Source organism: Streptomyces sp. NPDC020490, from assembly GCF_044335305.1.
Lineage (GTDB): Bacteria > Actinomycetota > Actinomycetes > Streptomycetales > Streptomycetaceae > Streptomyces.
In genome coordinates this window covers 362,247-417,258 of record NZ_JBIRUY010000001.1, presented here as the reverse complement: position 1 = coordinate 417,258, position 55,012 = coordinate 362,247, and the positions used below count along the sequence as shown (strand labels likewise).

Annotated in this window: 52 protein-coding genes and 1 pseudogene (2 of these 53 only partly in view); 26 read left to right on the top strand and 27 right to left on the bottom strand. The window is 73.8% G+C overall.

Annotated features, from left to right (window positions below; all coding sequences use genetic code 11):
* Positions 1–595, bottom strand: partial view of a universal stress protein gene (locus ACH4ZX_RS01885; protein ID WP_398265898.1) — the 5' portion only. Its footprint begins 278 nt before the window's first position; only the first 595 of its 873 coding nucleotides appear in the window; the start codon lies at positions 593–595; its stop codon lies beyond the left edge, outside the window.
* A 100-nt stretch (positions 596–695) separates the two neighbouring features.
* The gene (locus ACH4ZX_RS01880) at positions 696–1,601 is read right to left on the bottom strand and encodes a universal stress protein (RefSeq protein ID WP_398265895.1); all 906 of its coding nucleotides are present in this window, start codon (positions 1,599–1,601) and stop codon (positions 696–698) included.
* Between the two features lie 281 nt (positions 1,602–1,882).
* Here ACH4ZX_RS01880 and ACH4ZX_RS01875 point away from each other — a divergent pair, with 281 nt between their 5' ends.
* The 3 genes from ACH4ZX_RS01875 (at position 1,883) to ACH4ZX_RS01865 (ending at position 4,869) form a co-directional block, all read left to right on the top strand.
* Complete coding sequence (locus tag ACH4ZX_RS01875) at positions 1,883–3,592, top strand: SulP family inorganic anion transporter (protein ID WP_398265892.1); 1,710 nt, start codon at positions 1,883–1,885, stop codon at positions 3,590–3,592.
* Between the two features lie 108 nt (positions 3,593–3,700).
* Complete coding sequence (locus tag ACH4ZX_RS01870; RefSeq protein WP_324787722.1) at positions 3,701–4,165, top strand: cyclic nucleotide-binding domain-containing protein; 465 nt, start codon at positions 3,701–3,703, stop codon at positions 4,163–4,165.
* Between the two features lie 44 nt (positions 4,166–4,209).
* Entirely contained in the window at positions 4,210–4,869 is a 660-nt protein-coding gene (locus ACH4ZX_RS01865) for a CBS domain-containing protein (RefSeq protein ID WP_398266667.1), read from the top strand.
* Positions 4,870–5,305: 436 nt separating this feature from the next.
* On the opposite strand, the gene ACH4ZX_RS01860 is transcribed toward ACH4ZX_RS01865, so the two are convergent.
* Complete coding sequence (locus ACH4ZX_RS01860; RefSeq protein WP_398265889.1) at positions 5,306–5,893, bottom strand: hypothetical protein; 588 nt, start codon at positions 5,891–5,893, stop codon at positions 5,306–5,308.
* Positions 5,894–6,129: 236 nt separating this feature from the next.
* On the opposite strand from ACH4ZX_RS01860, the gene ACH4ZX_RS01855 reads away from it, so the two are divergent.
* Entirely contained in the window at positions 6,130–6,831 is a 702-nt protein-coding gene (locus ACH4ZX_RS01855; RefSeq protein ID WP_324787725.1) for a response regulator transcription factor, read from the top strand.
* Positions 6,832–6,961: 130 nt separating this feature from the next.
* Entirely contained in the window at positions 6,962–7,957 is a 996-nt protein-coding gene (locus tag ACH4ZX_RS01850) for an Acg family FMN-binding oxidoreductase (RefSeq protein WP_398265885.1), read from the top strand.
* A 6-nt stretch (positions 7,958–7,963) separates the two neighbouring features.
* On the opposite strand, the gene ACH4ZX_RS01845 is transcribed toward ACH4ZX_RS01850, so the two are convergent.
* The 6 genes and pseudogenes from ACH4ZX_RS01845 to ACH4ZX_RS01820 all read right to left on the bottom strand — a co-directional run bounded on the left by ACH4ZX_RS01845 (position 7,964) and on the right by ACH4ZX_RS01820 (position 11,789).
* Positions 7,964–8,320, bottom strand: a complete 357-nt coding sequence (locus ACH4ZX_RS01845; RefSeq protein ID WP_398265882.1) for an ArsR/SmtB family transcription factor — start codon at positions 8,318–8,320, stop codon at positions 7,964–7,966.
* Between the two features lie 238 nt (positions 8,321–8,558).
* Entirely contained in the window at positions 8,559–9,395 is an 837-nt protein-coding gene (locus ACH4ZX_RS01840; RefSeq protein WP_360748895.1) for an undecaprenyl-diphosphate phosphatase, read from the bottom strand.
* Positions 9,396–9,466: 71 nt separating this feature from the next.
* Positions 9,467–9,841 carry a fluoride efflux transporter CrcB gene (crcB, locus tag ACH4ZX_RS01835; RefSeq protein WP_398265879.1) on the bottom strand — a complete coding sequence of 125 codons (375 nt, stop codon included), beginning with the start codon at positions 9,839–9,841 and terminating at the stop codon, positions 9,467–9,469.
* Complete coding sequence (locus tag ACH4ZX_RS01830) at positions 9,838–10,218, bottom strand: DUF190 domain-containing protein (RefSeq protein WP_398265876.1); 381 nt, start codon at positions 10,216–10,218, stop codon at positions 9,838–9,840. Before ACH4ZX_RS01830 ends, crcB (ACH4ZX_RS01835) begins: the two co-directional genes overlap by 4 nt.
* Positions 10,215–10,676 (bottom strand): fluoride efflux transporter CrcB, encoded by a 462-nt coding sequence (gene crcB, locus ACH4ZX_RS01825; protein WP_398265873.1) that lies wholly within the window; start codon positions 10,674–10,676, stop codon positions 10,215–10,217. Before crcB (ACH4ZX_RS01825) ends, ACH4ZX_RS01830 begins: the two co-directional genes overlap by 4 nt.
* 148 nt (positions 10,677–10,824) lie before the next feature.
* Positions 10,825–11,789 (bottom strand): annotated as a pseudogene (locus ACH4ZX_RS01820) (SMP-30/gluconolactonase/LRE family protein).
* A 398-nt stretch (positions 11,790–12,187) separates the two neighbouring features.
* On the opposite strand from ACH4ZX_RS01820, the gene ACH4ZX_RS01815 reads away from it, so the two are divergent.
* Complete coding sequence (locus ACH4ZX_RS01815; protein WP_398266665.1) at positions 12,188–12,979, top strand: ribonuclease BN; 792 nt, start codon at positions 12,188–12,190, stop codon at positions 12,977–12,979.
* 12 nt (positions 12,980–12,991) lie between these two features.
* Here the strand turns inward: ACH4ZX_RS01815 and ACH4ZX_RS01810 are convergent, their stop codons facing one another.
* The 3 genes from ACH4ZX_RS01810 to ACH4ZX_RS01800 form a co-directional block, all read right to left on the bottom strand.
* A complete protein-coding gene (locus ACH4ZX_RS01810; protein ID WP_398265870.1) occupies positions 12,992–13,129 on the bottom strand; it encodes a hypothetical protein in 138 nt (45 codons plus the stop codon).
* Between the two features lie 222 nt (positions 13,130–13,351).
* Positions 13,352–14,911, bottom strand: a complete 1,560-nt coding sequence (locus ACH4ZX_RS01805; RefSeq protein ID WP_398265867.1) for a glycosyl hydrolase 53 family protein — start codon at positions 14,909–14,911, stop codon at positions 13,352–13,354.
* A 137-nt stretch (positions 14,912–15,048) separates the two neighbouring features.
* On the bottom strand, positions 15,049–17,073 hold the full coding sequence (locus ACH4ZX_RS01800) for a beta-galactosidase (RefSeq protein WP_398265864.1): 2,025 nt from the start codon (positions 17,071–17,073) through the stop codon (positions 15,049–15,051).
* A gap of 233 nt (positions 17,074–17,306) precedes the next feature.
* On the opposite strand from ACH4ZX_RS01800, the gene ACH4ZX_RS01795 reads away from it, so the two are divergent.
* From ACH4ZX_RS01795 to ACH4ZX_RS01770, 6 genes are all read left to right on the top strand, one after another.
* Positions 17,307–18,635 carry an extracellular solute-binding protein gene (locus ACH4ZX_RS01795; RefSeq protein ID WP_398265861.1) on the top strand — a complete coding sequence of 443 codons (1,329 nt, stop codon included), beginning with the start codon at positions 17,307–17,309 and terminating at the stop codon, positions 18,633–18,635.
* Entirely contained in the window at positions 18,632–19,555 is a 924-nt protein-coding gene (locus tag ACH4ZX_RS01790) for a carbohydrate ABC transporter permease (RefSeq protein ID WP_398265858.1), read from the top strand. Before ACH4ZX_RS01795 ends, ACH4ZX_RS01790 begins: the two co-directional genes overlap by 4 nt.
* Positions 19,552–20,457, top strand: coding sequence for a carbohydrate ABC transporter permease (locus tag ACH4ZX_RS01785; protein WP_398265855.1), 906 nt, complete (start codon positions 19,552–19,554; stop codon positions 20,455–20,457). Before ACH4ZX_RS01790 ends, ACH4ZX_RS01785 begins: the two co-directional genes overlap by 4 nt.
* Positions 20,454–21,485 (top strand): LacI family DNA-binding transcriptional regulator, encoded by a 1,032-nt coding sequence (locus ACH4ZX_RS01780; protein ID WP_398265852.1) that lies wholly within the window; start codon positions 20,454–20,456, stop codon positions 21,483–21,485. The genes ACH4ZX_RS01785 and ACH4ZX_RS01780 overlap by 4 nt, the downstream gene beginning before the upstream one ends.
* Positions 21,486–21,557: 72 nt before the next feature.
* The gene (locus tag ACH4ZX_RS01775; RefSeq protein WP_398265849.1) at positions 21,558–21,758 is read left to right on the top strand and encodes a VOC family protein; all 201 of its coding nucleotides are present in this window, start codon (positions 21,558–21,560) and stop codon (positions 21,756–21,758) included.
* Between the two features lie 86 nt (positions 21,759–21,844).
* The gene (locus ACH4ZX_RS01770; RefSeq protein WP_398265846.1) at positions 21,845–22,246 is read left to right on the top strand and encodes a MarR family winged helix-turn-helix transcriptional regulator; all 402 of its coding nucleotides are present in this window, start codon (positions 21,845–21,847) and stop codon (positions 22,244–22,246) included.
* A gap of 36 nt (positions 22,247–22,282) precedes the next feature.
* Here ACH4ZX_RS01770 and ACH4ZX_RS01765 read toward each other — a convergent pair whose 3' ends face one another.
* Positions 22,283–22,684 (bottom strand): SseB family protein, encoded by a 402-nt coding sequence (locus tag ACH4ZX_RS01765; RefSeq protein WP_360748935.1) that lies wholly within the window; start codon positions 22,682–22,684, stop codon positions 22,283–22,285.
* 201 nt (positions 22,685–22,885) lie between these two features.
* Between ACH4ZX_RS01765 and ACH4ZX_RS01760 the strand changes: the two genes are divergently transcribed.
* The 3 genes from ACH4ZX_RS01760 to ACH4ZX_RS01750 all read left to right on the top strand — a co-directional run bounded on the left by ACH4ZX_RS01760 (position 22,886) and on the right by ACH4ZX_RS01750 (position 25,021).
* Positions 22,886–24,331: a glyceraldehyde-3-phosphate dehydrogenase gene (locus tag ACH4ZX_RS01760; RefSeq protein WP_360748938.1), complete on the top strand. Its 1,446-nt coding sequence runs from the start codon at positions 22,886–22,888 to the stop codon at positions 24,329–24,331.
* A gap of 136 nt (positions 24,332–24,467) precedes the next feature.
* Positions 24,468–24,824: a PRC-barrel domain-containing protein gene (locus ACH4ZX_RS01755; RefSeq protein ID WP_398265841.1), complete on the top strand. Its 357-nt coding sequence runs from the start codon at positions 24,468–24,470 to the stop codon at positions 24,822–24,824.
* Positions 24,825–24,847: 23 nt separating this feature from the next.
* Complete coding sequence (locus ACH4ZX_RS01750) at positions 24,848–25,021, top strand: hypothetical protein (RefSeq protein ID WP_398265838.1); 174 nt, start codon at positions 24,848–24,850, stop codon at positions 25,019–25,021.
* Here the strand turns inward: ACH4ZX_RS01750 and ACH4ZX_RS01745 are convergent.
* Positions 24,967–26,529 carry a hypothetical protein gene (locus tag ACH4ZX_RS01745; protein WP_398265835.1) on the bottom strand — a complete coding sequence of 521 codons (1,563 nt, stop codon included), beginning with the start codon at positions 26,527–26,529 and terminating at the stop codon, positions 24,967–24,969. The genes ACH4ZX_RS01750 and ACH4ZX_RS01745 overlap by 55 nt on opposite strands.
* Before the next feature lie 224 nt (positions 26,530–26,753).
* On the opposite strand from ACH4ZX_RS01745, the gene ACH4ZX_RS01740 reads away from it, so the two are divergent.
* Positions 26,754–28,142, top strand: a complete 1,389-nt coding sequence (locus ACH4ZX_RS01740) for an MFS transporter (RefSeq protein WP_398265832.1) — start codon at positions 26,754–26,756, stop codon at positions 28,140–28,142.
* A gap of 42 nt (positions 28,143–28,184) precedes the next feature.
* Here the strand turns inward: ACH4ZX_RS01740 and ACH4ZX_RS01735 are convergent, their stop codons facing one another.
* From ACH4ZX_RS01735 to lnt, 4 genes are all read right to left on the bottom strand, one after another.
* Positions 28,185–30,254 carry a helix-turn-helix domain-containing protein gene (locus tag ACH4ZX_RS01735; protein WP_398265829.1) on the bottom strand — a complete coding sequence of 690 codons (2,070 nt, stop codon included), beginning with the start codon at positions 30,252–30,254 and terminating at the stop codon, positions 28,185–28,187.
* Between the two features lie 76 nt (positions 30,255–30,330).
* Complete coding sequence (locus ACH4ZX_RS01730; protein ID WP_398265826.1) at positions 30,331–31,131, bottom strand: 3-hydroxybutyrate dehydrogenase; 801 nt, start codon at positions 31,129–31,131, stop codon at positions 30,331–30,333.
* A gap of 54 nt (positions 31,132–31,185) precedes the next feature.
* A complete protein-coding gene (locus ACH4ZX_RS01725; protein ID WP_398265823.1) occupies positions 31,186–31,665 on the bottom strand; it encodes an NUDIX hydrolase in 480 nt (159 codons plus the stop codon).
* A gap of 68 nt (positions 31,666–31,733) precedes the next feature.
* A complete protein-coding gene (gene lnt / locus ACH4ZX_RS01720; protein WP_398265820.1) occupies positions 31,734–33,341 on the bottom strand; it encodes an apolipoprotein N-acyltransferase in 1,608 nt (535 codons plus the stop codon).
* Between the two features lie 274 nt (positions 33,342–33,615).
* On the opposite strand from lnt, the gene ACH4ZX_RS01715 reads away from it, so the two are divergent.
* Entirely contained in the window at positions 33,616–34,659 is a 1,044-nt protein-coding gene (locus tag ACH4ZX_RS01715) for an O-antigen ligase family protein (protein WP_398265817.1), read from the top strand.
* 9 nt (positions 34,660–34,668) lie between these two features.
* Here ACH4ZX_RS01715 and ACH4ZX_RS01710 read toward each other — a convergent pair whose 3' ends face one another.
* Both ACH4ZX_RS01710 and ACH4ZX_RS01705 read right to left on the bottom strand, forming a co-directional pair.
* Positions 34,669–35,214 (bottom strand): hypothetical protein, encoded by a 546-nt coding sequence (locus ACH4ZX_RS01710; RefSeq protein WP_398265814.1) that lies wholly within the window; start codon positions 35,212–35,214, stop codon positions 34,669–34,671.
* A 129-nt stretch (positions 35,215–35,343) separates the two neighbouring features.
* Entirely contained in the window at positions 35,344–36,129 is a 786-nt protein-coding gene (locus tag ACH4ZX_RS01705) for a glutamate racemase (RefSeq protein ID WP_398265811.1), read from the bottom strand.
* Positions 36,130–36,168: 39 nt separating this feature from the next.
* Here ACH4ZX_RS01705 and ACH4ZX_RS01700 point away from each other — a divergent pair, with 39 nt between their 5' ends.
* Positions 36,169–37,362 carry a glycosyltransferase gene (locus tag ACH4ZX_RS01700; protein WP_398265808.1) on the top strand — a complete coding sequence of 398 codons (1,194 nt, stop codon included), beginning with the start codon at positions 36,169–36,171 and terminating at the stop codon, positions 37,360–37,362.
* 40 nt (positions 37,363–37,402) lie between these two features.
* On the opposite strand, the gene ACH4ZX_RS01695 is transcribed toward ACH4ZX_RS01700, so the two are convergent.
* The gene (locus ACH4ZX_RS01695; protein ID WP_398266662.1) at positions 37,403–38,710 is read right to left on the bottom strand and encodes a TerD family protein; all 1,308 of its coding nucleotides are present in this window, start codon (positions 38,708–38,710) and stop codon (positions 37,403–37,405) included.
* A gap of 306 nt (positions 38,711–39,016) precedes the next feature.
* On the opposite strand from ACH4ZX_RS01695, the gene ACH4ZX_RS01690 reads away from it, so the two are divergent.
* The 4 genes from ACH4ZX_RS01690 to ACH4ZX_RS01675 all read left to right on the top strand — a co-directional run bounded on the left by ACH4ZX_RS01690 (position 39,017) and on the right by ACH4ZX_RS01675 (position 43,898).
* Positions 39,017–39,460 carry a DUF6643 family protein gene (locus ACH4ZX_RS01690; protein ID WP_398265805.1) on the top strand — a complete coding sequence of 148 codons (444 nt, stop codon included), beginning with the start codon at positions 39,017–39,019 and terminating at the stop codon, positions 39,458–39,460.
* A 99-nt stretch (positions 39,461–39,559) separates the two neighbouring features.
* A complete protein-coding gene (locus tag ACH4ZX_RS01685; protein ID WP_398265802.1) occupies positions 39,560–40,396 on the top strand; it encodes an MOSC domain-containing protein in 837 nt (278 codons plus the stop codon).
* A 350-nt stretch (positions 40,397–40,746) separates the two neighbouring features.
* Positions 40,747–41,352 (top strand): hypothetical protein, encoded by a 606-nt coding sequence (locus tag ACH4ZX_RS01680; protein WP_398265799.1) that lies wholly within the window; start codon positions 40,747–40,749, stop codon positions 41,350–41,352.
* A 107-nt stretch (positions 41,353–41,459) separates the two neighbouring features.
* Entirely contained in the window at positions 41,460–43,898 is a 2,439-nt protein-coding gene (locus tag ACH4ZX_RS01675; RefSeq protein WP_398265796.1) for a right-handed parallel beta-helix repeat-containing protein, read from the top strand.
* Here the strand turns inward: ACH4ZX_RS01675 and ACH4ZX_RS01670 are convergent.
* Positions 43,868–46,219 carry a hypothetical protein gene (locus ACH4ZX_RS01670; RefSeq protein WP_398265793.1) on the bottom strand — a complete coding sequence of 784 codons (2,352 nt, stop codon included), beginning with the start codon at positions 46,217–46,219 and terminating at the stop codon, positions 43,868–43,870. The two genes, ACH4ZX_RS01675 and ACH4ZX_RS01670, sit on opposite strands and share 31 nt — an antisense overlap.
* 321 nt (positions 46,220–46,540) lie before the next feature.
* On the opposite strand from ACH4ZX_RS01670, the gene ACH4ZX_RS01665 reads away from it, so the two are divergent.
* The gene (locus ACH4ZX_RS01665; RefSeq protein WP_398265790.1) at positions 46,541–47,359 is read left to right on the top strand and encodes a DeoR/GlpR family DNA-binding transcription regulator; all 819 of its coding nucleotides are present in this window, start codon (positions 46,541–46,543) and stop codon (positions 47,357–47,359) included.
* A gap of 211 nt (positions 47,360–47,570) precedes the next feature.
* Complete coding sequence (locus tag ACH4ZX_RS01660) at positions 47,571–48,041, top strand: SRPBCC family protein (protein ID WP_398265787.1); 471 nt, start codon at positions 47,571–47,573, stop codon at positions 48,039–48,041.
* A gap of 4 nt (positions 48,042–48,045) precedes the next feature.
* On the opposite strand, the gene ACH4ZX_RS01655 is transcribed toward ACH4ZX_RS01660, so the two are convergent.
* Complete coding sequence (locus ACH4ZX_RS01655) at positions 48,046–49,170, bottom strand: PLP-dependent cysteine synthase family protein (protein WP_398265784.1); 1,125 nt, start codon at positions 49,168–49,170, stop codon at positions 48,046–48,048.
* Between the two features lie 332 nt (positions 49,171–49,502).
* On the opposite strand from ACH4ZX_RS01655, the gene ACH4ZX_RS01650 reads away from it, so the two are divergent.
* Both ACH4ZX_RS01650 and ACH4ZX_RS01645 read left to right on the top strand, forming a co-directional pair.
* A complete protein-coding gene (locus tag ACH4ZX_RS01650) occupies positions 49,503–49,826 on the top strand; it encodes a hypothetical protein (RefSeq protein ID WP_398265781.1) in 324 nt (107 codons plus the stop codon).
* A 240-nt stretch (positions 49,827–50,066) separates the two neighbouring features.
* Positions 50,067–50,591, top strand: a complete 525-nt coding sequence (locus ACH4ZX_RS01645) for an ATP-binding protein (protein ID WP_398265778.1) — start codon at positions 50,067–50,069, stop codon at positions 50,589–50,591.
* A 181-nt stretch (positions 50,592–50,772) separates the two neighbouring features.
* Here ACH4ZX_RS01645 and ACH4ZX_RS01640 read toward each other — a convergent pair whose 3' ends face one another.
* From ACH4ZX_RS01640 to ACH4ZX_RS01625, 4 genes are all read right to left on the bottom strand, one after another.
* Positions 50,773–53,334: an ABC transporter permease gene (locus ACH4ZX_RS01640; protein ID WP_398265775.1), complete on the bottom strand. Its 2,562-nt coding sequence runs from the start codon at positions 53,332–53,334 to the stop codon at positions 50,773–50,775.
* On the bottom strand, positions 53,334–54,080 hold the full coding sequence (locus ACH4ZX_RS01635; protein ID WP_398265772.1) for an ABC transporter ATP-binding protein: 747 nt from the start codon (positions 54,078–54,080) through the stop codon (positions 53,334–53,336). Before ACH4ZX_RS01635 ends, ACH4ZX_RS01640 begins: the two co-directional genes overlap by 1 nt.
* On the bottom strand, positions 54,077–54,370 hold the full coding sequence (locus tag ACH4ZX_RS01630; protein WP_398265769.1) for an SHOCT domain-containing protein: 294 nt from the start codon (positions 54,368–54,370) through the stop codon (positions 54,077–54,079). The genes ACH4ZX_RS01635 and ACH4ZX_RS01630 overlap by 4 nt, the downstream gene beginning before the upstream one ends.
* Before the next feature lie 171 nt (positions 54,371–54,541).
* Positions 54,542–55,012 carry the 3' portion of a hypothetical protein gene (locus ACH4ZX_RS01625; protein WP_398265766.1) on the bottom strand. It continues 6 nt past the right edge of the window, so the window shows 471 of its 477 coding nt (coding positions 7–477); the start codon falls outside the window, past its right edge — the gene reads right to left on this strand; its stop codon occupies positions 54,542–54,544.

Below are 55,012 nucleotides of genomic sequence, written 5' to 3'. Positions count from 1 at the left end.
GATGGTCGGTGGTCTCGTGCGCGGGGCACCGCCAGGCCCGTACGGCTTCCAGCGGGACCCCGCGGCGCCGGGCCTCGTCGTAGGCGAAGCGCACGGCGGGGGCGTCGGCGCCGTCCTCGCCGACGGCGACCAGGACGCGCCCGTGGGTGCCCGGCTCGGCCCGCTTGTCCTGGCTGCCGCGCAGCACGATCACCGGGCAGTCGGCGTGGGCGGCGACGGTGAGGCTGACGGAGCCGAGCAGGTACTCGGCGACGCCGCTGCGGCCGCGGGTGCCCACCACCACGGCGGAGGCGTTGCGGCCCTCGCGCACCAGGGCGTACTCGGGCTCCTCGGCCAGCACCTCGCCGGACACCTTCAGCTCCGGGTGGCGGCGGCGCGCCCGGTCCACGGCGCCCTCGACGATGTCCTCGGCCAGGACCTCGTCCGACGGCTTGCGGATCTCCTGGGCGAGCGCGGCGCCTTCGTAGCGCTCCCAGAGAGAGGCGTACACGACCCTGAGCGGCACGCCGTGCAGCGCGGCCTCGTCGGCCGCCCAGTCCACGGCGCGCAGACTCGGCTCGGAGCCGTCCGTGCCCACCACGAGGGGCAGTTCCATCGTCCTCACCGTCCTGATTCCAGATCGAACACGATGCGGGCCCTGACCCGGCCGCGCGGTACGTCGTCGCCGGCGTTCATGTCGCTCGCTCCTCGGGTGGTCAGTCGTGCGGGACGACGGCGACGGGGGCGGTGGAGTGGTGCAGCACCGCGTGCGCGACGGGGCCGATGAACGGCCCGAGCGGGGTGCGGCGGGCGCGGCGGCCCACGACCAGCAGCGCGGCCCCGTCGGCGGCGTCGACCAGGAAGCCGGCGGCGCTGCCGGCCCGGGACTCCTCGACGACCTCGACGTCGGGGTACTTCCGCCGCCAGGGGCGCACGGCCTCGGCGAGGGCCGCGGCCTGCTGGCGGGCGACCTCGTCGTGGAACTGCGGGTCGACGGTCAGGCCGTAGGTGTAGTACGGCGGCAGGTTCCACCCGTAGACGATCCGCAGGACGGCCGAGCGGCGGGCGGCGGCCTCGAAGGCGAACTCCAGGAGGGTGTCGTCGGGTCCGGCCGGGTCGAGGCCGAGCACCACGGGACGGTAGGGGGTGGCGGCCGACGGGATGCCCACCGGGTCCGGCTGGTGCTCGTCGGCGGCCTGCTCCCCGGCCCTGACCAGCACCACGGGCGTGGTGGTGTGCGCCACGACGGCCAGTCCGACGGAGCCGACCAGGAAACCGCCGATGCCGCTCAGGCCGCGGGAGCCGAGGACGAGCAGGTCGGCGTCCTTCGCCGCCTCGAGCAGCACGTCGGCGGGCCGGCCGTCGGCCTGCTCGACGGTCACCTCGACGCCGGGGTGGCGCAGCCGCAGGCCGGCGGCGGTGTCCGCGGGGTACTGGTCGGTCCACTGCTGCCGGGTCTCGGCGCCGAGGAAGGGTGCCTGGGCCATCGGCGCGGGGACGGGCTCCCACACGTGGACGATCCTCAGCGGCAGGCCGCGCAGTTTCGCCTCGCGGGCGGCCCATTCCGCGGCGGCCCTGCTTTCGGGCGAGCCGTCGAGTCCTGCGACAACGGTACGGACCATTTCTGCCTCCTGATCGGGATCTGCTCCCAGCGTCGGCCAGTTCCCGGCGGGCGCTGCAGGGGCCGCATGTCCCCCGCCGGGACCGACCGGCCCAACGGCCGTGCCGGCCCGCGAACGGCGTCCACCGCGGGGCCGACGTCGCACGTCGGCGGCGGGGTCGTATGGTCTGAACGGCTCTTTCCCGGCAGTCGCCGAGTCGTGGACGCCGGCGCCGCCGAGGTGGCCGGGCGGTGGGCCGTGGCACGGCGGATGCCGGACAGGCCGGCGGAGGGAGGCCCAGGGTGCGCGGCTCGGGCGGGCATATACGTGACTGGCGCCGGCTGGCGCCCGGGATCGCCGCGTTGGGCTCGTACCGCCGGTCCTGGCTGCGCGGCGACCTGCTGGCGGGGCTCACGGTGGCGGCGTACCTCGTCCCGCAGGTGATGGCGTACTCGGGCGTGGCCGGGCTGCCGCCGGTGGCGGGGCTGTGGGCGATCCTGCCCGCGTTGGGCCTGTACGCGCTGCTGGGCTCCTCCCGGCTGCTGTCGGTGGGCCCCGAGTCGACGACGGCGCTGATGACGGCGGTCGTGGTGGGTCCGCTCGCGGGCGGCGACCCGTCCCGTTACGCCTCGCTCGCGGCGGCCCTCGCCGTCGCGGTGGGCCTGCTGTGCCTGGCGGCGCGGGTGCTGAGGCTGGGTTTCGTCGCCGACCTGCTGTCCCGGCCGGTGCTGATCGGCTATCTCGCGGGCGTCGCCCTGATCATGATCGTGGATCAGCTGCCCAAGCTGACGGGCGTGCCCACCACCGGTTCGGCCTTCTTCGCGCAGCTGTGGTCGTTCCTGCGGAACGCGGGCCAGGCGCACGGCGCGACGGTGCTGTTCTCGGCCGTCGCGCTCGCCTTCCTGTTCGCGGTGAACCGGCTGCCGCGCCCGCTGCCCGGCCCGTTGCTCGCGGTGCTGCTGGGCACCATGGCGGTGGGCGTGTTCGGTCTCGATGACCGCTTCGGCATCAAGGTGATCGGCGAGGTGCCCTCGGGGCTGCCCACGGCCGGCCTGCCCGCGCTGGACGTGCTGCCCCGGCTGGTGCTGCCCGCCCTGGGCGTCCTCATCGTCGGCTACACCGACTTCGTGCTGACCGCGCGGGCGTTCAGCGGCCGCGACGACGAGGCGCCCCCGCTCGACGCCGACCAGGAGTTCCTGGCCCTGGGCGCGGCGAACCTCGGCGCCGGCTGCCTGCACGGCTTCCCGGTGAGCAGCAGCGCCAGCCGGACCGCGCTCGCCTCCTCGGCGGGCGCGCGCAGCCAGGCGTACTCCCTGGTGGCGGGCGCGGTGGTGCTCGGCGTCCTGCTGTTCCTCAGCCCCCTGATGGCCCGCATGCCGGCCGCGGTGCTGGGCGCGCTGGTGGTGTACGCGGCCGTCCGCATGATCGACCTGGCGGGCTTCGCCCGGCTGGCCTCCTTCCGCCGCCGCGAGCTGCTGCTGGCGTTCGGCTGCCTGGCCGGGGTGCTGGCCCTGGACATCCTGTACGGGGTGCTGGTGGCCGTGGGCCTGTCGGTGGCGGAGCTGCTCAGCCGGGTGGCCCGCCCGCACGACGCCGTCGAGGGGCTGGTGCCGGGGGTGCCCGGCATGCACGACGTGGACGACTACCCGCAGGCCCGCACGATCCCCGGGCTGCTCATCTACCGCTACGACTCCCCCTTGTTCTTCGCCAACGCGCAGGACTTCCACCGCCGGGCGCTGGCCGCCGTCGACGAGCAGACCGGGCCGGTGCGCTGGTTCGTGCTGAACACCGAGGCGAACGTGGAGGTGGACATCACGGCCCTGGACGCCGTCGACGCGCTGCGCCGCGAGCTGGCCCGCCGCGGCGTCGTCTTCGCGCTGGCCCGGGTGAAACAGGATCTGCTGGACGATCTGGAGGCGTACGGGCTGGCCGACTCGGTGGGCCGGGACCTGATCTTCCCCACGCTGCCGACCGCGGTCGCCGCGTACCGCGAGTGGTGCCGCAGCCGGTAGCGCCGCGCCGGGTGGCCCGGACGCAGGGCCGGGTGGCCCATGGCCCGCCGCCGCCTTCGCCGACACGCTGGAACTGGCCAGTTCCGTACGCCGCACTGGAGGCACGCCATGAACGCTCCCGCAACGACGAGCCTGCCGCGGGCCCTGCCCGCCGAACAGCGGCAGCGGCTGATGGAGCTGGCCCGGGAGGTGTCGTACCCCCAGGGGACCCGGCTCTTCGAGGAAGGCAGCCGGGCCGACAAGTTCTGGATCGTCCGCACCGGCACGGTCGACCTCGACATGCGGGTGCCCGGCCGCCGTCCGGCCGTCATCGAGTCCATCGGGCACAACGACATCGTCGGCTGGTCCTGGTTGTTCCCGCCGCACGTCTGGCACCTCGGCGCCGAGGCGGTGACCCCGTTGCGGGCGTACGAGTTCGACGCCTCGGCCGTGCGCGAGCTGTGCCACAAGGACCCGGTGTTCGGGCTGGCCATCGCCGAATGGGTGGGCCAGGTCGTGGCGCACCGGCTGCGCACGGCCCGGACCCGGCTGCTGGACCTGTACGGCCCGTACGGCAGCGGAGGCATGCGATGACCACGGCGCCGGACCCCGTCGGGCGAGAGGCCCGCGAAGCGGACGTGTACGGAACCCCGCACACCGTGAGCGACGTGATGACCCGCGCCGTCGCCTCCGTCGACCGGACGGCGGCCTTCAAGGACATCGTGCGGGCTCTGCAGCAGCACAAGGTGAGCGCGCTGCCCGTGGTGGACGGCGTCGGCCGGGTCGTCGGCGTGGTCTCCGAGGCGGATCTGCTGCCCAAGGAGGAGTTCCGCGACAGCGACCCCGACCGGCGCACGCAGCTGCGCAGGCTGTCCGACCTCGCGAAGGCGGGCTCGGTGACGGCCGGCGAGCTGATGACCTCCCCCGCCCTCACCGTCCGGGGCGGGGCGACGCTCGCGCAGGCCGCGCGGGAGATGGCGCGGGCGCGCGTCAAGCGGCTCGCCGTCGTCGACGAGGACGGCCGCCTGGAGGGCATCGTCAGCCGGGCCGACCTGCTGAAGGTGTTCCTGCGCGAGGACGAGGACATCGCCAGGGAGGTGCGCCGGGAGGTCGTGGGCTACCTGTTCCCGGCTCCGGACTCGGAGGTGCGGGTGGAGGTCGACGAGGGCGTCGTGACGCTCGGCGGACGGGTCCGCGACACCTCCCTCGTCCCGGTCGCCGCACGCATGGTACGGGCGGTCGAGGGCGTCGTGGACGTCCGCTTCGACCTCGACGGGCGGGGGACTCCCACCTCCTGAGGGCGGGTCCGGCGGGCCGCGGGGGCCGCCGACCACGGCAGCTCCCCCCGCCGGGCCGACGCCGGCCCCACGGGGACGCCCGCCGTCCGACGGCGGGGCCGGCAGGGAAGCGGAGACGCCGTCACCCGACCGCGGGTGCAGCGGGGCCGCGGGGCCCCGGGGGCACCCGCCGCCTCACGGCGAGGTCAGCGAGGCCGCGAAGACACCCACCGCCTCACGGCAGGTCCCCGCAGCCCGACACCAGATCCACGGGGACGCCCACATGCCTGACGGCGGGGCCGGCAAGGAAGCGGAGACGCCGTCGCCCGACCGCGGGTGCAGCGGGGCCGCGGGGAGCTCTCAAGACCTGGACGGCAGGTCGCCCGCCCCGACGGCGTGGGCGCGGGGAGGCGTCGGCTGACGGCAGGGGCGCCGCGTCCGGCAGGGCGTCCGTGGGTCAGCCGGTGGTGTGTCCCCAGCGCCGGTCGGCGCGTTCCCACTCGGTGCCCCACCGGTCGGTGGCGCGCCGCTCCACGCCCAGGCGCACCAGGTACCCGCCCGCGAGCACCGTCACGCCGGTCACGAAAGCGGCGCCCGTGCCGGCCAGCACCGCGCGCGTCGCCGCCTCGGCGGCCGGGACGGGCGCGGGGACCAGGTGGCCGCGGCCGTCCGTCCACTCCCTCACCCCGGTCCCGGGCCGGGCCGCGCGCGGCACGTCCGTGGTCCCGGTGTGCGGCCGCCCCTCGCGGTCCGTCCAGCGCACGGTCGCCGGCACCCGGTCGGGGCGCACGCCGGTGAACACGTCCCGGCCGCTGCCGGGCAGGACGCCGGTCACCACCGCCGGCACCGGCAGGCGGGCGGCCCGGTCGCGCTCCGCCAGGCGCTCCAGCGCCCGGGAGCCGAGGACACCGGCCACGACCGCCGCGAACACCGCCACCGTCCAGGTGATCAGCAGGATCCACGCCTCCAGCACGTCACTGCGCCGCCGCAGGGGGTTGTGCCGCCAGCGCCACCCCACGACGGTCCCGTCTCCGGTCCTCCGCATCGGACACACCCCCTTTGCGTGCGTAACGGGACAGACACACCTATAAAGGTCTCACTCCCCGGCCCCCGAGGGGAGGGGCAGCCTGTCGCGGCGGCGACGGATTGCGCAGAATATGCAATAGGCCACGTGGGGAAACGGAGGGGCCTGGTGGCCCCGGTCCCGCCGCATACCGCATGATGATCGTCGGAACAGACGGCCCGCAGTCCGTCTCACACCCGGGGAAACAAGGGGTCGACATGACCGAGCCACGCACCTTCACGGCGCAGGATCCGATCCGCGTCTTCCTGCTGGACGACCACGAGGTCGTCCGACGCGGTCTTGCCGACCTGCTGGACGCGGAGCCCGACATCAGCGTCGTCGGCGACGCCGAGAACGTCGCGCACGCCCTCGTGCGGGCGCCCGCGGTGCGCCCGCACGTGGCCGTGCTGGACGTACGGCTGCCGGACGGCGACGGCATCTCCGTCTGCCGCGAGCTGCGCAGCCGCATGCCGGAGCTGGCGGTGCTGATGCTGACGTCGTTCGACGACGAGGACGCGCTGCTGGACGCCATCATGGCCGGCGCCTCCGGCTACGTACTGAAGCAGATCAAGGGCTCCGACCTGGTCTCGGCGGTGCGCACGGTCGCCTCCGGCCAGTCGATGCTCGACCCGGCGACGACCGCCCGCCTGATGCGCTCCCTGCGGACCGAGCCCGCCGCCGAACCGGAGCTCTCCCCCGAGCTGGCGAGCCTGTCGCCGCGGGAGCGGGAGATCCTCACGCTGATCGGGGACGGCCTGACCAACCGGGAGATCGGCAAGAAGCTCTACCTGTCGGAGAAGACCGTCAAGAACCACATCTCCCGGCTGCTGGCCAAGCTGGGCGTGCAGCGGCGGGTGCAGGCCGCGGTGATCGCCTCCCAGCTGGACCAGCCGGAGCAGAACCCCCCGCACACGCGGTGAGGCCGCGGGGGCCGTCCGGCGCCCACGGAGGACGTACGGCCCCTGTCTCCGCCCGCCCGTGAGGGGCCAGCGTGGTCAGCGTCATCGACGGACCGCCGGCCCTTCGGTTGAGGGCGGGGAGGAGACCACCATGTCCACCGCTCTTCTCGACGTGAGGACCCTGGAGGAGCTGGTCTCGGCGGCGGCGGCCGCTCCCTCGATCCACAACACCCAGCCGTGGCGGTTCCGGTTCGACCCGGACACGCTCACGCTGGAGGTCCGGGCGGCCTCCGAACGCGGCCTGCGCCACACCGACCCGTCGGGACGCGCGCTGCACGTGTCGGTCGGCTGCGCCCTGTTCAACCTGCGGCTGGCGGTGGCGCACCACGGCTGGGCCCCGGTGACCCGGCTGCTGCCCAGGCCCGACGAACCGGACCTGCTGGCCACGCTGCGGCTCGGCGGACCGGCCCGGTACGCGCCGCCCGCCGGGCTGTACGAGGCGCTGTGGCGCCGGCACAGCAGCCGCCTGCCGTACGCCGACCGGCCGCTGCCCGCCGCCGTGCTGACCGAGCTCACCGAGGCCGCCCACGCCGAGGGGGCGCTGCTGAGCCGCCCCGGCGCGGGTGGGACCGACCGTCTGCTGCGGGTGACGCTGGAGGGCGAGCGGCGCAACACCGCCGACCCCGACCGGGCCGCCGAGAGCCGCCGCTGGGTCCACGAGCCGGACGGTGCGGGGCTCGGCGTCCCGCCGGCCGCGGTGGGACCGCAGGACTACCGGGACCGGGTACCGATGCGGGACTTCGGCGCGCACCTCCACCCGGCCACGCTCGCCGCCCGCGCCTACGAGACCGACCCGGCGCTCGCCGTGCTGTCCACGGCGCACGACCGGCGCGCGGACTGGCTGCGGGCCGGCCAGGCCCTCCAGCGCGTCCTGCTGGTCGCCACCGCCCGCGGCCTGCGGGCCTCGCTGATGCACCAGGCGATGGAGTGGCCCGACCTGCGGGAGGAGTTGATACGGGAGCCGCAGGACGGCCGGATCCACGCCCAGATGGTGCTCCGCCTCGGCTACGGCCCGCAGGGCCCGGCGTCCCCCCGCCGCCCGGTGTCCCGGACCCTGGAACAGCCCACGCTCGCGGTCTCCGGCTGACCCGCGTCAGCCGGACTGCCCGCCCCGCCGCGGGGGCTGGGTGGAGCGCAGGTCGGCGAGGAGTTCCGCCTGGTCGGCCAGGACGCCGGAGAGGATGGTCCTGGCGACGCCGAGCAGTTCCGCGACCTTCGGGCTGGTCAGCGAGTAGTAGACGGTCGAGCCCTCCTTGCGGGTCCGGACCAGGTTGGCCCGGCGCAACACGGCGAGCTGCTGGGACAGGTGCGCGGGCTCGATGCCCACCTCGGGCAGCATCTCCGCCACCGCGTGCTCGCGTTCGCTGAGCAGTTCCAGGACCCGGATGCGGGCCGGATGACCGAGCGTCTTGAAGAACTCGGCCTTCAGCTGGTACAGCGGCGCGGTCACCGGGCCGGCCCCTTCCCGGTTCGGCGGCACGGCCCGGCCGGCCGGGCGCCGGCGCGTCGCATCCACTCGCTCGTCGAAGACATGGGCCCCATCCTCGCGTGCCGGAGGTGCGGGACCGAAACCGGGACCCCCTGACACGGAGCGGGGGGGGGGGGGGGGGGGGGGGGGGGGGGGGGGGGGGGGCCCCCCGGCCCCCCCCCCCCCCCCCCCACCCCGGCGTGGGTCGGCCGAGCGTGGGTCAGCTGTCGATGGTGCCGGTGGCCAGCAGGCCGAGCAGCAGCGCGCCCACCACGAGGCGGTAGAGCACGAAGGCGTTGAAGGAGTGCTTGGCGACGAACTTCAGCAGCCAGGCGATCGAGGCGTAGGCGACGACGAAGGAGACGATCGTGCCGACGGCGAGCGGGGCGGCGCCCACCCCCGTGCCCAGGGCGTCCTTGAGTTCGTACAGTCCGGCGCCGGTCAGGGCGGGGATGCCGAGGAAGAAGGACAGCCGGGTGGCGGCGACGCGGTCCAGGTCGAGGATCAGCGCCGTGGACATGGTGGCGCCGGAGCGGGAGAAGCCGGGGAAGAGCAGGGCGAGGATCTGCGAGCTGCCGACCAGCATCGCGTCCTTGAGCGAGGTGTCGTCCTCACCGCGCTTGTGCCGGCCCATCTGGTCGGCCGCCCACATCACCCCGCTGCCGACGATCAGCGAGCCGGCGACCACCCACAGGGAGGCGAGCGGACCCTCGATGAGCGGCTTGGCGGCCAGGCCGACGACCACGATCGGGATGGTCGCGTAGATCACCCACCAGGCGAACTTGTAGTCGTGGTGGTACCGCTCCTCCTTGTTGGCCAGTCCGCGGCCCCAGGCGGAGACGATCCGCACGATGTCCTTGAAGAAGTACACGAGCACGGCGGCGATCGCGCCGACCTGGATGACGGCCGAGAAACCGACGACGGCGTCGTCGTCGACGGGGATGCCCATGAGCCCCTCGGTGATCTTCAGATGCCCGGTGGAGGAGACGGGGAGGAACTCGGTCACTCCCTCGACGGCTCCGAGGACGACGGCCTGACCGACGCTGATGACGCTCATGGGATCCAGTTCTGAGGAGTTGATGACAGGTTATGCGGACAGTCTTACTACGCGCCGGTGTGGCCGGATGACTACGCCCAGAGCGCCTGGGCCGCCCAGACCCCGGCGAATGCCGCACCGAGGCCCGCGGCGACACTCCCGACGACGTTGGCGGCAGCGTAGAGCCCCGCCCCGGTCTCGGTCAGCCTCAGGGTCTCGTAGGAGAAGGTCGAGTAGGTCGTCAGGGCCCCGCACAGACCGGTGCCGATCAGCGGCTGCAGGTGGGAACCGGCTGCTCCGGAGGCAACCGCGCCGGTCAGCAGGCCCAGCACCAGGCAGCCCGTGACGTTCACCACGAAGGTGCCCCAGGGGAAGACCGAGTCGTGCCGGGACTGCACCGCCCGGTCCGTGAGGTAGCGCAGCGGCGCGCCGACCATCGCGCCCACCACGACCAGCAGCCAGTTCACAACGACTTCTTACCCTCCGGGCCGGCCGCGGACGGGCCGGGGTCACGGCCGACGTACCGGATGACCTCGCAGTCGTCGAGGATGACGAGCCCCTCCTCGACGAGCTCGTCGAGCTGCGGGAGGAAGGCGCGGACGCGCTGCTCGGTGTCCACGATCACGACCGCGACCGGCAGGTCCTCGCTCAGGGACAGCAGCCGCGAGGTGTGGATCAGCGAGGAGGCGCCGAAGCCCTCGATGCCGCGGAAGACGCTGGCGCCGGCGAGGCCGGCCGCGTGGGCGCGGTGCACGATCTCCGCGTACAGGGGCTTGTGGTGCCAGGTGTCGTTCTCGCCGATGAAGACGGTCACGCGCAGGGCGCGGCCGGTCAGCCGTGTCATGGCTGCCTCCACTTCAGGACCCGGCGGGCCGCGGTCACCGCGAGCCACACCGCCGCGAGCGCCGCGAGCACGGTCGCCGCGAGGTAGGCCAGCCCGGTGCGGGGGTGGCCGCCGTCGATGAGCTTCTGGATGTCGACGGCGTACGTCGAGAAGGTGGTGAAGCCGCCGAGGACGCCGGTGCCGAAGAAGGGGCGCACCAGGCGGTGGGCGGCCCACACGTCGGTGATGACGACCATGAACACGCCGATCACGGCGCAGCCGACGACGTTGGTCCAGAACGTCGCCCAGGGGAAGCCGCCCGGCGGGGCGGGCCACCAGCGGGCCGCCGCGTACCGGGCCGTGGCGCCGGCGGCGCCGCCCAGCGCGACCACCGCGACGACGGGCGCCTGCTCGCGCCAGGCGGACCTTCGCGGGGGGCGGGGCAGAACGCGCAGGTCCTCGGTGTCCGGGGCTGTCATGGTCGTACGTCTCCCACTCGCCGGGGCCCCCGTCCGCGGGCGCCGCCCGCGGCACCCCGGCCGCGACGCGGGTGCGGCGGGCCCCACCGCCGGGCCGCGAGGGGTGATCGCGGCCGGGCACCAGGGTAGCGCCCGGGCCGGAGCCGGGTCACTTCGCGGCCGGCGGCTCGCACAGCGCGATCCCGCGCTCCCACGCGCTGCCCAGCACGAGGTGGCCCGCGGCCTCGCAGACGCTGGTGACCATGCGGAAGCCGGAGCGGTGACGGGCGAGGTGGTGGACGGTCGCGCCGCGGTCGTCGACCGCGACGACGCCGACCGTGCCGCTCGGGCGGAAGGGGGCGCGGACGGCGACGCGGGCGGCGGCCCGGCGCACGGCGGGCGCGGCCCGGTGCAGGGCGTCCAGGGGCGGCACGCGGGGGCCGACGAGGGAGAGACCCAGATCGGGCCCTCGGGACCGGCGCGCCAGATGTTGTCCGGCATGCCGGGCAGGTTCTCGACGAAGGGCTCGCCGGTGCCCGCCTTCGGGCCGTCGAGCCAGTAGCGGGTGAGCCGGCAGGCCCCGGTCTCGGCGACGACCAGGAAGGACTCGCCGGCGCCGACCGCGAGCCCGTTGGCGAACCGAAGCCCGTCCAGGAGCACCTCGGGGGTCTCGCTGCCGGGGGCGAGGCGCAGCAGGAGGCCGGTCGCGGTGTTCTCGACCAGGTCGCCGATCCACTGACGCAGGGGGTAGCGGCGGCTGGAGACGGTGAAGTACACGCTGCCGTCGGACAGGGCGACCACGTTGCTGCAGAACCGCAGCCGCTCCCCCGCCACCGAGTCGGCCAGGATGCGTACGACGCCGTCGTCGAGGCCGACGCGCAGCAGTCCGAGTTCGGCGTCGCACACCAGCAGGGCGTCGTCGGGGAGGAGTTCGAGGCCGAGCGGGCGGCCGCCGGTCTCCGCGATCACCTCGACGCGGGCGGCCGACGGCTCGGCCAGACCGTCGACGCGCAGGATGCGGCCGTCCTCGATGCCGGTCAGCACCCGGCCGCGGGCGTCGGCGACGACGTCCTCCGGGCCGTGTCCGCCGATCGCGACGTACCGGCGCGGAACGAGCGCGGTGGGACGGTCCATGAAGGCTCCCCCTCGTTGTCGGGACGGTCCATCCTGGCAGGTGCGCGCGCCTCGTGCCGCGCACCGCGGCGCGCGCCCGGGTACCCTCGCCGTGCCACGTCACCCGGCCCGGTTCACGGGTCGGTGCCGCGTCATCCGGCCCGGTTCGGGGTCCGCGCCGCGTCGCCCTGCCCGGTTTACGGGTCCGTGCCGTCGGCCACTCGGTCCGGTGTGCGAGCAAGTCGGAGAAGGGGTGGTCCCATGTCGCGTCCGCCCGGGCGGCGTACCGGCGGCCGCCCCGGCCGAGGAGCCTGCTGCCCGTGGTGGCCGCGTTGAACGGCCGGCGCTTCCGGCCGCGCGCGGCATGGCATCAGCTGGGGCTCGCGGAGCTGACCCGGCGGGGCCGGGAGCTGGAGCTGATGCACCGGGCCATGGGGTTCGCCACGCTCGCCCTGGTCACACTGGCTCCGCTGCTGATCGTGATCGCCGCCGTGGACCCGCTCGGGCACGGCGGGTTCGCCCTGTGGCTGGTGGACGGCATGGACCTGTCCGGCCGGTCCGCCAAGGCGCTGTCGGACGTCTTCACCCCGCCCAGCAAGGTGGTCAGCACCACCGGCGTGCTGAGCATCGTGCTGCTGGCGCTGTTCGGGCTCTCCTTCGCCGCGAGCGTGCAGAACGGCTACGAGCGGATCTGGCGGACGGCCGCCGGCCCCTGGCACCGGCTGTGGCGCCAGACCGTCTGGCTGATCATGCTCATGGCCTACCTGTACGCACAGGTCCAGACCCGGAACGTGCTGCAGGGGCCCGCCCGCGTCCCGCTCAGCATGGCGGTGGGGGTGCTGTTCTTCTGGTGGGGGCCGCACTTCCTGCTGCACCGGCAGGTCGGATGGGGGCACCTGCTGCCCGGCGCGATCGCCACGATGGCGGGCCTGGTCGGGCTGCGCTGGTTCTCCTATCTGGTGTTCACCCCGCTCCTGGTCACCAACGCGATCAGCTACGGCCCCGTCGGCACGGTGCTGGTGGTGGAGTCCTGGCTCGTCGGCGTGGGGTTCGTGGTCTACGGCGGTGCGCTGGTGGGCCGGCTGCTGTGCGAGCGGTTCTGGGACGCCGACCCGCCGGACCGGCAGGCGCCCCGGCACCAGCACGGCGGGCGGGGGCCGTCGGCCGCCGCCCGCTCCGCGGACCCCGCGCGGCCGGGTCCGTCCGAGTGACCCGCGGCCCGTTCAGCCCTGGTCCGCGCCCGTCTCGTCGTCCTCGTCGCGCTCGCCCTCGGCCTGGGAGGGCGTGGTGCGCGGCACTTCCTCGGCGGGTGAGATGTCGTCCCGCTCGCCCTCGGCCTGGGACGGTGTCTGCTCACTCATCAGGCCTCCTGGTCCGGTCCGGTCCGGCTCGTACGGCGCATCCGAGTACCCGGATACGGCCCGGCGCTACCGTCCCGTGCCTACCGGCCCGTCTCGGGCGTCCCACCGGCCCGTCTCGAGCGTCGCTAGCAGCCCGTGTCGAACGTCCGGGCCGGGTGACGGCGACGGGGCCCGGCAGCTCCCCCGCGGCCGGACCCCGTCGCCGGGGAGGGGCTGAGGAGGTCAGCGGTGGGTGAACCAGGCCATGGCCGGGAGCGCCTTGTCGTCGTAGCCGAACAGCGCCTGGTTCTCCCAGCCGTTGCCGGACGCCGCGTCCGTGGGGTCCCAGCCGTTGCCGTTGACCGCGGTCCAGGTGGCCTCCCAGTGGAAGACGCCGAGGCCGCGGTGGTTCGGCACCGCCTCGACGATGTTCGCGACGGCGTTCATCCAGGCCAGCTGGCCCGCCGTGGTGGCCGGGTAGCCGGCGACCAGTTCGCCGGTGGTGTCGATGATGTTGGTGAGCGAGTCGTCGCTGTCGAGACGGAACGGGTAGGCCGTCTCGGCGATGAACACCGGCTTGCCGTAGCGGGAGGCCGCGTCGTCGAGGGTGGTCTGGGCGGCGGCCAGGGAGCCGTGCCAGTAGCCGTAGTACGACAGGCCGATCACGTCGTAGTTGATCCCGTAGGTCTTCGCGTTGTCGAACCACCAGCGGACCGTGCCGTCGTCGCCCGCGTTGGCGAGGTGCAGCGCGACCTGCGTGCCGGAGGAGACCGCCTTCACCGCGCTGTAGCCGGAGTTGATCAGGCCGGCGAGCTGCGTCCAGTTGCTCGTCGAGCCCTCGGACCACAGCATGCCGCCGTTGATCTCGTTGCCGACCTGGACCATGTCGGCGGTGGTGCCCTGGGCCTTGAGGGCGTTGAGGACGTCGTAGGTGTGGTTGTAGACGTCCGTCTTCAGCTGACTGTAGGTGTGGCCGGACCAGGCGGCGGGCTTGTTCTGCTTGCCCGGGTCGGCCCAGGAGTCCGAGTAGTGGAAGTCGACCAGCAGCTTCATGCCGGCCGCCTTGACGCGCTTGGCCATGGCCAGCACGTGCGCCTTGTCGTTGTAGCCGTCGGCGGGGTTCACCCAGACCTTCAGGCGCGCGTAGTTCATGCCGGCGTTCTTCAGGATGGTGACCGCGTCGCCGGCGGTGCCGGCGCTGGTCCGGTACACGCCGCCGTACGCCTCGCTCTTGGCGAGGGAGGAGATGTCGGCGCCCTTGACGGACAGCCCGGTCGAGCCGGACGCGAAGGTCAGGTCGTCGACGTTGATCCAGTTGCCGGCGTTGGCGTCGGAGGTGACGCTGATCGTGCACTGGCCGGCGGTCACCGCGACCGAGGTGACGACGCGCACCCAGTCGCTGGTGGACACCGGGAGATCGGTGCGCTGCTCCGCACTGCCGCAGTTCTTCAGGGAGAGGTAGGCGGCGTTCTGGCCGCTGCTGGAGCGGACCCAGGCGGTGAGCGTGTAGGTGCCGGACGCCAGCCCGGACAGGTACTGGTACGTCTCCACCTTGTAGGCGGAGGACGCCCAGTGCGTCAGGCGGTAGCTCCCGCCGTGGCCGCCGGACTCGGTGTAGGAGGCGCCGGTGCTGCCGTACTCCGACCAGCCGGTGGGGGTGGCCGCGCCGGTGCCGTCCGCCTCGAAGCCGCCGTTGGTGAGGGTGGCGGCGGCCTGTGCGGTGGTGGCGGGCAGGGCGGTGAGGGCGAGCCCCGCCACGAGCGGCAGCAGCAGGGCCCTGAGGGTGCGTCTGGGATGGAACATCGTCGTCCGTCGTCCCTTCGACGTGGATGGGGGTGGGTTCCCTCGTGACGCGAGGGAGGCCCCTCCGCCCGCGGCTCGCGGCTCCACGGGCGGAGGGGAGCCTGCTCGGCGACTGTCCGGCGGGTCGTGCCGGACAGTCACCTGCCGTCGAGTCGTACGACCCGGACGGCTCCCGCGGGGACCGCGAGGCGGCCCGCGGCGCGCTCGCCGGTGAGCAGTTCGGTGCCGTGCGTCTCCAGCGGCACCTTGGCGTCCGACGCGGTGTGGTTGACGGCGAACAGGTAGCTGCCCGACTCGCCGGTGCGGCGTACGACCTCCACGTCACGGGGCAGGTCGGCGCGCGGCGCGAGGCCGGCGTCCTCGGCGGCCCGCTCCAGCAGGGCGTCCAGGCCGTCCGCGCCGAGGCGGGTGGAGACGTACCAGGCGGTGCCCAGGCCGTGGCGGTGGCGGGTGACCGCCGGGCGGCCCGCGGGCAGGCCGTCGGCGTACGTCCACACGGTCTCGGCGCCGCCGGGGACCACGAACTCGCTCCACACGTCGGCGGCGAGCTCGCGGCCGTCCGGTCCGGCGACCCGCACCGACTGCCCCTGCAGCAGCGGCGAGAACTCCTCGACGGTCAGGCCGAGCACGTCCCTCAGCGGGCCCGGGTAGGCGCCCTCGTGGACGGCGTCGTGCTCGTCGACGATGCCGGAGAAGTACGAGACGACGAGGGTGCCGCCACCGTCGACGTACCTCTCCAGATTGGCGCCGGCTGCCTTCGTCATCAGGTACAGGGCGGGCACGACGACAAGGGGATACCTCGACAGGTCGGCTTCCGGGTGCGCGAAGTCGACCGTGAGGTGGCGGTCGTAGAGGGCCTCGTAGAAGGCGTCGGCGCGCTCACGCGGGTCGTGGTCCTCGCTGGGGCGCCACTGGAGGTTCTGCGCCCACCAGGACTGCCAGTCCCACAGGACGGCCACGTCGGCCTCGGTGCGGGTGGAGCGGACGGTGGCGAGGCAGTCGATCGCCGCGCCCAGCTCGACGACCTCGCGCCACACCCGGGTCTCGGTGCCGCCGTGCGGCAGCATCGCCGAGTGGAACTTCTCGGCGCCGCGCCGGGACTGGCGCCACTGGAAGAACAGGGCGCCCTCGGAGCCGCGGGCCACGTGGGCGAGGGAGTTGCGGGCCATCTGGCCGGGGGCCTTCGCGGGGTTGCGGGGCTGCCAGTTGATGCCCGACGTGGAGTGCTCCAGCAGCAGCCAGGGGGCGCCCCCGGCGACGGAGCGGGTGAGGTCGGCGGCCATCGCGAGGTTGACGTGGGTGCGGCGGCCGTCGGTGATCAGGTAGTGGTCGTTGGTGACGATGTCGACCTCGCGGCCCCAGGCCCAGTAGTCGACGGAGTCGCACTGGCTGAGCGCGGTCATGAAGTTGGTGGTGACCGGCACGCCCGGTGAGAGGCGGTGCAGGATGTCCCGTTCCGCGACGAAGTTCTCCCGCATGGTGGCGTCGGCGAAGCGCCGGTAGTCGAGGGCCTGGCCGGGGTTGCCGACGGTCGGGGTGCGGCGCGGCGGGTTGATCTGGTCGAAGCCGGCGTACCGCTGGCCCCAGAAGGCGGTGCCCCAGGCGTCGTTGACGGCGTCGACGGTGCGGTACGCCGCCGCCAGCCAGCGGCGGAAGTGGGCGGCGCAGGAGTCGCAGTAGCAGGCCGAGACGGGGACGCCGTACTCGTTGTGCACGTGCCACATCGCGAGCGCCGGGTGGTCGCCGTAGCGCTCGGCGAGCCGTGTGGTGATGTTCGCCGCGGCCGCACGGTAGTCGGCGTTGCTGTGGCAGATGGCGGCGCGGGAGCCGAACTCGTAGCGCACGCCGTCCTCGGTGACCGGCAGCGCCTCGGGGTGGGCCCGGTAGAACCAGGCGGGCGGGGCCACGGTCGGCGTGCCGAGGTCGACGCGGATGCCGCCCTCGTGCAGCAGCTCCAGGACGCGGTCCAGCCAGGCGAAGTCGTACACACCCGGCGAGGGCTCCAGCAGGGCCCAGGAGAAGATCCCGACGCTCACCATCGTGACGCCGGCCTCCCGCATCAGCCGGACGTCCTCCTGCCAGACGTCTTCCGGCCACTGCTCGGGGTTGTAGTCCCCGCCGAAGGCGAGCCCGGTGAGGCCCCTGGGGGTGGTCTCCGGCATGGAATCTCTCCCGTTTAATCGATCATTTGGGAACGTGCACACACGGCGGCGGCCGTGCGAGCCCAACATAACCGCACAGCAACAACCATTGACAAGTGTCCGGGATGTTTCTCTACTGTGAACGCTCACAGAGCACCGCGAGCGAGCCCCGGCCGAGGTCAGGGAGGCGAGCCGCGGCACCACCATGGCAGGCCCTCGCAGCGGGCGGGGGCCCCAGGTCAGGGGAGAGATCCATGCCCAACACCCAGCGCGGACGGCTCGTCAGAGGCGCAGCCGCCGCCGTCGCCGTCGCCCTCGGCGCCACCGCCCTCGCCGCCTGCGGCTCGTCCGACGACGACAGCGGCACCGAGTCCGGTCCCATCTCGCTGACCTACTGGACCTGGACGCCCGGCATGGACAAGGTCGTCGACCTGTGGAACAAGGGCCAGGGCAAGAAGGACAAGATCACGGTCACCGTGAAGAAGCAGGCCTCCGGCGACTCGCTGATCACCAAGATCCTCACCGCGCACAAGGCGAAGAAGGCGCCCGACCTGGTGCAGGCCGAGTACCAGGCGCTGCCGACGCTGGTCAGCAACGACGCGCTGGCCGACATATCCGGTGAGGTCGGCGACGCGAAGAGCAGCTTCGCCGACGGCGTCTGGCAGCAGACCACGCTCGGCACGGACGCGGTCTACGCCGTCCCGCAGGACATCGGGCCGATGATGTTCTACTACCGCGCCGACCTGTTCCAGAAGTACGGCCTGAAGGTCCCCGCCACCTGGGACGAGTTCGCCGAGACCGCCCGCGCGCTGAAGAAGAAGGCCCCGGACAAGGACCTCACCACCTTCTCCGCCAACGACTCCGGCCTCTTCGCCGGCCTCGCCCAGCAGGCCGGCGCCAAGTGGTGGACGACCGCCGGGAACAAGTGGAAGGTCGGCATCGACGACGCGGCGACGCGCAAGGTGGCCACTTTCTGGGGCGGTCTGGTCAAGGAGGGCGCCGTCGACAACCAGCCGATGTACACCCCGGCCTGGAACAAGGCGCTGAACACCGGCAAGCAGATCGCCTGGGTCTCCGCCGTGTGGGCGCCGGGCACGCTGACCACGGCCGCGCCCGACACCAAGGGCAAGTGGGCCATGGCCCCGCTCCCCCAGTGGTCGGCGGGCGAGAACGTCACCGGCAGCTGGGGCGGCTCCTCCACCGCGGTCACCACCGACTCCGCGCACAAGGCGGCGGCCGCGAAGTTCGCCGCCTGGCTCAACACCGACGGCCAGGCCCTGCAGGCCCTGGCCAAGGAGAGCGGCATCTACCCGGCCGCCACGAACGCCCAGACCAGCGGCGCCTTCGCGACCCCGCCGGCCTACTTCTCCGACCAGCCGGACTTCTACACCAAGGCCGCCGAGATCGCGAAGACCACGGCGCCCTCCGCCTGGGGCCCGAACGTGAACGTCGCCTACACCGCCTTCAACGACGCCTTCGGCGCCGCCGCGAAGAACAAGTCGGACTTCACCGCCGCCCTGCAGACGATGCAGGACACCACGGTCGCCGACCTCAAGAAGCAGGGCTTCGAGGTCTCCGAGTGAGAACCGCACGCCGGAAGCCGTACGGGGTGAAGGGGGCCCCTTACGGCTTCCTTCTCCCCGCGACGGCCCTCTTCGCCCTGTTCTTCGCGCTGCCCATCGGCTACGCGGTCTGGCTCAGCTTCCGCAAGGTCCACGTCTCCGGCCTCGGCCTGGGCGCGGGCGCCCGCAGGGAGGTCTGGGCCGGCCTGGAGAACTACACCGACGCCCTCACCGACAGCGAACTGGTGGACGGCGCGCTGCGCGTGCTCGGCTACGGCTGCGTCGTCGTGCCGGTGATGCTCGGCCTCGCCCTGCTGTTCGCCCTGATGCTCGACTCCGACCGGGTGCGCCTCGCGCCCGTCACCCGGCTCGCGATCTTCCTGCCGTACGCCATCCCCGGCGTCGTGGCGGCGCTGCTGTGGGGCTTCCTGTACCTGCCCGACGTCAGCCCGTTCTACTACCTGCTCGCGAAGCTGGGGCTGCCGCAGCCGGACCTGCTGGACGGCGGTCCGCTCTACCTCGCCCTGTCGAACATCGCGGTGTGGGGCGGCACCGGCTTCAACATGATCGTCATCTACACCTCGCTGCGGGCCATCCCGGCCGAGGTGTACGAGGCGGCCAGGCTCGACGGCGCCACCCCGCTGCAGATCGCGCTGCGGATCAAGATCCCGATGGTGGCGCCCTCGCTGGTGCTGACCTTCTTCTTCTCGATCATCGCCACGCTCCAGGTGTTCAACGAGCCGACCACCCTCAAACCGCTCACCAACTCCGTGTCGACGACGTGGAGTCCGCTGATGAAGGTCTACCGGGACGCCTTCCGTACCGGTGACGTCTACCAGGCGGCCGCCGAGGCCGTGCTCCTCGCCCTCGCCACGCTCGTGCTGTCCTTCGGGTTCCTGCGGGCCGCGAACCGGCGTCGGAAGCAGGAGGCAGCACGATGAGTTCTCTTGCCGTACACAAGGCCGCGCCGACGGCCGGGGCCACGCCCGGTACCGTGCAGGGCCCGCCGCCGCGCCCCCGGATCGCGTGGGTGCCGACGGTCACCCTGGTGCTCGGCGCCCTCTACACGCTGCTGCCGGTGGCGTGGGTGGTGATCGCGTCCACCAAGTCCGGGCGCGAACTGTTCTCCACCTTCACCTTCCTGCCGGGCACGGGCTTCGCCGACAACGTCAAGGACCTCACCTCCTACCGCGACGGCGTGTACTGGAAGTGGATGGGCAACTCCGCCCTCTACGCCGGTCTCGGCGCCCTGCTGTCGACGTGCGTGTCGGCGGTCAGCGGCTACGCGCTCGCGGTCTACCGCTTCCGCGGCCGCGAGGCGGTCTTCAACATCCTCCTCGCCGGCGTGCTCATGCCGCCGGTCATCCTCGCCGTCCCGCAGTACCTGCTGCTGGCGAAGGCGGACCTCACCGACTCCTACTGGTCCGTGCTGCTGCCGCAGATCCTCTCGCCGTACGGCGTCTACCTCGCGCGCATCTACTCGGCCGCCGCCGTGCCCGGCGACATCGTCGAGGCGGGGCGGATGGACGGCGCGAGCGAATGGCGCGTCTTCACCCGGATCGCGCTGCCGATGATGGTGCCGGGCCTGGTGACGGTGTTCCTGTTCCAGTTCGTGGCGGTGTGGAACAACTTCCTGCTGCCGTACATCATGCTCAGCGACGACGAGAAGTTCCCGATCACGCTCGGTCTGTACACCCTCCTCGAACAGGGCTCCAACCAGCCCGCGCTGTACACGCTGGTGATCACCGGCGCGTTCCTGGCGGTGATCCCGCTGGTCGCGCTGTTCCTGGTGGTCCAACGGTTCTGGAGCCTCGATCTGCTCTCCGGGGCCGTAAAGTCATGACCATGGGCAACACGGGGGGCCGACGCAGACCGCCGACGATCCACGACGTGGCGCGCGAGGCCGGAGTCTCACGGGGCACCGTCTCGCGCGTCCTCAACGGCGGGCACTACGTCAGCCCGGCCGCGCAGGAGGCGGTCAACGCGGCGATCCGCAAGACGGGTTACGTCGTCAACCGGCACGCCCGCTCGCTGATCACCGGGCGGTCGGACTCGGTCGGCTTCCTGCTGACGGAACCTCAGGAGCGGTTCTTCGAGGATCCCAACTTCAACGTCCTGCTGCGCGGCTGCACCCAGGCGCTGGCCGCGCACGACATCCCGCTGCTGATGATGCTGGCGGGGACCGAGGACGAGCGCCGGCGCATCATGCGGTACATCACCGCGGGTCACATGGACGGAGTGCTGCTGGTCTCCAGCCACTCCGGCGACCCGGTGGCCGAGGAACTGCGGGCGGCGGGCGTGCCGCTGGTCGCCTGCGGCAAGCCGATCGGGCTGGGGTCGAAGGTCAGTTACGTGGCCGCCGACGACCGGGACGGCGCCCGGGACATGGTGCGTCACCTGCTGTCGCTCGGGCGGCGGCGGGTGGGCGTGGTCACCGGGCCGCTGGACACCCCGGGCGGTGTGGAGCGGCTGGCCGGCTACAAGGAGGTGCTCGCCGAGGCGGGGATCGAGGTCGACGAGCAGCTGATCGTCTCCGGTGACTACAGCCGGGCCAGCGGCGAGACGGGCGCGGAGCGGCTGCTGGCGCAGGCCCCGGACGTGGACGCGGTGTTCGTCGCCTCCGACCTGATGGCGCAGGGTGTGCTGACGGCCCTGGAGCGGGCGGGGCGGCGCGTGCCGGAGGACGTGGCGGTCGGCGGTTTCGACGACTCCCCGGCCGCGCTGGCCGCCCGCCCCGAACTGACCACCATCCGCCAGCCCTGGGACCGGATCAGCTCCGAGATGGTCCGGGTGCTGCTGGCCCAGATCGGCGGCGAGGACCCGGCGGCGGTGATCCTGCCGACGGAACTGGTGAAGCGCGAGTCGACGTGACGGCGTGAGCGGCGCCCGTTCGCCGCAACCGGTCAGGATCGGAGAAGCCGTCCGCCGCTCCCCCGCCCTGGCGTGGGATCACCGACGACATCCGTCGGCCCGCCACCGGCAAGGAGCGCGCCCGCCGACATCCGGGGGCGGCCGGACGCGCTGCGGGAGGCGGGCGCCGAGGTGGTGCGGGACGTGCGGGACGTCGGCAACGGCAGGCTGACCGCCTTCGTGCAGGACGCGGACGGCAACCAGGTCGGGCTGCTCCAGGACCCGCCCGCCTGAGCCGTCCCCGGCGGGTGCCGGGCGGTGGATGCGTCCGCACTGGTTGCACAGTCAACAAGTGGCGGACCCGGTGTTACCGTGCGGGTATGGCAGCTGAGACGGCCGAGGCCCGGCTCGAGGAGCGGTGGCGGGACATCCTGTCCGTGCACGCGCGCACGATGTGCGAGATCGACCGGGTCCTGCACCCGCACGGCCTCGGCGCGAGCGACTTCGAGGTGCTCGACCTCCTCGCGTCCGAGGCGCCCGCCCACGGTGACCACTGCCGGGTGCAGAACCTCGTCGGCCGGGTCCACCTCAGTCAGAGCGCGCTGTCCCGGCTCATCGGCCGACTCGAGAAGGACGGCCTGGTCGAGCGCTCCGTGTGCACCGAGGACCGGCGCGGCGTCTGGGTCGCCCTGACCGCCAAGGGCCGCGAGGTGCACGCCCGGGCGCTGCCCCTGCAGCGCGCCGCGCTCACCCGCGTGCTGGACGACCGCACCGCACCGTGACCCGCGAGGGCGTGTCCCGGAACACGCCCCCACGACCTACGGCCGGGCGAGCAGCGTGCGCACGCCCTCGGAGGTGAGCGTCAGCGGGTGGTCGGAGCCGGCGTCTATGGTCAGCGACAGGTCGTCGGCCGGCCACTGGGAGGCCAGCGCGCCCAGCGGCACCAGGCGGTAGCGGGAGACGAACGGCAGCAGCTCGACCATCTCCGGCTCCGAGGTGAACACGGGCACCACCGGATTGCCGCCCGGCTGCTCCAGGACGGGCAGCGCCACCGCGGACGGATCGGCGATGTCCTCCGGGGTCGCGTCGTCGGGCACGGGAACGAGCACCTCGCTGCTCGCCAGCGTGTCCAGCGCCGCCGTGTCGTCGGTGTTGACGGCCAGTGCGTCCAGCGCCCGCCTGGCCGGAGTGACGTTGTGGTCATGCGCGGGTGTGTCCATGGCAGATCCCCTGGTTGCGATGGTCGTAGGCCCGCCCCGGACAAGATCGCAGCCTGGACCGCCCGCCGGGCACGGTCCTGCTCGCGTACCCGATCCGGACGGGGCCATTCCTGCACGGAACGGGGAACGGCCACCCCGTGTGACATGACCGGACGGCGAGGGTTTAACATATGAGCGCCGTCTAGCTCGAAAGATGAACCTGTGACTGTCAACGACGCCTCGTTCACCAACTGGAAGCACCGCGAGGAGATCGCGGAGTCGATGATCCCGATCATCGGGAAGCTGCACCGCGAGCGGGACGTCAACGTCCTGCTGCACAGCCGCTCCCTGGTGAACAAGTCGGTGGTCAGCATTCTCAAGACCCACCGATTCGCCCGGCAGATCGCCGGTGAGGAGCTCTCGGTCACCGAGACGCTGCCGTTCCTCCAGGCGCTCACCGCGCTCGACCTCGGTCCGTCCCAGATCGACATCGGCATGCTCGCCGCGACCTACCGGACCGACGACCGCGGTCTGAGCGTGGAGCAGTTCACCGCCGAGGCCGTCGCGGGCGCCACGGGCGCCAACAAGATCGAGCGCGGCGAGGGCCGCGACGTGGTCCTCTACGGCTTCGGCCGCATCGGCCGGCTGGTGGCCCGCCTGCTCATCGAGAAGGCCGGCTCCGGCAACGGCCTGCGGCTGCGCGCGATCGTCGTCCGCGGCGGCGGCGAGCAGGATCTCGTCAAGCGCGCCTCGCTGCTGCGCCGTGACTCCATCCACGGCCAGTTCCAGGGCACGATCACCGTCGACGAGGCGAACAGCACGATCTACGCCAACGGCAACGCGATCGAGGTGATCTACGCGAACGACCCGTCCGAGGTCGACTACACCGCGTACGGCATCAAGAACGCCATCCTCATCGACAACACCGGCAAGTGGCGCGACCGCGCGGGCCTCTCGCAGCACCTGCGTCCCGGCATCGACAAGGTCGTGCTGACCGCGCCGGGCAAGGGCGACGTCCCGAACATCGTGCACGGCGTCAACCACGACACGATCAAGCCGGACGAGCAGATCCTGTCCTGCGCGTCCTGCACCACCAACGCGATCGTGCCGCCGCTCAAGGCGATGGACGACGAGTTCGGAGTGCGGCGCGGTCACGTGGAGACCGTCCACTCGTTCACCAACGACCAGAACCTGCTGGACAACTACCACAAGGCCGACCGGCGCGGCCGCTCGGCGCCGCTCAACATGGTCATCACCGAGACCGGCGCGGCGTCCGCCGTCGCGAAGGCGCTGCCCGACCTGAAGGCGCCGATCAGCGGCAGCTCGATCCGGGTGCCCGTCCCGGACGTCTCGATCGCGATCCTCAACCTTCAGCTGGCGCGGGAGACGTCGCGCGAGGAGGTCCTGGACTACCTGCGCGAGGTGTCGCTGACCTCGCCGCTGAAGCGCCAGATCGACTTCACCACGGCGCCCGACGCGGTCTCCAGCGACTTCATCGGCTCGCGCCACGCCTCGATCGTCGACGCGGGCGCCACCAAGGTCGAGGGCGACAACGCCATCCTCTACCTCTGGTACGACAACGAGTTCGGCTACTCCTGCCAGGTCATCCGCGTCGTCCAGCACGTCTCCGGGGTGGAGTACCCGACGTTCCCGAGCCCGGCGGTCTGACCCGGCCGGACGGAGCGTCCGGTGCGCGGCCCCGTCGCGGGCCCCGCACCGGACGCTCCAGCACGGGTTCGGCGCCCGTCGGTACCGCGTGACATCAGCGGCGTGATCGGGGGTACTCCGGCGGCGGGAGGTCCTTATGTTCGAGGCGTCTGATATCCGTGAGTGGCGGGGCCACGATGTCGTGGACCAGGACGGTCACCGGATCGGCCAGCTGGAGTCGGTCTACGTGGACACGAAAACCGACCAGCCCTTCTTCGCCACCGTCACCGTCGGTCTGCCCACCCGCCGCCGTCTGGTGTTCGTTCCCCTGCCCGGCGCGACGGTCGGCCCGGGCTATCTGAAGGTCGCCCACGGCAAGGACGTGGTCAAGAAGGCCCCGTCGATCGACACCGACGGCGAGCTGCCGGCCTCCGAGGAGCCCGAGGTCTTCGCCCACTACGAGATGTCCTACGCGCCGGGCGCCGGCGGCGAGCGGCGCCTCGGACGCCGCTGAGGCACCCGGCCGACGGAGACGTGATGACCCTCTTCCTCTTCCTGCTTCTCGTCGCCCTCGTCCTGGGCATCATCGGCTTCGCCGCCCAGGGCCTGTCCTACCTTCTGATCATCGGCGCCGTGATCCTCGGCGTCGATCTCGTCTACGCGGCGGTGCGCTTCCGCCGGGGCGGGAGGAAGCACCGCATCACCCGCTGACGGCGGCAGGGCGGGCAGACGGGCCGGCGCGGGCACACGGCCGGCGTCATCGAGATGCTGGCATGGGTCCTGCTGTTTCTCCTGCCGGGCATCGGCATCTTCCGTCCCCGGGGGCGGCAGTCCGAGGCTCTCCCGGAGCCGCGCGGCGACGCGCGCGACCGTGCGGGGGTCAGCCCACTCAGCCAGAAGGACGGCGAGCCGGCGCACCGCGTCACGGAACCCCTCCCCGGCATACCGCCAGTCCGCGAACGCGGAGGACGGCCGCCCGGCAGGACGGGGCCGAGGGCCGTGTCCCACGCCCGGACGGCGTCCGTGTCCGGGACCGCGCCGTCGAAATTCCGTGAACGCCGACCGCCAGACCCGCCGCGCCACCGCTTCCGCGCCACCGCTTCCGCGACGGCGTCGAGCCCCTCCGGCCACGGGCCGGGGCGTGCCAGCAGCAGCCGTACCTGGTCGAGCGGCGCCAGTCCGCTGCCGCGCACGCCTCCCCCGAGTTGCGCCTCGACGTCCATACCGGTGGTGATCTCGATGCCCGCGTCCCTCAGTTCGGCCAGGGTCACCGTGTCGGCGCCGGTGAGCCCCGGAGGGCTCCCGGGCAGGTCTTCCTGCGCCACCTGACGGGCGAGCCACTGCCGGAGTGTGCCGTTCGCCGCCCTGACGGTGGCCGCCGGGTCGTCCGGGACCAGTCCCGGGTCGGCGGGGATCCAGGTCCCGGCCGGATCGCTCCCGAAGGCCGGCGCGGCCAGGACCGGCACCCGGCGGCCGTCCGGAGCCGCTTCCAGCAGCAGGCGGCCGTAGGTGAACCAGACGCGGGTTCCGGTGCGGTCGGCGATCACCCGGGCGAGGGCCTCGTTGCGGCCGTCCTCCTCACCGATCAGGATCACCACGGGCGCACCCGGCTGCCGTTGCGGGTCGTGCCGCACCAGCTCGGCGAACTCCTCGTCCGACACCGGCCTGCCGTCCGCCAGCACCACTCCCTCGTCGTTCCGCTCGGCCACCGTCGCGTGGGCGGCGGGCCCCCAGGACGCGGGGTGAACGCCCCGGGAATCGGCGGCCACGTCCGTGTTCAGGCGGATGCCGGGACGCCCGCTCCAGTTCCTGCCGTGCGGGGCGCCGTCGTCGCCGCTGAGCAGGGACTGCTGCGGGTAACCCTGCCGGGTCAGCCCGTAGGCGGCGAGGGCGTCCAGGCTGCCGGCACGGCCCCGGCGATGGGCGCTGCTCGCGAGGGAGAGGGCATCGTAGTGCCGGGCCGCGTCCACCGGGGCGTCCGGCGCAAGGTGCAACAGCATCCGGGTGATGCCGTCGAGGTCCAGGCCGGCGCCGAAGCCGGGGTGCCCGGCGCGCGCCGATTCGATCAGGCGCAGCGAGTTGAACAGCCCGTTGCGCAGCTCCTGCGGGAGCGGCTGGGAGCCGAAGGTGGCGTCGACGACCGCCCAGAGTTCCTGAAGACGTTGCTGGACCGCGTTGCCGGTGGGCGGCGGTGCGGCGGCGGACCGTGTCTCCGGCACCGGAGTCAGCACCGACCGTCAAATCACCCTGAACTACGCGTCCCGGGCGGCACTCGTTTCGACCACCATCGGTCCCCTGAACCCGTCTTCCCGAGCCGGCATGGTGGCCGCACGCATAGCCGACCCTCGAACTATGTTGCCCCGCCACATGTGCGCCTGACCTGCGGATTCCTACGGTGTGGCGACACGCAAACGTCCCCGTCACACCTCAGGAAGTGGTGCCGATGTCGTCGCCCGCAACCGCTCCACCAGCCCCGAACAGCCTCAAGCGCATCGTCGCCGCGTCCCTCATCGGCACCACCATCGAGTGGTACGACTTCTTCCTCTACGGTTCCGCCGCGGCGCTCGTCTTCAACAAGCTGTTCTTCCCGGACTCCGACCCGCTGGTCGGCACCCTGCTGTCGTTCCTGACGTACGCCGTCGGATTCGCCGCCCGCCCGCTGGGCGCCCTGGTGTTCGGGCACTACGGCGACCGGCTCGGGCGCAAGAAGCTGCTGGTGCTGAGCCTGTTGCTGATGGGCGGCGCGACGTGCGCGATCGGTCTGCTGCCCACGCACGCGACGGCTGGGACCGCCGCTCCGGTGCTGCTGACCACGCTGCGCCTGGTGCAGGGCTTCGCGCTCGGCGGCGAGTGGGGCGGCGCGGTGCTGCTGGTGTCCGAGCACGGGGACGCGCGGCGCCGCGGGTTCTGGGCCTCGTGGCCGCAGACCGGCGCGCCCGCGGGGCAGCTGCTCGCGACGGGCGTGCTGTCCGCGCTGACGGCCCTGCTGTCGGACGACGCCTTCGTCTCGTGGGGCTGGCGGGTCCCGTTCCTGCTCTCCGGCGTGCTGGTGATCGTCGGGCTGTGGATCCGGCTGTCCGTCGACGAGTCGCCGGTGTTCAAGCAGGCGCTGGCGCACGCCGAGGCCCGCAGGGCGGCCCGCGACGCGGAGCCGGAGAAGCTGCCGCTGGTGTCCGTGCTGCGCCACCACTGGCGTGACGTGCTGGTGGCGATGGGCGCACGCATGGCGGAGAACATCAGCTACTACGTCATCACCGCGTTCATCCTGGTGTACGCGACGACGTCCGCCGGCGTCTCCAAGCAGACCGCGCTCAACGCCGTGCTGATCGCGTCGGCCGTGCACTTCGCGGTCATCCCCGCCTGGGGCGCGCTGTCGGACCGGGTGGGGCGGCGTCCGGTGTATCTGCTGGGCGCGGCCGGCGTCGGGCTGTGGATGTTCCCGTTCTTCGCGCTCGTCGACACCGGGAGCTTCGGCAGCCTGGTCCTCGCCGTGACCGTGGGCCTGGTGCTGCACGGCGCGATGTACGCGCCGCAGGCCGCGTTCTTCTCCGAGATGTTCGCGACCCGGATGCGCTACTCCGGCGCCTCCATCGGCGCCCAGTTCGCCTCGGTCGCGGCGGGCGCCCCGGCCCCGCTGATCGCGACCGCGCTGCTGGCCGACTACGACAGCTCCACCCCGATCGCCCTGTACGTCATCGCCGCGGCCGTGCTCACGCTCGTCGCCGTGGGTGTGGCGCGGGAGACGCGTCACCGGGACCTGGCCGACGTGGCCTCCCCGGCCGGCGAGGAGCAGGCCACGGCGCGGGCGGCGGAGGGCGCGCGCACGGTGTGATCCTCCGGGTACCGGCCCCCGTACGCAGTGTGCGTGCGGGGGTCAGCCCCGTTCGGGCGCGGACAGCCGGTGCAGCCGCAGGGCGAGCTGGATCTCCAGGGCGCGGGCGGGGCTCTGCCAGTCGGCGCCGAGCAGGCGGCCGACCCGCTCCAGGCGCTGGGCGACGGTGTTGACGTGGACGTGCAGGTCGTCCTTGGTGCGGGCGGGGCTCATCCCGCAGGCGAAGTACGCGTCCAGGGTGCGGACCAGGTCGGTGCCACGGCGCGCGTCGTACGCCATGACCTGCCCGATGGTGCGCTCGACGAAGCCGGCGATGTCCCGGTCGCCGGCGAGCAGCAGGCCGAGGAAGCCGAAGTCCTCGGCGGCGGCGCCGTCGCCGGAGCGGCCCAGCAGCGCCAGGGCGTCCAGGCAGCGGCGCGCCTCCTCGTAGGCCGCGGCCACGACGTCGGGGCGGCCGGCCAGGTCCCCGACGGGCGCGGAGGCGCCGACGGTGACCGCCTCGTTGACCGCCGTGCCCAGGTCGCGGGCGGTGCGGCGGGCCAGGTCGGTCGCGGTGGCGCCGGAGGTGAGCGGCAGCAGCAGGACGGTCCCGCCGTCGCGTGCGGCGGCGAGGCCGTGGCGGGTCGCGGCGAGGTGCGAGGCGGCGGACCACAGGCGCCGCCGGGCGTCCGCCGCCTGGTCGGCGTCCGCGGTGGCGCCGTCGAGGCGGGCGGCGAGGACGACGTGCACGGCGTCGAGGTCGGCGCGCAGCCGGGAGGCGCGATCACGCAGCAGGCGGGGGTCCCGGTCGCGGGCGTCCAGCAGGTCGTCCAGCAGCTCGCCGCGCACGCGCTGTTCGGCCTCGGCGGCCGACCGTCTGGCCAGCAGCAGCAGCGAGGTGACCATCGCGGCGCGCTCCAGCGTGCGCTGGTCGACGGGGTCGAGGCGGGGGTGGCCGCGCAGGACGAGCGCGCCGAGCAGCTCGCCGCCTGCGGCGACGGCGGCGATCCAGTCGTCCCGGTGCCGTACGGCGTGGCCCTCCGCGCGGGACGCCGCCAGGGCGGCGGCCGGGGCCGCGGCGGCGTCGGCGAACTCGACCGTGCCGTCGAGGACCTCGGCGACGGCCGCGGCCACGTCGTGGACCCCGCCGCCGCGCAGGACGAGTTCGGCGAGCCGGTCGTGGACGTCGGAGGCGCGCTCGATGACCGCGCTGCGGTCCCGGATGATCTCGTTGGCCCGCTCCAGCCCGGCGAGGGCGGAGCGGGTCTCGGTCAGCAGGTTCGCGGTGTCGATGGCGGCGGCGGCGAGCGCGGCGAACGAGCCGAGCAGCGCGATCTGCTCCCGCTCGAAGACCCGGGCCCGCCGGTCGGCGGCGAACAGGACGCCGATGACGTGGTGCCCCAGCATCAGCGGCACGCCGAGGATGGCGACCAGGCCCTCGTCGCGCACGCCCGCGTCTATGGAGTGGGTGTGCTGGAAGCGGGCGTCCTTGAAGTAGTCGTCGGTGACGTAGGGGCGGGCGGTCTGGGCCACCAGGCCGCCGAGCCCCTCCCCCATGCCCAGCCGCAGCTGCTGGAAGCGGGCGGCGACCGAGCCCTCGGTCACCCGCATGTAGGTGTCGCCCCGCACCGGGTCGTTCAGGCTCAGGTAGGCGACGTCCGTGCCCAGCAGGGAGCGGGCGCGCTGCACGATCGCCCGCAGCACGGCATCCAGGTCGCGCAGGCCGGCCAGGTCGTGGGCGGTCTCGAAGAGCGCCGACAGCTCCGCCTCCCGCCGGCGCCGGCCCTCCAGCTCCGCGCGCACCCGCAGGGCGAGCAGCTTGGCGTGCTCGAGCGCGGCGACCGTCTCCGCGGGACGCCTCTCGGCGCGGGCGAGCAGCACCGGCTGCTCGTAGGCGTCGGCGGAGGCTCCCCTGGCCAGCAGCTCCAGGAACGGCGTCTCGGCACCGGCGGACGCCGGACCGGGGCGTTCGGCGCCGACGGTCGCCGGGCCGGGGTGCTCGGCGCCGACGGTCGCCGGACCATGGTGTTCGGCCGCGGCGGCCGCCGGGCCGGGGTGCTCGGCACCGGCGGACGCCGGGGCGGGTGGTGCGGCACCGACCCGCTCGGCGGACTGCGTGTGATCGCGAGGCATGCTCACAGGATCACCCATCGCACGACCACCCCGTCAGCCCTGTGGACAACTCGGCGGCTCGGCGGAACCGGCCCGCTCAGTGCGCGGTCCAGCCGCCGTCGAGGACGAGCGAGGTGCCGGTCATGAAGGAGGCCTGCGGGGTGCACAGGTACGCCACGGCCTCGGCGACCTCCTCGGGTTCGACGAGTCGTTTGACGGCGCTGTCCTGCAGGAGCACCTCCGTCAGCACGCGTTCCTCGGGGATGCCGTGCGCGCGGGCCTGGTCGGCGAGCTGCTTCTCCACCAGGGGGGTGCGCACATATCCCGGGTTCACACAGTTGGAGGTGACGCCGTGGGGCGCCCCTTCGAGCGCCGCGGTCTTGGACAGCCCCTCCAGACCGTGCTTGGCGGAGACGTAGGCCGACTTGTAGGCGGAGGCGCGCAGGCCGTGCACGGAGGACACGTTGACGATACGGCCCCACTTCTGCCCGTACATGTGGGGCAGGGCGCCGCGGATCAGCCGGAAGGGCGCCTCCAGCATCACGGTGAGCACGGTGTGGAAGACGTCGGGCGGGAACTCCTCGATGGGGCGCACCAGTTGGAGCCCGGCGTTGTTGACGAGGACGTCGGTGCCGACGGCGGCCCGCTCGGCGGCGTCGAGGTCGGTGAGGTCGAGGACGTGGGGCTCGACGCCGCCCGTCAGGCCGGCGGCACGGTCGGCGAGCTCCTCCAGTCCGGCGGCGTCCCGGTCGACCGCTCTGACCTTGGCCCCGGCGGCCGCGAGCCGCAGCGCGCAGGCGCGGCCGATGCCGCCGGCGGCACCGGTGACGAGGGCGGTACGGCCGCCGAGGTCGAGGGAGGACGCGTGGGGGGCCGCAGGGGCGGTGGGCGGGGTCATGCCTCGACCCTAGGCAGCACCCCTGCCCCGCCACATGTGGTCAACACCCACACTTCATTCGTCACTCATGGGCTGGAACCATGTGGGTTCGTCAGACAGCGCCTGCTTGATCCGGAAGTGCTGGTACTCGCCCATCTCGGGCAGCGCGTCCAGTTCGAACCAGCCGACCTCGAGGGACTCGTCGTCGTTCACACACGCCTCGCCGCCGACCGCCCGGCAGCGGAAACAGATGTCCATGAACTGGCAGATGTCGCCGTTGGGGTAGGTGACCTGCCGGCCCGACTTCACCGCGACGACACGCTCGACGACGCACCGCACGCCCGTCTCCTCGAACACCTCCCGCACGACGGCGGCCGCGGGCTGCTCGCCCGGGTCCGGGATGCCGGAGATCACCGTCCACTTGCCGTTGTCCGCGCGCTGCCCCAGCAGGATCCGGCCCTCGTCGTCGAAGACGACGGCGCTGACACCCGGGAGCCAGAGCAACTGGTGGCCGACCGTGGTCCGTATCCGGCGGATGAAGTCAGGAGTAGGCATGAGTCCGACCCTAACCGGCGGACCGCGCCGCCTCCCTGCGACGCGAGGGGCGTGCGTCCGGCGTACCGCTACACCTCCCCGGCGCGCCGCCCGCGCACTCCGGCTGTGATCGCCCAGCCCAGTCCGCCCGCGGCGACCAGCAGCAACAGCATCTCCGGCAGGATGCCCAGCCGGGTGGCCGGCGTCTCGGAGGAGCGCAGCGGCACCTTCTGGACCAGGTGGCCGGGCACGAACATGCCGGTCTTCTGGGTGATCCTGCCGTCCGGCATGATGATCGCGCTGACGCCGCTGGTGACCGGCACGGTGACCGTCCGGCTGTGCTCGACGGCACGGACCCGGGACATGGCGAGCTGCTGGTACGTCATCTCGCTGCGGTCGAAGGTGGCGTTGTTGCTCGGCACGGAGATCAGCTGGGCGCCGTCGGTGACCTCGGAACGCACGGCCCAGTCGAAGGCGGCCTCGTAGCAGGTGACGAGGCCGACCTTGGCGCTGTCCATGGTGAACACGCCCGGCTCGGTGCCCCGGCTGAAGTCCTGGCGGACCATCGAGGTCCAGTCGCTGTTGATCGCGCCGATGAGCGAGCGCAGCGGGAGGTACTCGCCGAACGGCTGGATCTGCCGCTTGTCGTACGTCTGGGTGGGGCCCTTGACCGGGTCCCACAGGATCTGCTCGTTGTACAGCTTCCCGTCCCGCTCGACGACGCCGCCGACCGAGATCGGCACGCCGACGGCCTTGGCCGCCCGGTCGATGACGGCGCGCGCGTCGGCGTAGACGAACGGGTCGATGTCGGAGGAGTTCTCCGGCCACAGCACGAAGTCGGGCCTGGCGATCCTGCCCGCGTCGACCTCGGCGGCCAGGCGTTCGGTCTCGCGCGCGTGATAGTCGAGCACGGCCCGCCGCTGGGCGTTGAATTCGAGACCGGAGCGGGGCACGTTGCCCTGGATGACCGCGACGGTGGTGTAACCGTCCTCCGCCGCGTCACTCACCAGGGACCGGGCGGCCAGCGCGCCGGCGACCGGGACGGCGACGCTCAGCAGGGCCACGGCCGCCGCGGACCGCCGCACCGCCCGGGTGCGGCGCCCCCGCACCGCCAGCCGCACCGCCTCGCAGAGGCCGAAGCCGCACAGCACGACCCCGAAACCGAGCACCGGGGTACCGCCGACCGCGGCGAGCGGCAGGAAGACTCCGTCGGCCTGCCCGAACGCGATCTTGCCCCAGGGAAAGCCGTGGAACGGCACACGCGCGCGTGCCGCCTCGCCGGCGATCCACACCGCGGCCGCCCAGACGGGCCACCCGGGCAGCCGCGACACCGCGGCGATGCCCGCGCCGACCAGCGCGACGAAGACCGCCTCGATCGCCACCAGCGCCAGCCAGGGCCCGGGGCCGACCTCCACCCCGGTCCACACCAGCAGCGGGAGCAGGAAGCCCAGGCCGAACAGGTAGCCGAGGCCGAGGCCCGCCTTCCAGCCGCGTCCGCGCAGCACTCCACCGAGGACGGCGAAGGCCGGCAGGGCCAGCCACCACACGGTGCGCGGCGGGAAACTGACGTAGAGCAGCACTCCGGAGAGCGCCGCGACGAGAGCCGGGAGGAGACGCACCAGCCGTGCACGCCACCCGGGGGCGATGCGCGACTGCGACGGGGCCGACTCGTCCACGGAGGTTGCGGTGACGGTCACCCTGGGGAGTCTACGGCCGGTGACCTCGGCACCGACAGCGGCGGTCGGTGCGGCGGCGGGGGCCACCGGCGCCCGGCCGGGCTCCCCCATGAGGGCGCCACGACCCGAGGGCGCGACCCGAGGGCGCGATCCGGCCCGACCCGTCCACACGACGCCCCTCAGCGGTTACGGTGTGCCGGGGCCTCGGTCGCCCGGCCGTAGCGGCCGGACCGGTCCGGGGCGTGCGGGGTCGGGACGGCGGCCGGTTTCGGGGGGCGGGGTGCGTTCCACGGGGATGACGTCTGTGGCGGGTCCTGGGGAGGACGGCGACAGACGGAACGTTTCTGACGCGACGGGCGTGCTGGTGCTCGGGGCGTGCGCCGCCTGGTCGCTGATCACGGCGGGCGTGCGCGACGGCCGCCCGGAGGGCGTGCTGCTCGCGGTGCTGGCCGTGGCCGCCGGCTACGCGACGGGCCGGATCTGCGGCGCGCTGCTGCCGGTCGCGGCCCCGTGCGCCGGGGCACTGGCCGGGGCAGGTCTGACGGTGGCCGTCCCGCGTCTCACGCCGGGCCCGCAGATCGCCGTGCCGCTCGGACACGCCGGAGCCACCGCCGCCCTGCTCGTGCTCTCCACGGGCGCCGCGTGCTGCGCCGCCTGGGCCGCCGCACCGGGCAGGCGGCCGGCCCTCGGCGCGCTCGCGGCCGGCATCACGGTCACCGCGGCCGTCCTCGGGTCGGTCACCGGGTTCGTCGCCTGCGCCGCCGTGCTGCTGTGCTCGCTCGCCGCCGGCCGGGTGCACCGCCGCGGCCCGGGCATCGCGGGCCTGGCGCTGAGCGCGGGCCTGATCACCGCGGGAACCTGGGCCGTGGCCGGGGACGCGCTGCCGGGCGGGCTCGCCCGCTTCCTGGAGGGCCCGCTGACCCCGCACCGGATCGGGCTGTGGCGCGACGCCCTGGGGCTGGCACGCCGGGACGCCGCCCTCGGCGTGGGCCCGGGACGGTTCGGCGACCTGAGCCCGACGACGCTGCGGACGCTGCTGCCGGACGGCAGGCCGCACTCGGCGCCGCTGCAGCAGGCGGCGGAGCAGGGGGTCGTCGGCGTGCTGCTGCTGGCGGCGGCCTTCTGCTGGGTGCTGTACGCGCTGTGGCGTTCCGCCCGCCCCACGCCGGTGGCGCTCAGCGCGGCCGCCGCCCTAACCGCGGTCGCGGGCATCGCCTCGGTCGGCAACGCTCTCAGCTTCACCGCCGTCTCGGCCGGCGCGGGCGTCCTGGCGGGTCTGGCGACGGCACGTCCGCTGACCGACGACGCGCCCGGAAGCGCCGGCCGGGCGAGGGCGTGAGCCCGCCGGTCAGTGCGAGGCGGCGGACGGGCCGGGACGCAGGCGGTCCCGGATGACCCGGACCGCGGACTCCGCGTCGTCCACGGTCACGGTGAAGGTGTGCCCGTCCCACAGACGCAGTACGACGCCCTCACCGCGGCGCACGACCACGGCGGTGCCCCTCTCGGGCCGCCAGCGGTAGCCCCAGCCGCCCCAGTGACGCGGCGTGACGTGCGCGTCGTACTCCGCGCCGGCGACCTGCGAGAGGGGGATGCGGCGGCGCGGCACGCCGATGTGGCCGCAGCGCACCTCCACGCACTCCCTGTCCAGCCGCAGGTCGACGTGCACGAAGGCGAGGGTGCCGAAGAGGACCAGCAGCCCGGCGGCGATGCAGCCGACCACCGACATGACGAGCGGAGCGGCGCCGGACGACCAGGCCGAGTCGACGGCCAGCTCGATGCCGAGCGCCATGCAGGCGGCGCCGCCGAGCGCCAGCAGCCACTGCATCCGGTTGGTGGCGCGTCCGGTCCAGACGTCCGGGGGCTTGGCGGAGTGGCGGTGGGGGTGGTCCCTCATGACTACGAGGTTACTCAGGTTTCGCTGCGCGGACACCGGGTCGCGGAGAGTGACGCGACACACCGGAGGGAGTGTGACGCCACCCGCCGGGGCCGGCGCGGACGGCCGGTCTCCGGATCGTGCCGCGGGTCATCCGGCGGGCGTGACCGCCTGCAGCAGCTGTCCCTCGTCGTAGGCCAGGGCGGGTTCCGGAAGCACGCCCTCGCGTCCGCTGAGCAGCACGGTGAGGGTGCCGGACGCCGCGGCCCCGGTGGCGGGCTGCTCGCCGAGCCGGCGCAGCGCCTGCGCGGCCACGGCGCCCGCGGAGCCGTGCAGGACGAGCGGCGGGCGGCCGGGGCGCTGCACGGCGGCGCGGATGCGTTCGGCGACGAGTTCGTAGTGCGTGCAGCCCAGGACGACGGTCGTCACATCGCCGGGGGTCAGCGCGGCCGCCGCGGCGACCGCGGTGTCGATCGCCGCCTGGTCCGCGTGCTCGACGGCCTCCGCGAGACCGTGGCACGGCACCTCGGTGACCTTCACCCCGTCGGCGAATTCGGCGATGAGGTTGCGCTGGTAGGGGCTGCCGGTGGTGGCGGGCGTGGCCCAGATCGCGAGGGGGCCGCCGCCGGACGCGGCCGGCTTGATCGCCGGGACGGTGCCGATGACGGGCACGCCGGGTTCCAGGAGGGCGCGCAGGGCAGGCAGGGCGTGGACGCTGGCGGTGTTGCAGCCGACGATCAGGGCGTCGGGCCGGTGCGCGGCGGCGGCCTCGGCGACGGCCAGGGCGCGCGCGGTCAGGTCCTCGGGGGTCCTGGGGCCCCAGGGCATGCCGTCGGGGTCGAGGGACAGGACGAGATCCGCGTCGGGCCGCAGGCGCCGTACCGCGGCGGTGGCCGCCAGCAGACCGATTCCGGAGTCCATGAGCGCGATCTTCACCCGGTCACGATAGACGATGGGCCCTCGGCGGCCCGTCGGTTGGGGCAGACTGCGGACGTGAGCCCCGTCGCGTGGACCGCCGCCGTATCCCTCGCCGCCTGGCTGTGGCTGCTGCTGTGCCAGGGGTTCTTCTGGCGCACGGACGTGCGGCTGCCGCCACGCGAGGAGCCCGGCGACTGGCCGCCCGTGTGTGTCGTGGTGCCCGCGCGCGACGAGGCCGCCGTGCTGCCCGAGAGCCTGCCGTCGCTGCTCGCGCAGGACTACCCGGGACGCGCGGAGGTCTTCCTCGTCGACGACGGCAGCGGTGACGGCACCGGGGAACTCGCCCGCGAGCTGGCGCGCGAGCACGGCGGTCTGCCCCTGACCGTCGGCTCGCCCGGCGAGCCCCCGGCCGGCTGGACGGGCAAGCTGTGGGCCGTGCGGCACGGCATCGCGCTGGCACGCGCGCGGGACCCCGAGTACCTGCTGCTGACGGACGCGGACATCGCGCACGCGCCGGACAGCCTGCGGCAGCTGGTCGCCGCCGCCCGCACCGGCGGGTTCGACGTCGTGTCGCAGATGGCGCGGCTGCGGGTGGAGAGCCTGTGGGAGCGGCTCGTGGTGCCCGCGTTCGTCTACTTCTTCGCCCAGCTGTACCCGTTCCGCCGGATCGGCAGGAAGGCGGCGCGGACGGCGGCCGCGGCGGGCGGCTGCGTCCTGCTGCGCGCGGACACCGCCGAGCGGGCGCGCGTCCCGGACGCCATCCGGCACGCCGTGATCGACGACGTGGCCCTCGCGCGCGCGGTCAAGGCGGGCGGCGGGCACGTCTGGCTCGGGCTGGCCGAGCGGGTGGACAGCGTGCGGCCGTATCCCCGCCTGCACGACCTGTGGCGGATGGTGTCGCGCAGCGCGTACGCCCAGTTGCGGCACAATCCGCTGCTGCTGGCGGGCACGGTCGCCGGGCTGGTGCTGGTCTACCTGGTGCCGCCCGTGACGCTCGCCGTGGGAGCGGCCGCCGGCGACGCGGCAGCGGCGGCCCTCGGCGGCCTGGCGTGGCTGGTGATGGCGGGGACGTACGCGCCGATGCTGCGCTACTACCGCCAGCCGCTGTGGCTCGCGCCGCTGCTGCCGTTCACCGCCTTCCTCTACCTGCTGATGACGGTCGACTCCGCGGTGCAGCACCGCCGGGGTCGCGGTGCGGCCTGGAAGGGCCGCACCTACGCCCGCCCGGACGCCGTGCCCGACGAGGGGTGACGGCGGGGACCGGCGGCTGCTTGCGGGCGGGCGTCGAGTTCTACTTGCGGCCGGGCGTCCAGTTCATGCCCCAGCCGTAGGCGTGGTCGACGGTCCGCTGCGGACTCACCCCGCGCTCGGGCACCAGGTAGCGGGCCTCGCGCTGGACGACCAGGTCCTGGCCGGTGTTGGTGATCAGCGCGAGGGCGCACACGGGCGAGGGGACCGTGCACTCGTCGAGCGAGAAGTCGATCGCGGCGCCGAACTGCGGCTGGAGGGTGACCGTGGCGTGCAGGTCGGCGAAGGAGCGGGCGCCCTCGTAGATCGTCACGAAGACGAGGATCCGCCGGAAGGCCTGCTTGTGGTCGAGGTTGACGGTGAGGTTCTCGCCGGTCTCGACGGCGCCGGTGCGGTCGTCGCCGTCGAGGTGGATGTACGGCGGCTGGTGCAGCGATCCGAAGGCGTTGCCGAGGGCCTGGACGACCCCCTTGCTGCCGTCGGTGAGCTCGTACAGGGCGCACAGGTCGAGGTCGAGGTCGGAGTGCATGGCGACCGCTCGGCCGCGTTTGCTGCCCCAGCCGGAGAACTGTTTGCGCACCTGCCAGTTGAGGTTCACCCGCATGGCGCCCGAGGTGCCGCCCTGCTTGGTGAGCGAGACCGCGGGGGCCGCCTTGGTGAGCGTCACCTTGGTCAGCCGGACCGGCGCCGCGGGGACGGCCGGCTGCGGGGGCGGGGGCATGGTGACCGGCGGGGGCATCGTCACCGGGGGCGCGACCGGCGGGGGCATCGTCACCGGAGGGGCGACCGGCGGGGCCGCCGGAGCGGGGGCGGCCGGGCGGGCCACGTGCTGCGGTTCGTCCACCGTGATCCCGTAGTCGGTGGCCAGTCCCTCCAGTCCGCTGCCGTATCCCTGGCCGACGGCACGGAACTTCCAGGCTCCCTGACGGCGGTAGAACTCCCCGAGCACGAAAGCGGTCTCCACGCTCGCGCCCGCGCTGTCGAACCGGGCGACCACGCCGTCCCGCGCGGCGTCGCGGACCTCGATGTACAGGCCCGGGACCTGCCCGAACGTGCCGCCGTCCGCGGAGGCCACGACGACGACGGTCTCGATCGCGGGCTCCACGCGCGCGAGGTCGACGAGCAGGGTGTCGGTGACGCCGCCCGCGGTGTCGCGCTTGCCCTCGTGGCGTACCGCGCCCGAGGCGTGCAGCGGCTGGTTGTAGAAGACGAAGTCGCTGTCGGAGCGGACCTTGCCGCCCACCAGCAGGAGCGCCGAGGCGTCCGCGTCCGGCACGCCCGGTCCGCCGCGCCAGCCCAATTCGACCCTCAGTGCCGTGGTCGGCACCGGAGTATTTGATCCTTTCGGCATTGACATGTCCGCCCCCATCACGTGTCAGCGCGCGAGTCCGCGTCCGAGCAGCCCTTCGGTTCTCCCGCACAACCTATTCCCTGGGGCCGCCAACTCACATGAGGGGCGAGGGAAGACCGGCGGCCAACCCGCCGGTAACCCGCCCGGAACTTGGGCTTTACCCGATCCGAACACGGCCCGGACCCGGATCCGCGCCCCTTTTTGCCAAGTTCGATCGCATTGGGCGTCGGGAGTCACTGCGGACGCGCAAAACAACCCTCTTATCGGTCTCCCCAATCAGCACATCGTGGGCTTAACTTATGTGCCATGACCTCCCCCCGCTCCACTTATGGCGGCGGCTACTACTCCGCCTCCTTCCCGGACACCCCGATCTACGACTCGCTCGTCGCCGAGCGGGGCACCCCGCAGATCGCCCCGATCCGGGTCCCCGCCGCGTACGACATGCCGGGCAGTCATCTGCCGGCCCTGCCGTCGGCTCTGCCCGCCCTGCCGTCGGCCCCGTCCCAGCCCTCCTACGGATACCCGCAGGCGCAGCAGCCGGCTCCGCTGCAGCAGGCGCCCGCGGCGTACATCCCGCAACAGGCCTCCGCGCAGCGCGGCTACCCCGGCCCGCAGCAGCCGCAGCCGCCGCGCCCGGTGGCGGCGACCGGCATGGGCTACGAGGCGATGCGGCCCGCCGCTCCACGGCCCGCCGCGCCCTCGTACCAGGACCCGTACAACAACCAGCAGCAGCAGTACCGCGGTTACTAGGACCGCGGCTCGGCTGCCGCGCCCCGCGGTCCCGGCGTGCGCGCCGGACGGGGCCGGTCGCCGTCCCCGGCTGTCGATGCCGCCTGGCACGATGGCCGCATGGGGAACGCGCTGCTGCAGTCGATACACGTCCATCCGGTCAAGGCGTTCCGGGGCGTCTCGCCCCGGGAGGCCGTGGTGGAACCCTGGGGGCTGGCCGGAGACCGGCGCTGGGTGCTGATCGACCACGGGGGAAAGGTCGTCACCCAGCGTCAGCAGCCGCGCCTCGCGCTGGCCGCCGCCGAGCTTCTGCCCGGCGGCGGCGTCCGCCTGTCCGCGCCCGGCGCGGACCCGTTGAGCGTCGCGGTCCCGCGCCCGGACGGCACCGTGCCGGTGGAGATCTTCGGGGACAAGGTCGAGGGCGTCCCGGCCGACGATCCGGCCGCGCACGCCTGGTGCAGTGCCTTCCTGGGCGCCGACGTGCGTCTCGTGCACATGGACGACCCGGCGACGCGCCGGCCCGTGGACCCGGCGTACGCCCGGCCCGGCGAGACGGTGAGCTTCGCCGACGGCTACCCGCTGCTGCTCGCCTCGGCCGCTTCGCTGGACGCCCTCAACTCCCTGATCGCGCAGGGCGAGTACCCGGCCGAGGGCCCCCTGCCGATGAACCGGTTCCGGCCGAACGTGGTCGTGGCCGGCGCCGACGCCTGGGCCGAGGACGACTGGACGCGCCTGGCCATCGGGGACGTCGTCTTCCGCGTCGCCAAGCCGTGCGGGCGCTGCGTGGTGACCACCACCGACCAGGAGACCGCGCGGCGGGGCAAGGAACCCCTGCGCACGCTCGGCCGCTACCGCCGCTTCGGCGGCGGTCTGCTGTTCGGGCAGAACCTCGTCCCGCTCACCCGCGGCACCCTCCGCGTCGGCGACCCGGTGAGGATCCTCGACCCGGCGGCCTGACGAACCGGCTTCCGGACACGGCCGACCGGCGCCCCGCCGGGACGGACGGGCGGCCCGGTACGGCGACCCGGGGCCACCGCGACGGCGACACCGCGCCGGTGGCCGGAAAGATCCGGACAACGTGCGGCGGGCGGGAACCGGGGCCCGGAGTCCGCGCGTTGAGTCGTCGTGAGGAGTCCGAGGATTCCTGATCCGGGCAGTCCTGCGGATTCCTGAGGCTTTCTGAGGAGTCCTCAGACGTCCTGATCGAGGGCCCGGTCGGCCGGCGGTGACTCCGCTCCCCTTCGACCGGGTCCGCGGGCGAGCGGCTCCGCCGGGGGTTGTCACGGAGCGGGAGGGGGTGCGAGACGGTGCGAGCCATCGGCGGGCTCCGGCGCTGGCGGCGCAATCCGCTGCGCCGTACGACCGACCTGGTGGAGGCCTGGGTGGCGCTGGTCGCCCTGCTGCTGATGCTGGCCGCCGCGCCCCTCGTCGGCACGCTCGTCGGCGGCGCCGCCCAGCAGACCCTGCAGCGGTCCGTGCGGGAGCAGCACCGGACCCGCCACCTGGTGACGGCCACCGTGGTGCGCAAGCTGGACCGTGCCCCGCTGGACACCGACCCCGAGACCTCCTCGGCGCGGGACCTGCGCAGCCGCGTGCTCGCCGAGTGGACCGGACCGGACGGCTCGGCGCACCGCGAAGTGGCCATCGCCGGGCTCGTGTCACCGCACGCGGGCGACCGCTTCGCGATATGGACGGACCGTCAGGGCCGCATAGTGGCCCGGCCGCTGGACTCGGCCACGGCGACCACGCACGCGGTCCTCGCCGGCGTCGGCGCCGCGCTGCTGACCGCCGGCGTCGTCGAGTGCGCCCGGCGGCTGATCGTCTGGCGCATGGTCCGCCGCAGGTACGCGCGTTGGGACCGGGCCTGGGAGCAGGCTGGCCCGGACTGGGGCAGGACCGGCACCGGCAGCTGACGGCCTTCGGACTGTGGTCAACCCATCCCCCGCGCGCACGCTACGGTGGACCGGCCGAAGCATTCGGCGACAACCCGCGTCGACACAGGTGGGGGCACAGCAACGCCATGGCACAGGGCACGGTCCAGGTGACGCACACCGGCACGTCGCGGTGGCGGCGCCGCACGGGTGAGTACGCATCGCTCGCCGCCGCTCTGGAGGCCGCGGCCGACGGTGACGTCCTCACCGTCGCCCCCGGCACCTACCGGGAGAACCTCGTCGTCCAGCGGGCGGTGACGCTGCGCGGCCCCGAGGGCGCCCCCGGCTCGGTGCGGATCGCGCCCGTGGACGGGGTGCCGTTGACCGTGCGTGCCTCGGCGGTGGTGCAGGACCTGTACGTGGAGGGCCAGGACGCGGCCGCGCCCGCGCTGCTCGTCGAGGAGGGCGCGCCGGAGCTGACGGACGTCCGGGTCGTGACACGGTCCGCGGCCGGCATCGAGGTGCGCGCGGGCGCGCGGCCGACCGTGCGCCGGTGCACCGTCGACAACCCGGCGGGCATCGGCATCGCCGTGGTCGACGGCGGGGGCGGGGTGTTCGAGGAGTGCGAGGTCGTCGCGGCCGGGCAGGCGGGCGTCGCGGTGCGCGGCGGCGCGCACCCGCGGCTGGAGCGCTGCCGGATCCACCACGCCTCCGGCTCGGGTCTGACCGCCACCGGTGAGAACTCGGCGCTGGAGGCGGTGGGTTGCGAGGTGTACGAGGTCCGCGGCAGCGGCGTCCAGGTCACCGGCCGCGCCACCGCGCACCTCACCGACTGCGATGTGCACCGCACCACGGCGGACGGCGTCACCCTCGACACGGAGGCGGTGCTCACCCTCGCCGACTGCCGCATCCACGACATCCCGGAGAACGCGGTCGACCTGCGTTCCCGCTCGGTGCTCACCCTGACCCGCACGTCGGTGCGTCAGTTCGGGCGCAACGGGCTGTCGGTGTGGGACCCCGGCACCCGCGTCGACGCCAACCAGTGCGAGATCTTCGACAGCACCGGCGACTACCCGGCCGTGTGGGTCAGCGACGGCGCGACCGCGGTCCTCGACTCGTGCCGGGTGCACGACGTGCCGGACGCCCTGTTCGTCCTCGACCGCGGTTCGCGGGCGGACGTCGTCGACAGCGACCTGTCGCAGGTGCGCAACACGGCGGTGTCGGTGAGCGACGGCGCGACCGCGCAGCTCGACGACTGCCGCATCCGGGACGCCGCGACGGGCGCCTGGTTCCGCGACCACGGCAGCGGCGGCACCCTCAACAACTGCACCGTGGACGGCACGCAGACCGGCGTGATCGTCACCAAGGGCGCCGACCCCACCATCGAGCGGTGCACGGTCGACTCCCCCGCCGAGGCCGGCTTCTACGTGTCGGCGGGCGGCCGCGGCTCCTTCCTGAACTGCCGGGTGACGGGCAGCGGCGGATACGGCTTCCACGTGATAGACGGCTGCCGTACGACGCTGAAGAAGTGCCGCACGGAGCGGTGCGCGCGCGGCGGCTACGAGTTCGCCGACGCCGGTGCGGACGCGGCGCCCGGCGCCGGTCCGGTGGTCGAGGACTGCACCAGCGACGAGAGCGCGGGGGTGCGGCCGCCCACGGCCCGGGAGACGGTCACGCAGACGACCGCCCCGTCCGGCGGCCTGCTGGGCACGGTCCCCGGCCCCCGCAGCGGCGACACGGCGCCGGTGGCCGCCGCCACGCAGCCGGAGCAGCCGGCGCGGGCCTCGCAGGACGTGCTCGGCGAACTCGACGCGCTGGTGGGCCTGGAGAGCGTCAAGCGGGAGGTGCGCGCCCTCATCGACATGATCGAGGTGGGCCGGCGCCGCCAGCGGGCGGGGCTGAAGGCGGCCTCGGTCAAGCGCCACCTGGTCTTCACCGGCTCCCCCGGCACCGGCAAGACCACGGTCGCCCGTCTCTACGGCGAGATCCTCGCCTCCCTCGACGTCCTGGAGAAGGGCCACCTGGTCGAAGTGTCCCGGGTCGACCTGGTCGGCGAGCACATCGGCTCCACGGCGATCCGCACCCAGGAGGCCTTCGACAAGGCGCGCGGCGGTGTGCTGTTCATCGACGAGGCCTACGCGCTGTCCCCGGAGGACGCCGGCCGGGACTTCGGCAAGGAGGCCATCGACACCCTGGTGAAGCTGATGGAGGACCACCGGGACGCGGTCGTCGTGATCGTCGCGGGCTACACGGCCGAGATGGAGCGGTTCCTGTCGGTCAACCCCGGTGTTGCCTCCCGCTTCTCACGGACCATCACCTTCGGCGACTACGGTCCCGAGGAGCTGCTGCGGATCGTGGAGCAGCAGGCCGACGAGCACGAGTACCGGCTCGCGCCGGGCGCGTCGGAGGCCTTGCTGAAGTACTTCACCGTCCTGCCGAAGGGGCCCGCGTTCGGCAACGGCCGTACGGCCCGGCAGACCTTCGAGGCGATGGTGGAGCGGCACGCGAGCCGGGTCGCGCAGCTGGCCGAGCCGGACACCGACGACCTGACCCTGCTCTACGCCGAGGACCTGCCCGAGTCCTCCTGAGGGCGCTGGCCCGGCAGTCCGGGCCGCAGCCGGGCCAGCAGCCGCTCGCGTTCCTCGGCGAACGCCGGGTCCGCCTGGTAGTCGGAGTGGCCGAGGATCGGGGCGGGCAGCGGATGGAGCGCGGTGCGGCCGTAGGCGAGCGGGTCCTTCAGCGGGGGGCGGTCCACCTCGGGCCCGCAGTCGCCGGGCAACCGGACCGGGCCGCCGATCGGGTCGGTGGGCCGGTAGAGGTTGCGCCAGCAGTCGACCTCGTGGTGCAGGCCGGTGAGCGCGGCCGGGCCGAAGTGGGCCGGGAACCAGCGGCCGTAGAGGCGTTCCAGCGGGGAGCCGTAGGTCAGCAGGGCGATCCGTTTGCGATCGGCGGGCCCCAGCTGCCAGGCTGCGGCGGCCGCGAGCACGCTGCCCTGCGAGTGGCCGGAGAGCACGAGCCGGCCGCCGGTGGCGCGCGTCCAGGCCGCCATCCGCCAGGTCAGGTCGGGCACCGCGCGCTCGGCGTAGCAGGGCGGCGCGAAGGGGTGGGCGGCCCGGGGCCAGAAGGTGCCGACGTCCCACAGGATGCCGATGGTGCGCCGTGCGGAGGCGTCCTTGTAGGCGCGTCGGCCCCAGGTGACGAACAGGATGAAGCCGAACCCGATCAGCCAGGAGCCCAGCGCCTGCGAGGTCGCCGCGGCGCCCCGCACGAACGTCGGGGCGTGCCCGGCGGCCTGGCCTGGCGCCTTCTCGGTCAACTGCGCGCCGAGGAGGGCCCCGGCGCCGAGGACCAGGGTGGCGATGGAGACGACGGCGACGACGAGGGGGCCGCGGTCGGTGAGCGCGGCCATCGCGCGGGTGGTCGCGATGCGGCGGGTGCGCGCCGTGTCCTTGGGCTCGCCGGGGTAGTCGTGCTCCACCCGGCCCAGCTCGCCGCGCCGCAGCAGCCAGGTCCGCCGTCCCAGCCAGCCGCACAGCACCAGTACGACGACGAGCAGCAGGGGGATCACGGAGGCCTGCCAGGTGAGCAGGACGGGCGGGCCGTCGATGGAGGTGCCGGTGCCGTCGAGCCAGTCGGACACCCGCTGCGCCACCCCGCCGGACATCACTCCGCCGAGCGCGCAGGCCAGCAGGGCGACGGCGGGTCCGCCGAGGCCCCGCATCGCGGCGCGGGGGTCCGGGTGGGTGCGGTACAGCAGGTGGGCGGCCACGCCGAGGGCGATCACGAGCAGGCCCTGGAGCAGGGCGATGCCGCCGAATGTGGTGTGGCCGCCCGCCAGCCGGCCCGCCGACCGCCATCCCGGGCGCTCCCAGCCGGCGTAGACCACGGTCAGCGCCAGCAGGGCCAGCGCGGTGAGCGGCAGGCGCCGCACCAGGTGCTCGTCGAGGTGGCGGTCGAGGCGGTTCTCACTGCGGCCGCGGCGGCAGACCACCCACAGCACGGCGGCGCCGGTGGCGACGAGCGCCGCCTGCAGGCCCCGGCCCAGCACGTCGAGCACCGCCGGTCCGCCGGGTGCCCGGTCGAAGCGCGCCGCCGCCGAGCCCACCGCGGCGGCCACCGTCAGCAGCCCGGCGGCGGTGTGGGCGGCGCGCAGCCGGGCGACCAGCCGCCGCCCGTACCAGAAGCCGGGACGGCCCAGCGCGGTACGGCCGGTGTCCTCCTCCGGCTCGTGGGTCCGGGAGAGCGGCTGCTGGGACTCGTACGCGCTCCAGGTGCGGTGGGAGAGGTACCACAGCAGGCCGGTGAGCGCGGCCGGCACCGCCGCGGCGAGGGCGAGCCTGCGCCCGGGCCGGCTCCACCAGCCGGCGTGCGCCGCGTCGGGTGAGAGGAAGCCCAGCCAGGAGTGCCGTTCGGCGCACGCGCGCGTGCCCGCGCACTGCCAGGCGGTGAGGTCCAGGGCGACCTCGCAGGCCGCCGCGACCAGCAGCACCGTCAGGGTCAGTCCGGCGAGCCGCACCAGCAGGCCGTACAGGCGGACCGTGCGGCCGCGTTCGCGGGCGGTGGGGCGCATCCAGTGCGCGAGGTTGACGACCATGAACGGCAGCAGCAGGAGCCACAGGGCGCGGCTGCTGTTGCCGGAGGTGAGGTTGCACCAGACGTACGCCTCCGGCACGGGTCCGCCGCGGTGTTCGCCGGGTCTGCTCTCGGCGTCGGCGTCGACGGCGCGCCGGAAGACGGCCGCCGTGTGGTCGCCGGTGACCCGCACCGTGCGCGGGTCGTCGAGCATCTTCTCGGGCGTGGTGCCGCCGACTCCGTGCACCAGGAGTTCGAGGGCGGCTGCGGATTGCCCGGACCGCTCGGCGGGGCCGTCCGTCCCGCCGGCCGAGGCACGTTCCTGCGCACGTTCCACTGTCGCACTTCCCCGTGACGCGCCGTTGCGTTGTGCGTGCGGGCACAGGATCTCCGCTGGGAGGGCGGTTCACACCTGTCGTTACCCAATCTCGCCTGTCCGGGTGACCGGAGCGGGACGCACGGGAAGCGGGTGGCGTGTGTGCGCTGGGGGCCGCCGGTGGCGCCGCTGTCCGCGAGGCGTGCGAGGATGGGACGCCCGCGCACCGGGGCCGGGAGAACGTCCTGGTCGACGAGGGTCCCCCGGGTTCGGGCGGAGTCGAGGATCCGGGGAGGATGCGCGGGGTGTGGCGGACCGCTTGACGAAAGGACCGGAGCGTACGTGAGCGAGAATCAGAACCTCCTCGCGGAGCAGCGGCGCGCCCTGATCCTGGACGAGGTGCGGCGCCGGGGCGGCGTGCGCGTGAACGAGCTGACGCGCAAGCTCGGCGTGTCGGACATGACGGTACGCCGCGACCTGGACGCGCTGGCCCGGCAGGGCATGCTGGAGAAGGTGCACGGCGGAGCGGTGCCCGTGGTGGAGGCGAGCACCCACGAGCCGGGTTTCGAGGCCAAGTCGGGGCTGGAGCTGACCGCCAAGGAGGACATCGCACGGGCCGCGGCCCAACTGGTGGCGCCGGGCACCGCGATCGCCCTGTCGGGCGGTACGACGACGTACGCGCTGGCCCACCATCTGCTCGACGTGCCGGACCTCACCGTCGTCACCAACTCGGTGCGGGTGGCCGACGTCTTCCACGCGGCGCAGCGCACCTCGGGCCCCCGGCAGGGCGCGGCCACGGTGGTGCTGACCGGTGGCGTGCGCACCCCGTCGGACTCGCTGGTCGGCCCGGTGGCCGACCGGGCCATCGGGGCGCTCCACTTCGACCTGCTGTTCCTCGGGGTGCACGGCATATCCGTCGAGGCGGGTCTGTCGACGCCGAACCTCGCCGAGGCGGAGACCAACCGCCGGCTGGTGCAGTCGGCGCGGCGTGTGGTGGTGGTCGCGGACCACACCAAGTGGGGTGTGGTGGGGCTGAGTTCGTTCGCGGAGCTGGAGCAGGTCGACACCCTGGTGACGGACGCGGGTCTGCCGGAGCCGGCCCGCGAGGAGATCTCGGAGCAGTTGCGGCGGCTGGTGGTGGCGGGCGAGCCGGAGGACTGATCCGGCGGGACGGGGCGGGCATCCGGCTGGTCCGAACGTCCGGCGGAACGGTGCGGGCAGCCGGCCGCACGGTCCGAACGTCGGGCGGGACGGGGCGGGCAGTCGGCCCGACGGTCCGAACGTCCGGCGGAACGGTGCAGACATCCGGCGGGCCGGCGGTTATCGTGCCGCCGACAGGCCGACCGCCCTTCCCCCCAAGGGGGTTATGTCCATGCCGCGCCGACTGCGTCCCGTCGGGCTCGACTTCCTCGAGACCGCGCCCGTCCGGCTGGTGTTCGCCCGGGAGGTCCGCGCCGCCCCGGACGCGGTCTACCGCGCGCTCGCCGAGGACGTGCCGGGCTGGGCGGAGTGGTTCGCGGCGGTGGCCGCGGCCCGGCCGCTCGACGACGGCGCCCGGCGCGAGATCAGGCTCAGGGGCGGCGCGCGTCTGGAGGAGACGGTCCTCGCCGCCGAGAAGGCCCGGGTGTACGCCTACCGCGTGGACACGACCGGCGCGCCGGGGCCGCGGGCTCTCGTGGAGGAGTGGCGGCTCGTGCCCGCCGGCGGCGGAACGCGGGTGCGGTGGACCTTCGCCGCGGACGGGACGGCGCCCTTCCGGCTGGTGGTGAAGGCCGCTCGGGCGGGCCTCGGCCGCGCTTTCCGGGACGCGGTCACCTCGCTGGACCGGCGCCTGGCGCGCTGAGGGCTCAGCCGGACCAGACGCCGGTCCGCAGCAGGGACTCGATCGCCGCGGTGTGGGGCGCGATGTCCAGGTCCTGTTCGGCGAGCCAGGCGTCCGAGTAGTACTTGTCCAGGTACCGGTCGCCCGGGTCGCACAGCAGCGTCACCACGCTCCCCCGGCGTCCCTCGGCCACCATCTCGGCGACGATCTTCAGCGCGCTCCACAGCCCGGTGCCGGTCGAGCCGCCGGCCCGGCGGCCGATGACCCGCTCCAGGGCCCGCACGGCGGCGATGGCGGCCGCGTCGGGCACCTTCATCATCCGGTCGATCGCGCCGGGCAGGAAGCTCGGCTCCATGCGGGGGCGGCCGATGCCCTCGATGCGGGAACCGCAGTCGCAGGTGACGTCCGGATCACCGGTGCTCCAGCCGTCGAAGAAGCACGAGTTCTCCGGGTCGGCGACGCAGACGCGGGTGTCGTGCTGCATGTAGTGGACGTAGCGGGCGATGGTCGCCGAGGTGCCGCCGGTGCCGGCCGTGGCGACGATCCAGGCCGGCTCGGGGAACCGCTCCAGCTCCAGCTGGCGGAAGATCGACTCGGCGATGTTGTTGTTGCCGCGCCAGTCCGTGGCCCGTTCGGCGTAGGTGAACTGGTCCATGTAGTGGCCGCCGGTCTCGGCCGCCAGTCGGGCCGACTCCTCGTACATGCTGCGCGGGTCGTCCACGAAGTGGCACTGTCCGCCCTGGAACTCGATGAGACGGCACTTCTCGGCGCTGGTCGTGCGCGGCATGACCGCGACGAAGGGCACGCCGATCAGCTTGGCGAAGTACGCCTCCGAGACGGCCGTCGAGCCGCTGGACGCCTCGATCACCGGGCGGCCGGGCCGGATCCAGCCATTGCACAGGGCGTAGAGGAAGAGCGAGCGGGCGAGCCGGTGCTTGAGGCTGCCGGTCGGGTGCGTCGACTCGTCCTTCAGATAAAGGTCTACCCCCCACTTCTCGGGCAGCGGGAACCGGAGCAGGTGGGTGTCGGCGGAACGGTTGGCGTCCGCCTGAACCTTGCGCACCGCTTCTTTCAGCCAGCCGCGGTAGGCGCCGTCGCTGCGGTCGATGTCGAGGGTCACGCCGTTCGGGATCTGCTGGGAAATGGTCACGGCGGTGCTCCTCACGCGGGGCCGTACACGGGGGAAGTACGGCCGTCGCACCGATGATAGACATCTCGCGCACGCTTCTCACCTGCATAAACGCTGCTTTGAGCAGCCCAAAGACCGGCCTGGGGCACGGGGGGCGCAAGGGGGTGGGGGCGCATTCGCGCGTGTGCTCCGGGCGCGCTGGGTGAGGCCCCCGTGCGCACTGTTGCTCGACGCCGGGCGCGGGCAGACTGCAGCGGACGGAGGCACACTGGATCACCATGCGAGCGGCTGGACCGCGGCCCGCCCGGGCGTGCGGTCCGGCGTACCGGACACGTACGAGGGGGTGGGGCGGCATGACCGAGCCGGAGTTCACGGCCACGGGCGTGCGGATCGGGAAGCGGCTGCGTTCGCTCACCCGGGCCGGACAGGTCCGGATCAGCGGCGGCAGGGTCGAGCTGCTCACCAGCTACGGCAGCGAGATCGACAGCGCGCCGGTGCGTGCGGTGCGCGCCTCCCGGCCCTGGTTCGCGCCGCAGGACCGGGCGCTCGCGGACCTCGGCGGCAAGCGGTACCTGCTGACCCTGGGCGATCACGACCCCGCTCCGGGCGAGCCGGGACCGCCCGCGGCACGCCGGTTCATCGAGGCCGTCCGCGACGCGGCCCGGCGTGGTGACTGAGCGCGTCCCGCGCCGCCCGGCGGGCCGGCCGGCGCGGGACGCGCGGGATCCGCGGACGGTCCGCGCGAGTTGCGGTGTCGCACCCCTTGCGTCACGCTGGTCACACGTCACTCTGGGTTTACCGGCGATAACGCTGCGAACCAGCCCGCCGGGCACGACAGCAGGCGGCCTTTTCTTTCTGGCGCTGCTGGATCCGAACTCCGTGTTCTTCCGGACCCTTCAAGTCGGGGAGTCGCAGCCGTGATCAGTCACCCAAGCAGGCACTGCGCGGTAGAGCTGCAAGCCCTGCCGTCGCGGATCGGCCAGGTCCGCAGAATCCTTTCAGCGCAGTTGCGCTACTGGCATCTGGACACCCTCATCGACCGCGCCGTGCTCGGTGTGACGGAGCTGTTGACCAACGTCCACCGGCACGCCCAGCCCGACAAGGTGTGCACCGTCGAGATAGAGCTGCTGCTGGACCGGCTCATGGTCTCGGTGCGCGACCACGACCCCCGGCTCCCCGAGGTACGGGACGTCGGCCCCGGCGCCACCAGCGGGCGCGGGCTCGCCATGGTGGCCGCCATGAGCGAGAGCTGGGGCGCGCGCCCGGACGGCGAGTCGGGCAAGGTCGTCTGGTTCACCCTGCCCACCTCGCCGGTCACCGCCACCGCCCGCCCCCCGCTCCGCACGGCCGACACACCGGCCCGCCGGTTCGCCGAGGTCGAGCCGGTGGCCGACGCCCACAGGAACGCACACGCTCCCGCCCGGTCCGCCGTCGCAGGCTGACCGGGCGGTGAGACATCCCGGCACGCGCCCGCGCCGCCGCCCCGCGGCCGGCGCGTGGAGGCGGCGCCGGGGGCGTCGTCGGACCCCGCCGCCGGGATCGTCGGTCGGCCGTCACCGTCGGTCGGCCGTCACCGTCGGCCGTCACCGTCACTCGGCCGTCACCGTCACTCGGCCGTCACCGTCACTCGGCGGCGACGGCGCGCAGGACGTCCAGGCGCGCCGCCCGCCGGGCCGGGCGCAGGGCCGCCAGAACGCCGGCCGTGAGGCCCACCAGGGCCACGGTCAGCAGCCGCACCGGCGGGACGGCGAACGCGAAGGCGCTGTCGCTCGCTCCGTCGGAGGCTTCGACCAGGGTCCAGCCGAGGAAGGTGCCCAGGGCGAGGCCGTTCACGGTGCCGAGGGCGGCGACGAGGACGGACTCCCAGCGGACCATGGCCCGCAGTTGGGGGCGGGTCTGGCCGACGGCCCGCAACAGGCCCAGTTCGCGGGTGCGTTCGTGGACCGCCAGGGTGAGGGTGTTGGCAATGCCCAGCAGCGCGATGAGGACCGCGAGCGCGAGCAGCGCGTAGACCAGGGTCAGCATCATGTCGATGCCGCCGGCCGAGGAGCGCGCGTACTCGTCGCGGGTCTGCACCTCGGGGCCGCCGTAGCGCGCGGCGACCCTCCGCACCGCGGCCCTGCCCGCGTCCGCGCTCACGCCGTCCCTGAAGGTGACCGCGACGAGCGTGTCGGCGTCCTGTGTGCGGTGCGGGGCCCAGGCGGCGCGGGTGATGACGTAGTCGCCGGCGAGTTCGGAGCGGCCGTAGACCGCGCGGACGGTGAACGTCTTCGTCCGGCCGTCGGCGAAGGTGAGCCGCGCCGTGTCGCCGGTGCTGAGGTGCTGCCTGCCGGCCTCCTTCCGGGTGAGGGCGATGCCATCGGCGCCGAGGTGGCGCAGGGAGCCGTCGATGTCGCCCAGGTCGAAGGTGCGTTCCAGGGCGACCGGATCGGTCACGGTCAACGCCCTGCCCTTGCCGTCGACTTCGGCCACGCCGCGGCCGAGCCCCACGGCGGTGTCCACCTCGGGCAGGCGGCCGATCGCCCCGGCGAGCCGGGGGCTGAGTCCGCTGCCGCCCGCGCCGAACGACGGGGTGCTCACGGCGACGTCGCCCGCGAAGGACCGCGACACGGTCTGGTCCATGGTCGCCTCGAGCGAGGCCGCGAACACCGTGAACAGCGACACGACGGCCACGCCGATCATCAGGGCGGTGGCGGTGGCGGCCGTCCGCCGGGGACTGCGCAGGGCGTTGCGCCGGGCGAGGGCGCCGGTGACGCCGCGCAGCCGGCCGAGGGGGCCGCCGAGGACACGTACGGCCGCGGTGGCGACGGCCGGACCGAGGACCACGAAGGAGACCAGCGCGAGGACGGCGCCGGCTCCCGCCGCCCAGAGCGACCGTGCGGCCAGGACGCCGGTGAGCGTGACGGCGACGGCGATGACGGCGAGGCCCACTCCGGCGGCGGCCCGCGTACGGGAGGCGCCGGAGTGGTCGACGGCCGTCTCGCGCAGGGCGGCCAGCGGGGCGGTGCGCCCGGCGCGTACGGCGGGCAGGAGGGCGGAGCCGAGGCAGACCAGGACGCCGACCGCGAGCGGCGACACCAGCGAAACGGCGCCGATCACCAGGTCGCCGTCGGGGAAGGGGAAGCCGATCGCCGGGAACAGCGCCTGGAGTCCCGCGGCGACGCCGATGCCGCCCGCCAGCCCGGCCGCCGACGCGGTCACGGCCACGGCGCTCGCCTCCAGAAGGGTCGCCGCGGTGATCTGGCGGCGTGTCGCGCCGACTGCCCTGAGCAGGGCGTTCTCGCGTGTGCGTTGGGCGGTGACGATGGCGAGGGTGTTGTGGATGGAGAAGGTCGCCACCAGCAGGGCGACGCCGGAGAAGACCAGCAGGAAGGCGGTGAAGAGGGTGAGGAACCGGCTGGAGACCATGTCGGTGTTCTCCCGCGCCGACTCCTGGCCGGTGATCGCCTCGATGCCCGCGGGCAGGGCCCGGGTCAGACGGGACACCAATTCTCGCTGGTCCACGCCGGGTTCGGCCCGTACGAGGATGCTCGCCGCCTCGCCCGGCCTGGCCGTGAGGTACTTCCCGGCGTCGGCGCGCGTCATGCCGGTGTAGGTCACCTGCGCCATGCCGTCCGCGCCGCCGAAGGTCGCGAGGCCGACGATCGTCACCCGGACCGGGTCGGGTGTGCGCAGGGTCGTGGTGTCGCCGATGTGCAGGCCGCCCTTCTTCGCGGCGCCGCGGTTGACGACGACCTCGCCGGGCTTGCGGGGGGCGCGGCCCTCGGCGAGCCGGTAGGGATTGAGTTCCGGGTCGGCGATCCAGTTCCCGGCGACGGTGGGCGGTCCCTTGCCGCCGACGGGCTCTCCGTCGGCCCCGACGAGCTGGCCCGCGCCCTGGATGTCGGGCTCGGCGGCGGCCACGCCCGGCACCGCGGCGAGGGCGTCGGCGAGGTGCGCGTCGACCGGCCGGCGCACGCCCTGGCTCTCCCCGGGCGCGGTGATGGCGTCGGCGCCGCGGACGACGGCGTCGGTGCCGCGGGCCGCGTCGCCGAACATGGTGTCGAAGCCGGCGCGGAGCGTGTCGCCCATGACGAGGGTGCCGGTCAGGAAGGCGACGCCGAGGAACACGGCGAGGAACGTGCCGGCGAAGCGCCGCTTGTGGGCGCGCAGGGAGGCCGCGCTCAGGCGGACGGGGGCGTTCATCAGCGCACCTCGAAGGATTTCAGCCGGTCCAGGACCCGGTCGGCGGTCGGCGAGTCCATCCGGTCGACCAGGCGTCCGTCCGCGAGGAAGACGACCTCGTCGGCATGGGCGGCGGCCACCGGGTCGTGGGTGACCATGACGACCGTGCGGCCGGTGCGGCGCACGGTGCGGCCGAGCAGCCCGAGGACCTCCTGGCCGGAGCGTGAGTCGAGGTTGCCGGTCGGCTCGTCGGCGAAGACCACGTCCGGACGGCCGGCGAACGCCCGCGCCACCGCGACGCGTTGCTGCTGGCCGCCGGAGAGCTCGGCGGGCCGGTGGTGGAGCCGGTCGCGCAGGCCGACGACGTCGACGAGCGCGTCGGTCCACTCCGGGTCGCCGCCCTCGCCCGCGAGGTCCAGCGGCAGCGTGATGTTCTCCCGGACGGTCAGCGTGGGCACCAGGTTGAACGCCTGGAAGACGAAGCCCACCCGGTCGCGGCGCAGCAGGGTCAGCCGCCGGTCGTCGAGGCCGCCCAGGTCGGTGTCGCCGACGAAGGCGGCGCCCGAGGTGAGCGTGTCGAGGCCGGCCGCGCAGTGCATCAGGGTGGACTTGCCGGAGCCGGAGGGCCCCATGATCGCGGTGAAGCGGCCGGCCGGGAAGCCGACGCTCACCCCGTCCAGGGCCCTGACCGCGGTGTCGCCGCGGCCGTAGACCTTGACGGCGTCGACGACCCGGGCGGCCGTCCGGCCGGCGGTCGTCGTGGTCATGCCGCACCGCCCCTGCCGCCCTTGCCGGTGCGGCCGAACTGCTCGTCCAGGACGGACAGCCGGCGCCAGTACTCGTCCTCGTCGATCTCACCGGAGGCGAAGCGGTGGCCGAGCACGGTGATCGGTGAGTTCTCCTGGACGGTGGGCCGCCACGGGGCGCCGCCGCGTCCGCGCCGCACCGTGCGGCGCAGCAGGGTGACGGCGCCGGTCACGACGGCCGCCCAGACCAGCGGGAACAGCAGGATCCACGGGCCGGGCCCGCCGTCGCCGAAGTGCGCCAGGTTCTGCATGTCGGTTCAGCTCCTCGGAGTCGCGATGGAGGTGACGGAGGCGGTGGCCTCGTCGTCCCGTCGCTTCCGAGGGTCGTCCCCGAAGGGGGCCCCGGTCGTCGTACGGCCAGCGGCACCGCGCCTACCACGGGGGGAGTACGCGGGCGGCGGGCGGCTGCTTCCCGGTCCGGCTCAGCGGGGGGTGACGTCCCCGTGGCTGATGCGGTAGTGGAAGGTGTCGGAGTAGCCGATCGACGGCGTGATCAGCAGGCTGACGTCGACCGGTGCGGGCTCGGTGCTCGCGGTGGCGAACTCGCGGACCGCGTGCCTGCCGGTCAGCGGGTACCAGAACCAGCCGCCGGCCTTGCCCACCGTGATGTGGTCGGACTCCTTCCAGGCCCCGCCGTCATGGACGAAGACCCGCATGCGCACGGTGGCGGCGTACTTGTCGGACGTGGACCGCAGGGCCGTGAGCGTGACCTTGTAGTCCGTGCCGAGAACCGATGTCGCGATGTCCTGGGACTGCGGGGCCCTCCGGGCGGGCGCCGACGCTCCGGCGTCCGCGGTGGCGGCGGAGCCCGTGGTGGCCAGGGTGGTGAGTGCGAGCGCTGCGGCGGAGAGTGCGACGGTCCGCCGGCGCGGTCCGTGCGGTGTCTTGTCTGT

What these genes read in the sequence shown, in the direction of transcription:
- ACH4ZX_RS01880 (WP_398265895.1), bottom strand. Translation starts at nt 1,601, where the DNA reads ATGGTCCGTACCGTTGTCGCAGGACTCGACGGCTCGCCCGAAAGCAGG.
- ACH4ZX_RS01870 (WP_324787722.1), top strand. Translation starts at nt 3,701, where the DNA reads ATGAACGCTCCCGCAACGACGAGCCTGCCGCGGGCCCTGCCCGCCGAA.
- ACH4ZX_RS01860 (WP_398265889.1), bottom strand. Translation starts at nt 5,893, where the DNA reads ATGCGGAGGACCGGAGACGGGACCGTCGTGGGGTGGCGCTGGCGGCAC.
- ACH4ZX_RS01855 (WP_324787725.1), top strand. Translation starts at nt 6,130, where the DNA reads ATGACCGAGCCACGCACCTTCACGGCGCAGGATCCGATCCGCGTCTTC.
- ACH4ZX_RS01850 (WP_398265885.1), top strand. Translation starts at nt 6,962, where the DNA reads ATGTCCACCGCTCTTCTCGACGTGAGGACCCTGGAGGAGCTGGTCTCG.
- ACH4ZX_RS01840 (WP_360748895.1), bottom strand. Translation starts at nt 9,395, where the DNA reads ATGAGCGTCATCAGCGTCGGTCAGGCCGTCGTCCTCGGAGCCGTCGAG.
- ACH4ZX_RS01830 (WP_398265876.1), bottom strand. Translation starts at nt 10,218, where the DNA reads ATGACACGGCTGACCGGCCGCGCCCTGCGCGTGACCGTCTTCATCGGC.
- crcB (WP_398265873.1), bottom strand. Translation starts at nt 10,676, where the DNA reads ATGACAGCCCCGGACACCGAGGACCTGCGCGTTCTGCCCCGCCCCCCG.
- ACH4ZX_RS01815 (WP_398266665.1), top strand. Translation starts at nt 12,188, where the DNA reads ATGCACCGGGCCATGGGGTTCGCCACGCTCGCCCTGGTCACACTGGCT.
- ACH4ZX_RS01810 (WP_398265870.1), bottom strand. Translation starts at nt 13,129, where the DNA reads ATGAGTGAGCAGACACCGTCCCAGGCCGAGGGCGAGCGGGACGACATC.
- ACH4ZX_RS01805 (WP_398265867.1), bottom strand. Translation starts at nt 14,911, where the DNA reads ATGTTCCATCCCAGACGCACCCTCAGGGCCCTGCTGCTGCCGCTCGTG.
- ACH4ZX_RS01800 (WP_398265864.1), bottom strand. Translation starts at nt 17,073, where the DNA reads ATGCCGGAGACCACCCCCAGGGGCCTCACCGGGCTCGCCTTCGGCGGG.
- ACH4ZX_RS01795 (WP_398265861.1), top strand. Translation starts at nt 17,307, where the DNA reads ATGCCCAACACCCAGCGCGGACGGCTCGTCAGAGGCGCAGCCGCCGCC.
- ACH4ZX_RS01785 (WP_398265855.1), top strand. Translation starts at nt 19,552, where the DNA reads ATGAGTTCTCTTGCCGTACACAAGGCCGCGCCGACGGCCGGGGCCACG.
- ACH4ZX_RS01780 (WP_398265852.1), top strand. Translation starts at nt 20,454, where the DNA reads ATGACCATGGGCAACACGGGGGGCCGACGCAGACCGCCGACGATCCAC.
- ACH4ZX_RS01770 (WP_398265846.1), top strand. Translation starts at nt 21,845, where the DNA reads ATGGCAGCTGAGACGGCCGAGGCCCGGCTCGAGGAGCGGTGGCGGGAC.
- ACH4ZX_RS01765 (WP_360748935.1), bottom strand. Translation starts at nt 22,684, where the DNA reads ATGGACACACCCGCGCATGACCACAACGTCACTCCGGCCAGGCGGGCG.
- ACH4ZX_RS01755 (WP_398265841.1), top strand. Translation starts at nt 24,468, where the DNA reads ATGTTCGAGGCGTCTGATATCCGTGAGTGGCGGGGCCACGATGTCGTG.
- ACH4ZX_RS01750 (WP_398265838.1), top strand. Translation starts at nt 24,848, where the DNA reads ATGACCCTCTTCCTCTTCCTGCTTCTCGTCGCCCTCGTCCTGGGCATC.
- ACH4ZX_RS01740 (WP_398265832.1), top strand. Translation starts at nt 26,754, where the DNA reads ATGTCGTCGCCCGCAACCGCTCCACCAGCCCCGAACAGCCTCAAGCGC.
- ACH4ZX_RS01735 (WP_398265829.1), bottom strand. Translation starts at nt 30,254, where the DNA reads ATGCCTCGCGATCACACGCAGTCCGCCGAGCGGGTCGGTGCCGCACCA.
- ACH4ZX_RS01730 (WP_398265826.1), bottom strand. Translation starts at nt 31,131, where the DNA reads ATGACCCCGCCCACCGCCCCTGCGGCCCCCCACGCGTCCTCCCTCGAC.
- ACH4ZX_RS01725 (WP_398265823.1), bottom strand. Translation starts at nt 31,665, where the DNA reads ATGCCTACTCCTGACTTCATCCGCCGGATACGGACCACGGTCGGCCAC.
- ACH4ZX_RS01715 (WP_398265817.1), top strand. Translation starts at nt 33,616, where the DNA reads ATGACGTCTGTGGCGGGTCCTGGGGAGGACGGCGACAGACGGAACGTT.
- ACH4ZX_RS01710 (WP_398265814.1), bottom strand. Translation starts at nt 35,214, where the DNA reads ATGAGGGACCACCCCCACCGCCACTCCGCCAAGCCCCCGGACGTCTGG.
- ACH4ZX_RS01695 (WP_398266662.1), bottom strand. Translation starts at nt 38,710, where the DNA reads ATGCCGAAAGGATCAAATACTCCGGTGCCGACCACGGCACTGAGGGTC.
- ACH4ZX_RS01690 (WP_398265805.1), top strand. Translation starts at nt 39,017, where the DNA reads ATGACCTCCCCCCGCTCCACTTATGGCGGCGGCTACTACTCCGCCTCC.
- ACH4ZX_RS01685 (WP_398265802.1), top strand. Translation starts at nt 39,560, where the DNA reads ATGGGGAACGCGCTGCTGCAGTCGATACACGTCCATCCGGTCAAGGCG.
- ACH4ZX_RS01675 (WP_398265796.1), top strand. Translation starts at nt 41,460, where the DNA reads ATGGCACAGGGCACGGTCCAGGTGACGCACACCGGCACGTCGCGGTGG.
- ACH4ZX_RS01660 (WP_398265787.1), top strand. Translation starts at nt 47,571, where the DNA reads ATGCCGCGCCGACTGCGTCCCGTCGGGCTCGACTTCCTCGAGACCGCG.
- ACH4ZX_RS01650 (WP_398265781.1), top strand. Translation starts at nt 49,503, where the DNA reads ATGACCGAGCCGGAGTTCACGGCCACGGGCGTGCGGATCGGGAAGCGG.
- ACH4ZX_RS01640 (WP_398265775.1), bottom strand. Translation starts at nt 53,334, where the DNA reads ATGAACGCCCCCGTCCGCCTGAGCGCGGCCTCCCTGCGCGCCCACAAG.
- ACH4ZX_RS01635 (WP_398265772.1), bottom strand. Translation starts at nt 54,080, where the DNA reads ATGACCACGACGACCGCCGGCCGGACGGCCGCCCGGGTCGTCGACGCC.
- ACH4ZX_RS01630 (WP_398265769.1), bottom strand. Translation starts at nt 54,370, where the DNA reads ATGCAGAACCTGGCGCACTTCGGCGACGGCGGGCCCGGCCCGTGGATC.